This is a genomic window from Neisseria sp. MVDL19-042950, assembly GCF_030504625.1.
Classification (GTDB): Bacteria; Pseudomonadota; Gammaproteobacteria; order Burkholderiales; family Neisseriaceae; genus Neisseria.
The window spans coordinates 1-51,183 of record NZ_JAUKWH010000015.1 but is presented as its reverse complement, the minus strand read 5'-3'; the positions used below and the strand labels follow the sequence as shown (position 1 = coordinate 51,183).

Genomic DNA, 51,183 nt, shown 5'->3' with positions numbered 1-51,183 from the left:
AGCTAATTCCTTTATAAAGAACACAATTAAGTAAAGAACATCAACTGAGGCCATCTGAATCTTTCAGACGGCCTGATTATACATTAGCCTTTACGGGCTTCTGTTACTTGTGCAGCTATATGCGCAGGAGCTTCAGCATATTGCTTGAATTCCATTGAATAAGTTGCACGGCCTTGAGTGGCAGAACGTAAGTCAGTAGAGTAACCGAACATCTCTGCCAAAGGTACTTCGGCGCGAATCTTCTTACCGCCAATACCGTCATCATCCATACCCTGAACAATGCCGCGACGACGATTCAAGTCACCCATCACATCGCCCATGTACTCCTCTGGAGTTTCCACCTCCACAGCCATCATCGGCTCAAGCAGAACCGGAGAGGCTTTTTTCATACCTTCTTTGAAAGCCATAGAAGCTGCCAATTCGAAAGCGATTTGTGAAGAGTCAACATCATGATATGAACCGAAGATCAAGCGAACACGCACATCCACAACAGGGTAGCCAGCAACAATACCATTTGCCAATGTATCGCGAATACCTTTATCACAAGACGGGATAAATTCACGTGGAATCACACCACCTTTAATCTCATCGATAAATTCGTAGCCTTCACCACCCGGCTCCATTGGTTCCATTTTAATGACAACGTGGCCATACTGACCCTTACCGCCAGATTGTTTAACGTGTTTGGCTTCAGCCTCGACTTCTTTACGGATGGTTTCACGGTAAGCCACTTGAGGTGCACCTACGTTTGCATCCACTCCGAATTCACGCTTCATACGGTCTACAATAATTTCCAAGTGCAACTCACCCATACCGGAAATAATTGTTTGGCCTGATTCTTCATCAGTACGCACTCGGAAAGAGGGGTCTTCTTTTGCCAAACGGTTCAAAGCAATACCCATTTTTTCTTGGTCTGCTTTAGTTTTCGGCTCAACAGCAACGTGAATAACCGGCTCAGGAAACTCCATGCGCTCTAAAATGATCGGAGCATCTTCGGAACACAAGGTTTCACCGGTAGTTACATCTTTCAGACCGATAGCCGCAGCAATATCACCCGCACGCACTTCCTCGATTTCAGTTCGGTCGGCAGCAGTCATTTGCACCAAACGACCAATACGTTCACGCGTGCCTTTTACTGAGTTGATTACGGTATCACCAGATTTAACGACACCGGAATAAACACGAATGAAAGTAAGCTGGCCTACATATTTGTCATTCAACATTTTGAATGCCAATGCAGAGAATTTCGCTTCATCGCTGGCTTCACGACTGGCTTTTTCGCCATTAGGTGTTTCGCCTTGCACAGGAGGAATATCTACCGGAGATGGCAACAATTCCACTACGGCATCCAACATACGTTGAACACCCTTGTTTTTGAAAGCGGATCCACACAACATTGGCTGAATTTCACCTGCCAATGTGCGCTGACGTAAACCGGCAATAATTTCCTCTTCAGTCAGCTCTTCACCGCCCAAATATTTATCCATCAGCTCTTCGCTAGCTTCTGCAGCGGCCTCAATCATGTTTTGACGCCATTCTTCAGCAGTAGCAAGCAAATCAGCAGGGATTTCACCGTATTCGAATTTGGTACCTTGAGAAGCATCATCCCAAATGATTGATTTCATTTTGAACAAATCAATCACGCCACTGAAGCTATCTTCCGCACCGACCGGAATAACAATAGGCACGGGATTGGCACGCAGACGGGTTTTCATCTGCTCAACCACGCGGAAGAAGTTTGCACCTTGGCGGTCCATTTTATTCACAAAAGCCAAGCGCGGAACTTGGTATTTGTTAGCTTGACGCCATACGGTTTCAGACTGCGGCTGAACACCACCCACTGCACAGTAAACCATTACCGCACCATCCAACACGCGCATAGAGCGCTCTACCTCTACGGTAAAGTCAACGTGCCCCGGGGTATCAATGATGTTGAAACGGTGTTCTTTAAACTGACCGCCCATACCTTTCCAGTAAGAAGTTACGGCAGCAGAAGTAATGGTAATACCGCGCTCTTGTTCTTGCTCCATGTAGTCGGTAGTTGCCGCACCATCATGTACTTCACCAAGTTTGTGGGTCAAACCGGTATAGAACAAAATACGTTCGGTCGTAGTTGTTTTACCTGCATCGATATGGGCTGAAATACCGATATTGCGATACAGTTGAATAGGAGTTTTACGAGCCATTTTGGTCGCCTTTCTAAATCTGGATTAGAAGCGGAAGTGAGAGAATGCTTTGTTGGCTTCGGCCATGCGGTGTACTTCTTCGCGTTTCTTCATCGCACCGCCGCGACCTTCGGCTGCATCAATCAATTCACCCGCCAAGCGCAAATCCATTGATTTTTCACCGCGTTTACGGGCAGCATCGCGCACCCAGCGCATTGCCAGAGCCAAACGGCGTGAAGGACGAACCTCAACAGGAACTTGGTAGTTGGCACCACCGACACGGCGGCTTTTCACTTCCACGATGGGTTTGGCGTTAGCAATGGCTTCGTTGAATACTTCGATAGCTGCTTTGCCAGTTTTTTTCTCGATTTGCTCAAGTGCACCGTAAACAATGCGCTCGGCTACCGATTTTTTACCGTCAATCATCAAAACATTCATGAATTTAGACAACTCAACGCTACCGAATTTCGGATCCGGCAATACGTCGCGCTTGGGGACTTCTCTACGTCTTGGCATTTTAATTCCTTAATATCTATTCAGTTGGGCATTTCCCATGAATATCCAAAAAGATATTCACTTACTCGACAGCTTATTCGGCTGCCTACGTGCCTGATTAATCCTAACTAAATTACTTAGGACGTTTTGCACCGTATTTAGAACGGGCTTGTTTACGGTCTTTAACACCTGCGGTATCCAAAGAACCACGAACGGTATGGTAGCGCACACCCGGCAAGTCTTTTACACGACCGCCGCGGATCAGCACCACGCTGTGCTCTTGCAGGTTGTGGCCTTCACCACCGATGTATGAAATGACTTCAAAACCGTTGGTCAGACGTACTTTACATACTTTACGCAATGCAGAGTTCGGTTTTTTCGGAGTAGTAGTGTACACACGGGTGCACACGCCGCGTTTTTGCGGGCACGCTTCCAACGCGGGTACTTTATTAACGTACACGGGCTTTTGACGGCCTTTGCGTACTAATTGGTTAATAGTTGGCATATTTTCTCGTCCTGTTGAGTGAAATACTTGCCGACACCATGTCGACAAGAGCGGAATTATAGTTTTCATGCAACTATCTAGTCAAGCCGAGAATATAAAAAACCGTTTTGTGTGCGGCATTTATGTTTCTTTATATTGCTGATTAAACCGAGCGGAAGGCCGTCTGAAAACTGAAATCGGATTTCATTGAATCAGTTCGATCGGTTCTTAAATTTTCGTGCATTACAGCCTAATTACAATAAAGTTCCCCGACAAACGCCATAAAATGCTGATTATTTGACCAACATGAAAGAAAACAACATTTATACAAATTGTTATCTTACAATCTTTGGGGCTGGCGCGGCTGTCGGGTATAATCCTGATTTTATTAGCTCTGTTGCGAGCGCAGCCATTTTTCAGAAAGCGACCTATGTTAGTTTGCAATCCTTATGAAATCGTGATTCATGGCACAACCAGTAAAGGCAAAATTTTCCGCCCAAGCGACTGGGCGGAGCGTTTGTGCGGCATTTTGTCTTCTTTCGACAAAGGAAACCGGCTTTCCTACCATCAGTGGGTACGCCCTATTTTGGTGGATAAAGTGCGCTGCGTGGCGGTTGATAAGAAACTTGAAGAAATCAACCCGCCGATGTTCCGTTTTTTGATGGATTTTGCTGCCGACAACGATCTGCGTGTGATGGACTGCAAATCACTGCTGGATGAGCGCAGCAACCAAGACGGCAAAACCGAAGCGGCTTCGCAAGAGCGTGTTTTACTGGCAAAAGCCATTGAAGAGAAGCAAGCGGCGGAGCAACGTTCTCAGGCTGAAGCGGCCGATATGGTTGAAAGCGTGTTACGGGAAATCGGGGCGGACGAAACGGCCACTGCTTTTGCCGCCTTAAGTGTATTGCGACCCACTATTACCGATGTTAACCGTTTTGTCGAACAGGTAAATACGCTGCAACGCAATCAGGGCTACCGATTGTTGGGTATTTTTGAAGAAGGCAAAGCCAATGCCGTGGCCGTATGCGGCTTCCGGGAAGAAGTTAATTTGGCCAGCGGCCGCCATATCCATATCGATGATATCGTAACCATTCCGCAAGCCCGCAACAGAGGTTATGCCGAGCGGTTGCTTGCCGAGGTACACAAAATTTCAAAAGATGCCGGCATCCGCCAAATTCATATCGACGCTAACGTAGGCTGCGAGCGCACATCTGCCCACCGCCTGTATTTTAAAAACGGTTTTGAAATCGGCGCACATCATTTTGTGCGGAAGTTTGAAGCGTTCTGAGTTTGGTAAAATCATAACCAAGAGGCCGTCTGAAAAATTTTCAGACGGCCTCTTGGCTTTTACGCAAATATCAGGCAGCGCCCTTCTCCCAACTTTGGATACAAAATAAAGCGTGACGACATCAAGCATAGGTATCGCTGCACGTTAAACACCCGCAGACAAACACGCAACGCAAAAATACATGACGAATGGCACTTAAACGAGAGCCGCCGCCAATCAACCTGTTACCGCTGTTTTCACACATGCTACTTTGTGTACGGCGGAGCCTTGCAGTACAGGTTTGGTTTCGGCGCAGCTTGCGTCGGCCTGCGGGCAGCGGGTACGGAATACGCAGCCGCTGGGCGGGTTGATGGGGCTGGGCAGGTCGCCGGGGAGCAGTTGGATGGTTTTGCTGCGTTCGGCTTCGGGGTCGGGCTGCGGCACGGCGGACATCAGGGCTTGTGTGTAGGGGTGGGCGGGGCGGTCGTACACGGCTTGGTCGGTGCCGAGTTCGACGGCGTTGCCCAGATACATCACCAGCACGCGGTCGGAAATGTGTTTGACTACCGATAAATCGTGGGCGATGAAAATCAGCGTCAGCCCCATTTCTTTTTGCAGCTCTTTCAAAAGGTTGATGACTTGCGCCTGAATGGATACGTCGAGTGCGGACACGGGTTCGTCGCAAATAATCAGCTTGGGCTTGAGTATCAGCGCGCGGGCGATGCCGATGCGCTGGCATTGGCCGCCTGAAAACTCGTGCGGGTAGCGGTTGATGAGGTTGGGGAGCAGGCCGACTTTGGCCATCATTTCTTTGACCTGCTTTTCGATGTCGGCTTTTTTGAGCTTGGGGTAAAAGGTTTTCAGCGGTTCGGCGATGATGTCGCCGACGGTCATGCGTGGGTTGAGCGAGGCCAGCGGGTCTTGGAAGATCATTTGGATTTCGCGCCGTTTCAGGCGCATGGCGGCGGGGGAGAGCGCGGTCAGGTCTTCGCCTTGCCAGATGATGCTGCCGCTTTTGGCTTTGACCAAGCCGATGATGGCGCGGGCAAGGGTGGATTTGCCGCAGCCGGATTCGCCGACGACTCCGAGGGTTTCGCCTGCTTTGAGTTCGAACGATACGCCGTTGACGGCTTTGAGGGTGGCGGGTTTCTGCCAAAACCATGCGCCGTCGGCTTTGATGTCGAAGCTTACCTGCAAATCGCGGACGGATAATAAGGTTTCACTCATGCCTGTGCTCCCTGTAAAAATTCAGACGGCCTGTGGCAGGCGCGTTTACGGTGGTCGTGCAGGATTTCCAACGGCGGGGCGTTGCTGCGGCAGGTGTCTTCGACAAAGGCGCAGCGGTCTTGGAACGGGCAGCCTGCGGGCAGGTTGCTGAGGTTGGGCGGGTTGCCGGGAATGGTCGGCAGCATTTCGGTGTCGGTGTCCAAGCGCGGCACGGCACCGAGCAAGCCCAAGGTATAGGGGTGGCTGGGGCGGTAGAAGATATCGTCGACGCTGCCGTATTCCATGGTGCGGCCGGCATACATCACCAACACTTGGTCGCAAATGCCGGCGACTACGCCTAAATCGTGGGTAATCATGATGATGGTGGTGCCGAAATCGCGTTTGAGGTCGTTCAGCAGCGCCATGATTTGCGCTTGTACGGTTACGTCGAGCGCGGTGGTGGGTTCGTCGGCAATCAGGAGTTTGGGGCGGCACAACAACGCCATGGCAATCATCACGCGCTGGCGCATGCCGCCTGAAAATTCGTGCGGATACATGCTGATGCGTTTTTTGGCTTCGGGGATTTTCACGGCTTCGAGCATGCGCACGGATTCGGCCCATGCTTCGGCTTTGCCCATGCCTTTGTGCAGGTGCAGCACTTCGGTAAGCTGGTCGCCCACGCGCATATAGGGGTTGAGCGAGGTCATCGGATCTTGGAAAATCATGGCGATTTGTTCGGCGCGGATTTTGTTTAACTCGCGTTCGGGCAGGCCGAGGATTTCGCGGCCGTTGAAAACGGCGGAGCCGGAAGTTTGGCCGTTTTTGGCCAAAAGCCCCATGATGGCGAAGGCGGTTTGCGATTTGCCGGAGCCGGATTCGCCGACGATGCCCAGCGTTTCGCCTTCGTGCAGATCGAAATTGAGTTTGTTGACCGCGGTAACGAGGCCGTCTTCGGTTTTGAAGCGGACTTCGAGGTCTTTTACTTGCAGTAAGGGTGTGCTCATTGTTTTTTCCTTTTCAGACGGCCTCAAGCATCAAGAGGCCGTCTGAAAATATTGATCTTTCTTGGTTTATCTGTCTTTCGGGTCTAATGCGTCGCGCAGGCCGTCGCCGATGAAGTTGAAGCAGAACAGCGTAACCACCAGAAACACGGCGGGCACGAGCAGCTGCCACGGCGCAATCTGCATGGTGTTCGCACCGTCTTGCAGCATCGCGCCCCAGCTTGTCATCGGCTCTTGCACGCCCAAGCCCAAGAAGCTGAGGAAAGATTCAAACAAAATCATGCCGGGCACGAGCAGCGAGGCGTAAACCACCACCACGCCGAGCACGTTGGGCACGATGTGGCGGAACACGATATCCCGCCGCGACACGCCGCACACATAGGCGGCTTCGATGAACTCTTTGCGCTTCAGGCTGAGGGTTTGCCCACGCACAATCCGCGCCACGTCGAGCCACGACACCATACCGATGGCAACGAAGATAAACGCCAGATTGCGGCCGAAAAAAGTTACCAGCAGAATCACGAAAAACATAAACGGAAACGCGTTCAGAATCTCTAAGAAACGCATCATCAGCATATCGGTTTTGCCGCCGAAAAAGCCCGATACCGCGCCGTACACCACGCCGATAATCACGGCAACCAAGGCACCGGCCACGCCTACCATCAGCGAGATGCGTCCGCCGACGGCCACGCGGGTCAGCAGGTCGCGTCCGAGCGAGTCGGTGCCGAAATAGTGTTTGTTGTCGAATGCGGGCGGAGACTGCATTGCGCCCCAGTCGGTGTGGGCATAGTCGTAGGGGGCAACCAGAGGCACAATCAATACAAAGAGACACACCAGCAGCAGAATCAAACCGCTGGCCAGCGCGGCGCGGTTGTGGCGGAAGCGCCGCCATGCGTCTTGCCACAGGCTGCGGCCTTTGATGTCGGGAGACGGGTTGTCGAGAGCGGCAGCCAGCGCGGCGGCCTGTTTTTTACTGACCATCATGGTTATGTGCCTTATGGTTTTTTATTCTGTTTACTGGTTACTAGCAGATGAGGCCGTCTGAAAAGCGGCAATCGTTCAACTGAATATCGTGTAACTGTATCGTCATACTCGGGCTTGGCCTTGAGTATCTTAGGGTTTTGTGAGCTTGGAGATACTCGGGCCAAGCCCGAGCATGACGAATGTGCTGTTTATCAGCCGCTTGGGTTAACGGTTTTCAGACGGCCTCTTGAATCAATAGCGGATTTTCGGATCAATCACGGCATACAGGATATCGACCACGGCGTTGAACACAATGGTCAGCACGCCCACGAGAATAGTCAGGCTCAACACCATGCCGTAATCGCGGTTGAGTGCGCCGTTTACGAAAAGCTGGCCGATACCGGGCAGGCCGAATATGGTTTCAATCACAATCGAGCCGGTAATGATGCCTACAAACGCCGGGCCGAGGTAGGAAATCACCGGCAGCATGGCGGGGCGCAGGGCGTGTTTCCACACGATGTAGCGGGTGGGCAAACCTTTGGCGCGGGCGGTGCGGATAAACTGGCTGTTCATCACTTCAATCATCGAGCCGCGCGTAATTCGGGCGATGCTTGAAATATAGGCAATCGCCAGCGCGGCAACGGGCAGCACTAAATTGCTGAATGCGCCGCCGTTCCAGCCGCCTGCGGGCAGCCATTTCAGCCAAATAGCAAAAATCAACACCAGCAACGGGGCTTTGACAAAGCTGGGGATCACCACGCCCGTCATGGCTACGCCCATGGTGATGTAGTCGAGCCATGAGTTTTGTTTTAAGGCGGCCAGCACGCCGAGAATCACGCCGACAACCAGCGCGATAATAAAGGCATAAAGACCGATTTCCAGCGATACGGGAAAGGCTTGCGAGAGCAGTTCGTTAACCGTGTAGTCTTTGTATTTGAACGACGGCCCGAAATCGCCGTGGGCAAGCTGTTTCAGGTAATTGAGGTATTGCAGCCAGATGGGGTCGTTGAGGTGGTATTTGGCTTCGATGTTGGCCAGTACCGCGGGCGGCAGGTTGCGCTCGCCGGTAAACGGGCTGCCCGGAGCCAGCCGCATCATGAAAAACGATACGGTAATCAAAACAAACAGCGTGGGAATGGCTTCCAATATACGCTTGATGATGAATTTCAACATAAGTAAACCTTGGTCGGGGTTTGTGCCGGCGGTGCGGCCGTTTCAGACGGCCTGTGGTTGTTATGGTATGTATGTCGGGCAAAGGCCGTCTGAAAACAGAATATGTTTGTTTTCAGACGGCCTTTCAGGGTTTTAGTGTTTCAGAATCTTCCAGTTTTTAATCTGCCAGTTGTCCATCGGATCTTTGGTGGAGTAGTTGGCAACATGGGGTTTCACCAAACGTGCGCTCACATAGTGGAAAACGAAAATGGTTGCCGCATCTTTATCCATCACGGCTTCGGCTTGGCGGTACAGCTCGCCGCGCTGTTCGGGCGTTACGTCGCCGCCAAGGGTTTTCAGCAGCAGACCGTCGAATTCGGCACTCTTATATTTGCCGTAGTTGCTGCTGTTTTCAGACTTGAATGCGTTTAGGAAAGTAGAAGCCTCGTTGTAGTCGGCACACCAGCCGCCGCGCGCCATTTGGTGTTTTTGGTTGCGGCGGGTGTCGAGATAGGTTTTCCACTCTTGGTTCACCAGACTCACATTCACAAAGCCCAATGCCTCTTTCCACAAGGCGGCAGCGGCCACGGCATTTTTCTTGTGGTTTTCGTTGGTGTTGTAGAGCAGCTCGAAATTCAAAGGCTTAGACTCGCCGTAACCCGCTTCGGCCAACAGTTTTTTCGCCTCTTCGATACGCTTGGCTTTGTCCCATGCTTTCCATTCCGGCACAAATTCTTTCATGCCTTGGGCGGCAGGCGGCGTGAACTGGTAGGCCACGGTTTCGCCGCGTCCGAGCACTTTTTCCACCAGCGTATCGCGGTCTAACGCAAGCTGGAGCGCCTTGCGTACTTTTTCATTGTCGAACGGCGGCTTGGTGTGGTTGAACTCGTAGTAGTAGCTGCACAGATAGGGCGCTACTTTCATTTGGTCGCCCATTTCCTGTTGCAACGACTTAAACTGCTCGGTCGGAATATCGTTGTAAGTGAATTCCACCTCGCCGGCTTTGAAGCGGCTCATGTCGGTGGGCGGCGAAGAAATCGGCAATAGCGTGGCTTTGGTGATGGTGGTGTTGGCATCGTCGAAATAATTCGGGTTGCGCTCCAACACGATTTGGCTGTTAACGTCCCACGCTTTCACGGTGTACGGGCCGTTCACCACGATATTGGCGGGCGAAGTCCATTTGTCGCCAAATTTTTCCACCGTGGCTTTATGCACGGGTTTCACGGAAGTGTGGATCAACATGTCGGGGAAGTAAGGCACCGGCTCTTCCAGCGTGATTTCCAGCGTTTTCGCATCCACGGCTTTCACGCCCAAAGTGTCGGGCTTGGCTTTGCCTTCGACGATTTTGGCGGCGTTCAATACCTTGGCATCGCCCAAGTAACTGGAGTAAGGCGACGCGGTGGCCGGGTCGGTAACGCGGCGGAAGCTGTACACAAAATCTTCGGCGGTAACGGGATCTCCGTTGCTCCATTTGGCATCACGCAGGGTAAATTTCCATACTTTGTTGTCGGCACTTTCCCATTTTTCCGCCATGCCCGGAACGGTGTTGCCGTCGTTGTCGGTAGAAGTGAGACCGACCAAAATCTGACGGATGATGCCGGATTCGGGTACGCCCGACACTTTGTGCGGATCGAGCGATTCGGGCTCGGCACCGTTGTTAATCACGATTTCTTGTTTTTCGGCCGGCTCCCCGGATTGGATGCTGCCAGTGTTTGAGGTATTTTCTCCGCCGCAGGCAGTTAATCCGAACGCCAACCCTAAAGACAGCAGCAAGGCGCTTCGCGTGAACATCACTCGCTTAGACATAGTTGATCCATCTCCTTGACCGGAACCTTGGCTGTTTCAATATTTCAAATCGGCCCGGCTATCGTTAATATTCTTCAAAACTAAAGTTTTTGTATTGCAATTATGTAAACAAATGCAATGACGGTCTATTTTTTAAAAGATTCTACGCTTCTGTCAAGTAATTTTATGGCAGCACGAAAAATGCGAACTGCAACCAAAAAATATTGCAGGCGAAATTGGTTCGGCAGTTCTCCGTACCAGCTGGATGGTACCGGATTTCATCTTGCAGGATATGTGAAAAGCATTCGGTCGGTTATCAAGCCTTTAAAAGCCTTTCATTGATTTCAATCAATTTCCGCAATGCCATGTAGGAATATAACTTTATGAAATAAATGAGATTTGGTCTTTTTTGATAGTGTTGCTATTCTTTTCTATATTTTAAAAAAAGGAGCAACCGTTAGAATAAGCCTCATGAAAATCCTAATCAAAAGTAGTATTGTTTTATGTATTTATAATTATGCATATGTGTTCGGCTGATTGGGATTTGTGAAAAGCGATGAAAGCGTTGTTTTAGTTTTCCGTAAATTTTTAAGGAGATGAATCATGGCAAAAATCGTAAATTCTTGGAATGACTTTGATCCGCTGAAACGGGTAATTGTCGGTGTTGCCGACCATAGTTGTATTCCTCCCGAAGAACCGGCTACTTCTGAAAAAGTGCCCGTCGACAGCAAAATGCGCGGCATGTGGGGTCCACGTCCGTTGGAAACCGTAGAAAAAGCCAATGATCAATTGAATTACTTGACCAAAGTGCTGGAAGAGCGCGGTGTAATCGTTGACCGTCCTACTCCACTACAATGGAACCAACCGGTAATCACCCCCGATTTCCGCACCGGTTCGATGATGACCTGTATGCCGCCGCGGGATATTCTGTTAACCATCGGTAACGAAATCATGGCATCAGCCAACTCTTTCCGTTGCCGTTACTTCGAATATCTTGCCTACTGGCCGCTGATGAAAAAATATTTCGAAGAAGACCCGGAATTCAAATGGACCCAAGCACCCCGTCCGCGCTTGACCGACAAGTCTTACAAACATAACTACTACGACGAGCAAATCTCTTTGGAAGAGCGCTTGATCCGTACCGCCAACAAAGACTTCGTAACCACCGAAGAAGAACCAATGTGGGATGCCGCCGACGTTATGCGTTTGGGTAAAGACTTGTTCATCCAACACGGTTTGACCACCAACCGCACTGCGATGGAATGGTTCAAACGCTACTATCCCGAATTGACCATTCATGCCGTGAACTTCCCGGGCGACCCGTACCCGATCCACATTGACGCTACTTTCGTACCACTGCGTCCGGGCTTGATCATCAACAACCCCGTACGTCCGCTGCCGAAAGAGCAACGCGCCATCTTCGAGAAAAACGATTGGCAAATCGTGGAAGCCGCACAACCGGCTCACACCGAACCGCCTCCACTGTGCTATAGCTCTGTATGGCTGTCTATGAACTGTCTGGTTCTGGATCACAAAACAGTGATTGTGGAAGCATCCGAAGTGCATCAACAAGAACAAATGGATAAATTAGGCATGAACGTAATTCCTGTTCCGTTCCGCGACGCTTATCCGTTTGGCGGTGCGCTGCATTGTGCTACTGCAGACGTATATCGCGAAGGCGGCTGCGAGGACTACTTCCCGAACCGGAACTTTGACGATTTGACGCTTGTTTAAGGCTGTAAATCGATAAAACTGCAAACGGCGGCGGCGTGATTTTCCTAAATCCATAACCGCTGCCGTTTTTTCAATCTTCAGGCAAATATCATGAAAAGCGGAAGGGATTTACAACAGAAGAAGTTCTTTGTGGTTCCATAACTTGTTCGTAATGAAAGGGAAAACGGGAAGAGTGAAACTTCATGCTGTTTGCAGGAAGTATAAGCCGTATACATATAGAAATATTGCATGATCAATTTTTATTTTACGTTGTTTAAATTTAATCCTCACATTTAACACATTTCGGGAAAGGCTCATTCCATTCATCGTAAAGGATGTTGAAAAAGGAGTGTGAGATGAACCAAGAGTCATTAACGAAGCTAAAAGGTTTCGGCTTCATGTTTCTGTCTTCGTCGCTGATGGGGGGTATTGGAGCATTTGCCCGCTACATCAGCGCTCCGGGAGACTTCATTGCATTCTGTAGGAGCTTTGCCGGCCTCATCGGAATGACATTGATTTTCCTATGTGTTGGTGGATTTAAAACCGTAAAGGCGCAAAAATTTTCGCCGGCTATCTTGTTTTCAGGTATTTTTCTCGGCCTGCTGTCTTCGCTTTATGTTATTTCAACGCAGTACACTACGCTTGCCAATGCTTCGTTCCTCATCTATACCGGTCCGATTTATTCAACCGTATTGGCATCTATTTTCCTGAAAGAACCATTTAAAATTCCCATGCTGGGTTCGCTGTCGGCGGTAATTCTCGGCACGCTTTTAATTGTCGGAATCGTTTCCGAAAAAGGTTTCGGACTGGATCTTGATCCCAAATACACTACGGGCAATATGATTGCGCTCCTTTCGGGGGTTGCTTACGGACTCTATCTTTTTGTATCCCGTTACCGCACCGATTTCAATTCCAATGTAAGGTCTTTCTACAATTTCCTATTTGCCGTGATGACCATAGGTCTGATGCTTGTTTTCCGTTGGGACAATTTGGAATACGCGGTTAAAGACGCAGAGGGTCGAAGCATTTCAATTCCGTGGGACATTGCAACAATGCCGATGGATTCTTGGGTTGTACTGATTGTTGCCGCACTGGTTACAGGATTCGGAGCATTCTATTTCTTGACGGTGGCTTCCAGAATTCTATTGGCGGGAGAGCTGGCAACCATTTCATATCAGGAAACCATCATGGCTTCAATACTCGGAATGGTACTTTTCTCTGAGCATTTGACTATGATGCAGTATCTTGGCGGTATCTTGATCGTCGGAGGAGGATTATCACAGGTTTACCTATCTACCAGAGGTTCGAAGCCTCTTGGAACTCCAACACCTATACCCCCCGCAAAATAATGGGTTAACGAAGATATTGAAGAGGTAACATTATGGCTAACATCAATATGAAGCAGATGAATGCTTTTGAATATCGAGACCGTGTGAAAGAAAACCCCGTTGTCGTTGTTCCCGTAGGTGCGCTTGAGCAGCACGGCCCGCATATGCCGATGAATGTAGACGAACTTTTATCCACCGATGTGGCAACAGCCGTGGCAGAGCGTATCGGTGGACTTGTCGGCCCTGCCCTTTCTTTCGGTTATAAATCCCAACAACGCTCGGGCGGCGGTTACCATTTGGCCGGTACGACTTCTCTGAGCGGTGCGACGTTCATTGCCCTTGCTCGTGAAATTACATTGGAATTAGCCGCCCACGGTGTGCGCAGATTCGTTTTCTGCAATGGGCATTACGAGAACTACCAGTTTCTGTTTGAAGGTGTCGATACGGCAATCCGCGAACTCAAACGCGACGGTATCGAAATAAAAGCCTTGTTGATGTCGTATTGGGATTTTGTAGACGATGCCACGATTGCACGCCTGTATCCGGAAGGCTTTACCGGCTGGGACTTGGAACACGGCGGCGTTTTAGAAACTTCACTGATGCTTTTGCTGCACCCTGAAATGGTAGATATGGATGCGGTAATGGACGGCCCGCCAGCGCAATTGCCGAACTACGATATTCTGCCTATAAAACCGGAGCTGACCCCTCCTTCCGGCTGCCTGTCTTCAGCAGCAAACGCCACGAAAGAAAAAGGCCGAATTTTGCTGGAAACTGCTTCATCAAAAATGGCTGAGGCTATCCGCACCGAGTTCGGCTTGGGCGCTTGACCTGATAGTAGGGCGGGTTATTCCGCCCTGCCCGGGTTATTTATAGGAATAAGAGCATAAATCCAAAATGGGACAGTAAAGATTTCCCCCTTATATTTTCAATCTTTGGAGAAGCAACCATGAGCACACAAGTCAGTTCACCGATTAACAAGAAAATCGGCTTTGTGAATGCCTTTATCGCTGCCACATTGATGGGCTTCGTTGGTTTTTTCGCACGCCACATTAATGCACAAGGCGATTTTATCGCCCTCTCCCGTATGGCTTTCGGCGCTATCTTGTTTTTGATGATTATCGGAGCAAGAGGCAAGTTATCAGATTTGAAAACATTTAAACTTTCTTGGCACATGATTGCCAGCGGTTTCTTTATGGGCAACTGCTTGTCGGCATACGTTGCGGCAACCCAGCTTACTTCGATTGCCAATGCCGTATTCTTTATTTATATCGGTCCAATCATTTCTACTTTGCTGGCCGTTATTTTCCTGAAAGAGAAAATGCGCTGGGTTACATGGGCATCGGTGGCGGCTGTATTTGCCGGTATGCTGTTGATCGTCGGGCTGGTAAGTTATGACAGCGTAAACGGCTTGCAATTTGATATGAAATTTTCTTCGGAAACTTTCGTAGGAGACATGTTGGCTCTTTATTCCGGTCTTGGTTACGGTCTGTTTCTATTCTTTAACCGGTTCCGCACCGAAGTACCCGGAGATACCCGTGCATTTTGGAATTTTATTTTCGCTTTAATCGGTATCGTGGCTCTGTTTGTTTTCACAAAACCAACCGTAAGCCAAATGACAAGCACTGACTGGTTGTGGTGGATCGGCATCGGTTTCGTATGCGGTTTCGGCGCGTTAGGTACCTGTACCATCGCCACACGCCATCTGAAAGCCGTAGAGTTCGCATGCGTATCGTATTGGGAGTGCGTTGTAGCCGCCGTTTTCATCGGTTGGATGGTGTACGGCGAAGCCATGAGCCCCGCCCAATTAATCGGGGGTGCCTTGATTATTATCGGCGGTATGAGCGAAGTGTTGGTAAGCCTTTTCTCCCGCAAAGGTGCTCAGGCAACCGAAATGACAAGAGCGAAGGAAGTAGGCTGATTGATTCAATCCGGTTGCCATGTGTTTGCACGGTATGTTCATACTATTTATAAAATTTAACGTGTAGATGGAATTTTCATACCTGGTAGCTTTCTGATTACTGACTGCTATGGGTAAGTGCATAACAACCGGCACTTCCTTCTGTTCGGAATGTGAAATAACGAAACCAAGGAGAAAATCATGTCTGCCATCAACCCTTCCCACCATACTGCACAGCTCTCGGAAAGCGAGCGCAGTGCTTTACGCAAGGCGGCGGTTTCGAGCTTTATCGGTAATTTTGTCGAATGGTTCGATTATGCCGCCTACGGATATCTTGCCGCCATTATTGCCGTTGTGTTTTTCCCGTCTGAAGATAAAACAATCGGTTTGATTGCCGCATATGCTGTTTTTGCTATTTCATTTATCATCCGCCCGATTGGCGGTATCGTGTGGGGACAATGGGGAGACAGATACGGACGCCGTGCGGCATTGTCATGGTCGATTTTAATCATGTCGGCCGCAACGTTCTGTATCGCTTTTCTGCCGACTTACGAACAAGTCGGATTCGTTGCTCCCTTATTGTTGCTGATAATCCGTTTTGTACAAGGCTTCTCCGCATCCGGAGAATATGCGGGAGCCGCGGCATTTCTTGCCGAATACGCACCGCCGCATCAACGCGGGCTTTATACCAGTTTGGTTCCCGCCAGCACGGCCAGCGGCTTATTGCTCGGCTCTTTACTGGTTGCTTTACTGTATGCCATCTTAAGTGATGAACAACTGCATAGCTGGGGTTGGCGTTTGCCGTTTCTACTGGCTGCACCTTTCGGCTTGGTCGGACGGTATATCCGCCTGCATCTTGAAGACACTCCGGTGTTCCGTGAAATGGAAGAACGCCTTGAACACCGCCAACAACGACATTTGCCGATTTACCGTTTGGTTATCGGTTACCGGCGCCAAATCTTCATCGCCTGCGGTGTCGTAGCTTTGAACGCCGTTGCTTTTTATACTACTTTAAGCTACATGCCCACTTATTTGAGCACCGAATTGCATATGAGCGAAACTTCTTCGTTTATTGCTTCCAGCGTATCACTCTTAACTTATATCGGTTTTATTTTCATGATGGGGCATTTATCCGACCTTTACGGACGGAAAACCATGCTGACTTGCGCCTGTATTGCCTTCATCGTGTTATCCGTACCGCTGTTTATGTTGTTAGAAACGGGAAGTTTTATTTTAACCTTGGTGGTTATGGTGGTGTTTGGTGCCATATTGGCCATGAACGACGGTACTTTGCCCGGTTTCCTAACCGAAATCTTCCCCACGTCATTACGCTTCAGCGGCTTTGCTTTGTGTTTCAACCTCGGTAACGCCTTGCTCGGCGGTACGGCACCTTTGGTTGCCACAACATTGATTTACGAAACCGGCAACCAACTTGCGCCTGCATGGTATTTGGCAGGTATTGCGGTTATCGCACTTATAGCGATTATGTTCAGTAAAGAAACCGCCAATGATGAATTATTGGGCGAGGAAGTGGAAATAGACGAAGAAACCGGCAAGGTGATTAACACACCCGAATAAACCTTAATGATATAAAGACAAACAAACTGTGAACAAGGCGGCGGGCAAAAAGCCCGCCGCCTGTTTTCATAAATGCGCAAACGAATCAGTTTTTCAACCGCATTGCCTGAGTACGGTAGGCTCCCGGAGTTGTTTGCCGATGCTGCTTGAAAATAACGGTAAAGTGGGAAGGTGAATTGAAATTCAGCTCTTCCGCAATTTCGGCCACCGTCATCGACGTGGTCGATAACAGGTTGCAAGCCAAATGAATCTTTTGTTTCAACAAATAGCTATGAAACGACTCTTTGAAATGCTGGCGGAATTTCTGATGGAAGCTGGATACCGACATATGCGATTGCTTGGCTATTTCACTGACCATGCCTTTGCAATGCAAGTGCGAATAAATGTATTCGTTAGCGGTCTGGCAAAACTGCAAATTGTTTTGATGGATGTTGCACAGTTTGTCCACAATGCTGTTTTGCGGCATGTATGTCGTTAGATGATCCAACAGCTCAATGATTTTAGACAAATTTTTGAGGCCGAACCCATTTTCAATTTCATTATAAACCCGATAAATAAAATCGGATTTATCTTCAGGATAATGCAGACCCGATTTCCCACTTTCCAAAAGTCCGCGGACATTTTCCCAGAATGGAGAAGCGGTAACATTCAAACCGAAAGAGCAGAGATTAAGCAATAAACTGTTGGTTTTTTCTTGGCGGGGCAAGATGCTGTAAAGCATATAAGGTGATAAAAACAAAACGGTTTTAGGCGGCAAAGTAAATTCGTTATCCCCGCCGACCATTACCGGCAAAGAGCTGTTTCCCGAAAAAATCAGCCGGGTATAAGGATGGAACCGGTTCCGCAACCCTTTAGACGGTATTCCTTCCTTGTGAAAGAGTATAAATTCATTTCCCATATCATAGACATGCCGGTATTGCTGTTTGGCGTGATAATCTCTCATGCGCAATACTCCCTATTTGTTTTTTAGAATTAATCTGATGGAATTACATGGCAAAAGTTTCGGATTGACAAATTAATTTACGTTCAAAAAAATATAATAATCTTTATTTTACAATATTTTAAAAAAGTAAGCGGCATATTTCTATGCCACCTGTCTAATACCGTAACCCTCCGCCCCCTTAACAGGATTTCCCGCAAATACGATCGAGGCCGTCTGAAAACCCCTTTTCAGACGGCCTCCTGCCATGATACGCCTACATTCAATCTCCCGTCCGCAGCACACTGTTTTTCTTTTTCTCACGGAAATATTCCCGCAGAGAACCGCTTTTACCCACCGGCATATCCTGTTCAAACTGCCAGATCACATTATTGCCGCCACCGATCGGATGCGAACCTTTGAAGCCGATGTAGCTGCCGAAATCATCAACCGACGTGCGGGTGTAGCGTTGGGTATCCGTTTTCACCTGCGACACGCTCACTCCGCTGCGGATGTTGCCGTAAAGCTCGACATCCGCCAGCGCAAGCGCCGGTAATGCCGCCACCAGAATCAGAATGGATTTTTTCATACTTGCATATCCCCTATCGATAAATTGAAAAAGTGTAACAGAACTGCCGTAAATAAATCATAATAAAAGCAAAAGATGAACGTGAAGCCGTCAGGCCGTCTGAAAAAAGGAGAAAACCATGCATACCGTTCGCGTTGCCGCCGTTCAAATGGTTTCGGGCACCCGCCCCGAAGAGAATCTGCAAACCATGCGCCGTTTGGTATCCGAAGCCGCCGCACGCGGAGCGGCGTGGGTGCTGCTGCCCGAATACTGGCCGCTGATGGGTGTGAAAGACACCGACAAACTTGCTTTTGCCGAGCCTTTGGGCAACGGTGTTTTTCAGACGGCCTTAAGCGAAGCCGCCCGACAAAACGGCATCGTGCTGTTCGGCGGCACCATACCGCTGCAAAGCCCGGATAAAAACAAAGTATTCAACACCATGCAGGTTTACGACCGCAGCGGCGAATGCATCGGTGCCTACAACAAAATGCACCTGTTCGGCTATTCCGGCTTGGGCGAAAGCTATGCCGAAGCCGACACCATCGCGGCAGGTTCCAACGCGCCCGAACTGTCTGCCGACGGCATCCGTTTGGCCTCAGGCATTTGCTACGACGTGCGCTTTCCCGAATTTTTCCGCGCCCAACTGCCGTTCGACGTACTGCTGTTGCCCGCCGCTTTCACCTACACCACCGGACTGGCGCATTGGGAGTTGCTGCTGCGTGCCCGTGCGGTGGAAAACCAATGCTACGTTGTCGCCGCGGCACAAGGCGGTTTGCATGAAAGCGGACGGCGCACGTTCGGGCACAGCATGATCATCGACCCGTGGGGCGAAGTGCTCGACGTGCTGCCCGAAGGCGAAGGCATGGTAATGGCCGAACTCGATGCCGCACGGCTGCAAAGCGTCCGCAACCGTTTGCCCGCACTGAAACACCGCTGCATGTAAACAGGGCGGGCACTTTTGCCCGTCGCTTATCCGCACGCACACAAATTACGGCAGGCGGCGACGCCCGCCCTGCCGTCGGGTTTTCAGACGGCCTCAAACCTTACCTCTTCCCCAAACACCTGTTCCCACAGCTTTCTCACGCTGTCGTAATACGAGCGTATCTGCCCGTTTATTTCCGGTTTGTCCGCATCGCGCAGCTTGGTGTTGTGTTGCTGTTGGCGGTAGAAACGGTAGGCGGTGCGCGATTGTTCGGCCAGTGTTTTATCTATCAAACCGGCATCGGCGGCGATATTGAGCAAGGCGATGTTGCCGTAGTTGTCGAGCAGTTGCGGATGTTCGCCCGCATAAGCCAGTATCAGGTATTGCACGATGAATTCCACATCGACCACGCCGCCGCGGGCATATTTGACATCGTTGTCTTCGGGCGGATGGGTGGGGAACATTTTTTCGCGCATGGCGATGATTTCGCGGGCGAGTTCGGCCCGGTTGCGCGGACGGGTGAGGATTTCGGTGCGCAGTGTGTCGAAGGCGGTGTCGATTTCGGGTTTGCCGCAGATGAAGCGGGCGCGGGTGAGCGATTGGTGTTCCCACGTCCACGCGTTTTCGCGCTGGTATTTTTCAAATGCGGCGATGCTGTGGGTGAGGAAACCGCTGTCGCCGTTCGGCCGCAGGCGCAAATCGACTTCGTACAGCGTGCCCGCGCCGGTGGCGGCGGAAAGCCAGTTGGTGAGGCGGCGGGCGAAACGGGCGTACACGTCGGGCGCGTCGGGGTGCGGGTCGTCATACACGTACACCAAGTCCAAATCGGAGGTGTAGCCCAGCTCTTTGCCGCCGAGTTTGCCGTAGCCGATGATGCCGATTTGCGGGGTGTCGGTGTGGGTTTTCGGGGTGTCGGCCCACACGGCGGGCATGGCGGCGGCAAGGATGGTGTCGGCCAGCGCGGAAAGTTGGTCGGACAAGGCTTCCACCGTCCACAAGCCGGCCAAGTCCTGCACGGCGAGGCGGAACACTTGGGCGTGCTGGAAACGGCGCAATACGTCCATTTGCGCTTCGGTGTCGCCTGCGGCATTGCGGAGGCCGTCTGAAAGCTCGGCAGCAAGTTTCGGCCAGTTATAGCCGGTGTCCATCAATTGTGCGCTGAGCAACTCGTCGAGCAGAATCGGGTGCTTCATCAGGTAGCCGGACACCCACGAGCTTTGCCCCATGATGTCGGCCAGCCGTTGCAGGGCTTGCGGGTGCTCGTGCAGAAAGGCGAGATACGACGAGCGGCGGCTGATGTTTTCGAGAAAATCCAGTAGCCGCAGCAGGGTAACGGTGGGGTCGGGTTGGGTAGCGGCGGCCTGCGCCAACAGCGGAATCACGGCATCGAAACGCGGTTGGGCTTGGGCGGAAAGGTGGCGGTATTTGCCGCTGTTGCGGATCTGGTCGAGCCGCCGGCCGATTAAGACGGCATCGAAGCCGTGTTCCACCAAACGGCCGGAGCGGGTTTCTTCGTCGGCGTTTTGCTGCCAGATACATTGCCAGCCGTTGGCCTGCGCCTGCGGCTGTTCGTCGGGTTCGGCAAGGATTTCGTTGAACACGGCGTTCACTTGGCGGCGGTATCGGTCGAGGCCGTCTGAAAACGCGGCGTAGTCGGCAAAGCCCATGCTTTCGGCCAGCCGCTGTTGTTGTTCGGGATTGTCGGGCAGGGTTTGGGTTTGCTGGTCGTCCCAGTATTGCAGGCGGTGTTCGACATCGCGCAAAAAGCGGTAGGCTTCGAGCAGCATCTGCACGGTTTGGCGGTCGAGCATGTTCAGTTCGGCGAGCTTGAGCAGGGTTTCCTGCGTGCCTTTCAATTGCAGTGCGCGCACTTGGCCGCCGCGGATAAGCTGGAAAATCTGGGCGATGAATTCGATTTCACGGATGCCGCCAGCGCCGAGTTTCACATTGTCGGCCATGCCCTTGCGGTTCACTTCGCTGCGGATTTGCCGGTGCAGCCCGCGCATGCCTTCGTAGGCGTTGAAATCGAGGTATTTGCGGAACACAAACGGGCGCACCAACGCGCGGATGCTGTTGGCGTGCGGCGTAACCACGCGGCCTTTGCACCATGCGTAACGCTCCCACTCGCGCCCCTGCTGAATCAGGTATTGTTCCAACGCGGTTTCGCTCAACACCAGCGCGCCGCTGTCGCCGTCCGGCCGCAAACGCATGTCGATGCGGAATACCTGCCCGTCTTCGGTGATGTCGTTCAACAGCGTAATCAGCTTCTGGCCGACTTTGGTAAAAAATTCCTGATTGCTGCGCTCGCGTTTGCCGTCGGTGTCGCCCGACTCGGGATAAATAAAAATCAGATCGAGGTCGGACGACACGTTCAATTCATAACCGCCCGCCTTGCCCATCGCCACCACGCTCAGAAACTGCGGCTCGTTACTGTAACGGCCGATCGGCGTGCCGTACATATCCCGATAATAAGCATGGGCGAAATCCAGTACAGTGTTGACGGCAAAATCGGCAAACAGCGTAATCGTGCGGGTAACTTCGGACAAATTGCTGATGCGGTTGATGTCGCACACGATAATCTGCGCCATCACATAGCGGCGCAAACGGCGCAGTTGGCGGGCGAGTTCGGCTTCGTTTTCGTCGGCTTGGATTTGCCCCCAATCGGCGAAGGCTTGGAAATCTTCGCTGCCCAATGTTTTTTCCAGCATCGGGTTGAGGATGTCGGGTTGCAGATTGCCGTTGTCGAGATGGCGCGAAAGATATTGGGAATGGTGGCGGGCGTTTTCGATAGGGTTCATGACGGGCACAAACAGGTTTCAGACGGCTTATCATAGCAATGTTTGAGGCCGTCTGAAAGCGTGGTAGCGGCGGGGGAAACGGCTGGATGAAAGTATGCAAAGAGGCCGTCTGAAAAACTTTTTCAGACGGCCTCGGGCATCATACGGTATTCAGCGCAGCGTTATTTAGGACGGCGGAAAGTGTCGTGGCAGGCTTTACAGTTGGCACCTACGTCGCCGTAAGCCACTTTTATTTCTTCCAGATTGCCGCCTTGGGCTTTGGTGTTCAATTCGGCCACCGCCGCATGGAATTTCTCTTCGGCGGCTTTGAACTCTTCGGGTTTTTCCCAAGTTACCGGCAGCGTATCGCCGTCGCCCTGTTCGTCTTTTTGGAAATGTTCAAACGGCTTTTTGCTCTCTTCGGCAAAAGCGGCGGCGGCGACTTTGAATTTTTCCACGTCGTAAGCCTCTTCGCCTTTTACCATTTTGCCCATCGTGCTGAAGTTGGGCATCATAGATTTGAACGCGGTGGTGCGGGCTTCGGAAATCGGGCCTTTGGCTACGCCCGAATCGGCAGCGCCGCCGCATGCCGACAGCGCCAACACGGCAACGGAAGCCGCCGCCAGCAGAGTGGTTTTGATTTTCATGATAGTGTTCCTTTTCATTGTGGTAATATTATTTGAATTGTCCGAACATCATACCTGAAACCCACCATGGGGACTACACCGCCGATTTATTTTCGATTGGCGGCACGCAAAATAAACCATCCCCCCCCCCCACATTCCAAGGAGAGAACCAAATGGCGATTTTGATTACTGGCGCATCCGCCGGATTCGGCGAAGCAATGTGCCGCGCTTTTGTGGCGGCCGGTTACAACGTTATCGGCGCGGCACGCCGCATCGACAAGCTGGAAGCATTGCGGGTCGAGCTGGGCGAACAGTTTTTGCCGCTGGAAATGGACATGACTTCCACCGCGTCGATCGACAACGCCCTGCAAGACATGCCCGAGCCTTTCGACAAAATCGACTGCCTCATCAACAACGCCGGTCTCGCCCTCGGGTTGGATCCTGCCGACAAAGCCGATTTCGACGACTGGCAAACCATGATCCAAACCAATATCGTCGGCCTCACTTACCTCACCCGCAAAGTGCTGCCGCAGATGACCGAACACAAAAACGGCTACATCATCAATATCGGCTCGATTGCCGGCACCTACCCCTACCCCGGCGGCAATGTTTACGGCGCCACCAAAGCCTACGTGCGCCAGTTCAGCCTCAACCTGCGCGCCGACTTAGCCGGCACCGGCGTGCGCGTGAGCAATATCGAACCGGGCTTGTGCGGCGACACCGAATTTTCCAACGTGCGCTTCAAAGGCGACGAAGAGCGGGTGGCCAAGCTGTATGAAAACGTGCAGTTCATCCGCCCGCAAGATATTGCCGACACCGCTTTATGGCTCTACCAACGCCCCGCACACATGAACGTGAACAGTATCGAAATCATGCCGGTGGCGCAAAGTTTCGGCGCGCTGCCGGTACACCGCGAAGCCGCCGTGCCCGCCGCCATGGTGGAAAACGGCTTCGACAAACAAAGTATGTCGCTGTTTCAAAAAATCAAATCTTGGTTTAAATAGGCCGTCTGAAAAACCTGAAAGGCCGTCTGAAATGTTTTCAGACGGCCTTTGTTCATCCCTGTCGATAAAATCATGTAGGGCGGGCATCCCTGCCCGCCGTCAGTCGGAAGAAAACCCGTATGACCTGCCTGCGTACATGCACAAATAAACGGTGGGCAGGGATGCCCGCCCTACTTTAACCCTGCACCGTGGCCGCCGTTTCCCCGTTATCAAACACCAGCACCCGTTCCGGCCAGCGCAAGGCGGCGAGGCGGAATTCGGAACGCTCGGGCGGCGTGCCGTTTTTACGGTCGCGCCAGCGTGCGCCGACGGAAAAGTCGATACAAAACACATTATGCCGCGCCCCGTGCCATGCCGCGCCTTCTGCAGGTAACAGGTTTTCGCGGTGCGGCGACGGCGGTTGCGGCAGCCACGAACGCCAATAATGGCCCACAACCACCGGCACATCGTCGCGATAATCGTTCCACCACGCGCAACGAGCGGTAAAACGCCAACGCCCGCTGGCATAAAACGGTGTGGGGGCGATCTGCTCCACACCGCTGGTCAATGCCCGTATCGGGTGCATACGGCTGCGGTTGAGTTCGTATTGCGCCGTAGCGGGCATGGGCGGCGGCGGGAAGTGCGGGTTTTCGACAACTTCGGCGTAACGCTGCTGTTCGTCGAGATAGTCGGCATACCAAGAGGCCGTCTGAAGATGCCGTTTCAGCCCGCCATCAAAGCGGCGGTATTGTTCGACCAATCTTTCACCGGCGGCGGCTTCCAGCGCGGCAAACTGCTGCGGCAGCCATGCGGCGTGCACCACGCGCAGGTCTGGGCATTCCAAAATCAGCGGCTGCTCCGCCAACCAGCTTTCCAGCACGGGTTTTTCGGCTTCGGGCAACACGTTCCACGGCGCGTATTGAACGGCATCTTTGGCCTCCCGTTCGGGAAAAAACCAGCCGGAGCCGTCTTTCGGATCGCGCACGAGCGCATTCAACTCGTGGTTGCCCAGCACCATGAAAGCATGGCCCGCATCGTAAGCCTGTTTGAACCACGCCAGCACCGCAGGGCTGTTTTGCCCGCGGTCGCACAAATCGCCGACAAACACCAACCGGCGCCCCTGCGGATGTGCTCCGTTATCCCGATAGCCGAGATGATGCAGCAGCGATTGCAGGGCTTCGAGTTCGCCGTGCACGTCGCCCACGATATCCAATGCGGTATCGGGCAGGGTTTGGCGGTAGGAATAAGTCATAACGGGCTTTCGATGTTTCGAATTCAAAATACGGCGGCAACGGCATTTTGCAGGGCGGCCGCGCAACTTCGGGGCGGTTGCAGAATATTACATTATCCTCAAAAACCTTTAACCGTTTTACCGCTCTCAACATCATGGCGGTTGCTGCAACGGCCAAGCGTTTGCGGCAACCGTATTTCCGAATATTGCCACATCTTTCGTGGTTGTGTGGTAAAAGGCGAATTGTTCTTCCTGATATAACTCGGAGACTTCTGATGAACACCATCCGTAAAACCCTGATTGCCGTGCTGGCGGCAGTGGCGCTCTCGTTCGGCACCACCGCACAAGCACGCATGACCGACCGCACGGAGGCGACGATTGTGGGCGCGGCCGTCGGCGGCGTTATCGGAAAAGTGGCCGGCAACAATATGGAAAGCACGCTTATCGGCGCGGCCATCGGCGGCACCGCCGGCAACCTGTATGCCAAGCGCAACCAGAAAAAAGAAGCGGCCGAACAAGCCCGCCATCACCATGCTTCGGGCAAACACTGCAAAAAAAGCTGTTATTGCGACCATTACCGCAAAGGCAAGAAATACCGCTGTAAAAAATACCGCGAAGATGATGATGACGATGACGACGATTAATACCCGTTTCGCCCTCTACACGATATGAAAGATGCACCGAGGCCGTCTGAAACTGTTTTCAGACGGCCTCGGTGTTTTGTTTTGATGCCTTAGTGATTTTTAAAGTATAAACCGCTACTCCCGATGGTAAGGATGGTTGTGCAAAATCGATACGGCGCGGTAAAGCTGTTCGGTAAGCAGCACGCGCACCATGCCGTGCGGCAAAGTGAGGCTGGATAGGCGCAGCATCAGCCGTGCCTGCTGTTTGAGGCGGTCGGTCATGCCGTCCGCCCCGCCGATTACGAAGCAAACGTGTTCGCCGTTTTGCTGCCAGTTTTTCAGATGCTCCGCCAGTTCCACCGAAGTGGGGGCTTTGCCGCGTTCGTCCAACACCACTAAAAATGCACCTTGCGGAACTGCTTCGAGAATGCGCTTTTCTTCCGCCGCCATGCCCTGCGCGGCATTCACGCCTGCACCGCGTTTTTCGGGTTTGATTTCTTTCAAGGTGTAGTTCACGTCGCGCCCGAAACGCTTGGCGTATTCGTTCACGGCTTCGTCCACCCAGCGCGGCATTTTGGTGCCGACGGCTAAAACGGTAATATTCATGGCTCTTTCTCTTTCCGAAAATTCGCTTGGATAATGATGAGGCCGTCTGAAAACTTTTTTCAGACGGCCTCATCATTAAAGTTAATAATGCGGCGGTATCTCATCAAGCAGGCTGTATGGCTCGCCGCTGTCGCCGCTGCTTTTTTCCTGCATCCGCTGATACAGCAACCGCAACTGCCCTTGCTGTAAATCAAGGGTTTGCTGCATCTTGGCAATGGTGTCGCTCAGGCTGGCAATCAAGTCTTCCTGTAAGGCCGTCTGAATTTCCAACTCGGTAACGCGTGCTTCCAAATCATTCATCACAGCACCATCGAGGCAATCCAGCCGGAAACCATCAGCGGCAGGTTATAGTGCAGGAAGGTGGGGATAACCGTATCGCGCACGTGGTCGTGCTGGCCGTCCACATTCAAACCGGCGGTTGGGCCCAATGTGGAATCGGAAGCGGGCGAACCGGCATCACCCAATGCGCCCGCCGTACCGATCAAAGCCAAAGTAGCCATCGGCGAGAAGCCCATGCTGATGCACAAGGGCACGTAAATCGTGGCGATAATCGGCAAGGTGGAAAACGAGCTGCCGATGCCCATAGTAACCAGCAAACCCACCAGCAGCATAATCAATGCCGCCATGCCTTTGTTGCCGGCAAACATTTCGGCCGAGGCTTTTACCAGCGGCTCAATCTGGCCGGTGGCTTTCATCACTTCGGCAAAGCCTTGCGCGGCAATCATGATGAAGCCGATCATCGCCATCATTTTCACGCCGTTGTTAAACACCGTGTCCGCTTCGCCCCAGCGCACCACGCCGGCCGCCATAAACACGGCGAAACCGACCATCGCACCCAGCAGTAGCGAACCGGCCCACAACTGCACCGCGAAAGAAATCACAATCGCCAACACCGCCACGATGCTGCGGTAGGTGGAAATTTTCGGCTGTGCCGCTGCGTGGTGGTTAGCTTCCACGTCTGCCGGGGTATTTTGATAAATACGGGGACGGCGGTAGCTGATGAAAACCGCCACCAGCAAGCCCGCAATCATACCCAGAGCGGGAATGGTCATGGCTTGAACCACGTTGATATTATCGACATTCAAACCGGATTTAGTGATGTTGCCGACCAAAATCTGTTTCAAGAAGATTTCGCCGAAACCCACCGGCAGCCACATATAAGTGGTAACCAAACCGAAAGTCATCACACAGGCCAGCAGGCGGCGGTCGAGTTGGATGCGGTTGAACACCAACAGCAGCGGCGGAATAATCAGCGGAATAAACGCGATATGGATGGGAATCAGGTTTTGGCTCATCACGCTCATGGCCAGCAAAGCCAGCAGCAGCCCCCATTTCACCACGTTGACACTACCCGGCACATTGTCGCGCACGTGGCTGTTATCCAAACGGCGGATAACGGCATTGGCCAGCGTTTGCGGCAAACCCGAATGGGCGATGGCCACGGCAAACGCCCCCAGCATGGCATAAGAAAGTGCAATCTGCGCACCGTTGGCCAAACCGGTTTGAAACACTTCCATGGTTTTCGCCAGCCCCAAACCGCTGGTCAAACCGCCCGCCAGCGCGCCCAGCAGCAGGCTCAGCACCACATGCACCCGCGCCAGCGACAAGATCAGCATCACGGCAACGGCAATTACAACGGCATTCATCCCTACTCTCCATAAAAATCACGGCCTTGAGGCCGTCTGAAATATCATAACCTGACATGATTTTACATGTGAGTTTGATTGTTTACAAATTAAGGGACCGTGCCGAACCGCCCGATTCGGATACCATTCGGGATGCGGCAATCCGGCCCGAGTCAGCCACGCAACCGAACCATGCCGCCCCTTCCCCTCCATCATTGTAACGAGGCCGTCTGAAAAACGATTTTTCAGACGGCCTCAAGTGCCATTGAATATGCCCTACCGGTTTTCGTCCAGCCATACCGCCAGCGGATGCTGCCTATCCAGCAGGCCGTAGCGGTTGAATGCGTCTAAAGTGGCCAGAAACGCATCGTTCATCAGCAAACCGCCGCACATGGCTTCGGTCAGCTCGGGAATACGCATCCGCTTGAATTCGGCCACTTCGCCGTCTTGGTTTTCCGGCAGCACATCCGGCGGCAGCACGATATCGAAGATAAACAGTTCTTCATTGTGCAGGCCGCGCGATACGGGGCGGCAACTGCGGCGGCGGCTTTGTCCGCTCAAGTTCTGCAACAAGGCCTCATCCAACCCCGCTTCTTCCATGCCCTCGCGCAACATCGCTTCCCGTATGCTTTCCCCGCTGGCAATGCCGCCGCCCACAAGGTTGTCGAGTTTGTTGGGGTCGACCGCCTTATACGGGCTGCGCCGACCGATCCAAAACATCCATTCGCCTTCATATTCGGTCAGCCCGTTGATGTGCACCGCCCTGCTCAACAAACCGAGCGGCCTGAATGCGGAACGCTCCAATGTAAACAACGGCCGGCCTTCCGAATCGTTAACGTCGAATTGTTCGTTGCGCCAACCGCTCAGGTGGCCGAGCTGTTTCCAGCCCAGCGCCATATGCTGCAAACTGTCGCCCATAGCCAGCCAGCCGTCGGCATGCAAATGCACGTCCCCGTCGGTTTCTGTGATGCCACCCGACCAATCCAGCCTTACCCGTTCCGACCATTTCCCGTTCAAATTGCCCAACTTCAAACCATTGAGCCACAAAGCACGCCATCCGGCCGAATCCCACCCGAAATGGCTTTGCACGCGATCCAGCAAACGGTTTTGCTCAAGTTCGCTCAAACAATCAGTAAATTGCGGTCGGTTCATCAGCGGCATATCCGAAAAATGATGGGGAAACGGCTGCATTGTAGCAGTACATCGTCTCACCCGCCTTATCAAAAATAAGATTGAAACCGTCCCGAATGGTTCAAGCCCCGACACCGCCCAAGCCAACATCGTTAAATTGCTTTACAATACAGGCTTTTTCAATTCAGCATTTTCCGCTTGCGATGAACGAACAAACCCCACAGCCTGCCGTCGGCGACGATTATCTGCTGCTCGGCCAATACGCCGAACGCGCCTATCTCGAATACGCCATGAGCGTGGTCAAAGGCCGCGCCCTGCCCGAAGTTTCAGACGGCCAAAAGCCCGTGCAGCGGCGGATTCTCTACGCCATGCGCGACATGGGGTTGACGCACGGTGCCAAGCCCGTGAAATCCGCCCGCGTGGTGGGGGAAATTCTCGGTAAATACCATCCGCACGGCGATGCTTCGGCCTACGATGCCATGGTGCGCATGGCGCAAGACTTTACCCTGCGCTATCCCTTAATCGACGGCATCGGCAACTTCGGCTCGCGCGACGGCGACGGCGCGGCGGCGATGCGTTACACCGAAGCGCGGCTCACACCGATTGCCGAGCTGCTGCTTTCCGAAATCAATATGGGCACGGTGGATTTCGTGCCGAACTACGACGGTGCATTTGAAGAGCCGGTGCATCTGCCCGCCCGCCTGCCGATGGTGCTGCTCAACGGCGCATCGGGCATTGCCGTCGGTTTGGCTACCGAAATCCCGTCGCACAACCTGACCGAAGTTACCCAAGCGGCCATCGCCCTCTTGAAAAAACCGTCGCTGGAAACCGCCGACCTGATGCAGTACATTCCCGCGCCCGATTTTGCCGGCGGCGGGCAAATCATCACTTCCGCCGTCGATTTGCAGCAGATTTACGAAACCGGCAAAGGCAGCGTGCGCGTGCGTGCGCGTTACGAAATCGAAAAATTGGCGCGCGGGCAATGGCGCATCATCGTAACCGAGCTGCCGCCCAACACCAGCGCACAGAAAATCCTTGCCGAAATCGAAGAGCAGACCAATCCCAAGCCCAAGTCCGGCAAGAAAAACCTCACGCAAGACCAGCAAAACACCAAAGCCTTGATGTTGTCGCTGTTGGAAAAAGTGCGCGACGAAAGCGACGGCGAATCGCCCGTGCGTTTGGTGTTCGAGCCGAAATCCAGCCGTATCGAACCGGAAAACTTCATCAACACGCTGATGGCGCAAACCGGTTTGGAAGGCAATGTGCCGATGAACTTGGTGATGATGGGCTTGGATAACCGCCCCGCCCAGAAAAACCTCAAAACCATTTTGCAGGAATGGCTCGATTTCCGCGTCATCACCGTTACACGCCGTCTGAAATTCCGCCTCGCCCAAGTGGAAAAACGCATCCACATCCTCGACGGACGCATGATCGCTTTTCTGCATATCGACGAAGTGATTAAAGTCATCCGCGAATCCGACGAACCCAAACCCGACCTGATGGCGGCGTTCGGCCTCACCGAAATCCAAGCCGAAGACATTCTCGAAATCCGCCTGCGCCAACTGGCCCGCTTGGAAGGTTTCAAGCTCGAAAAAGAATTGAACGAACTGCGTGAAGAAGAAGGCCGTCTGAAAATCCTGCTGGGCGACGAAAACGAAAAACGCAAACTCATCATCAAAGAAATGCAGGCCGACATGAAGCAGTTCGGCGACGAACGCCGCACTTTGGTCGAAGAAGCCAGCCGCGCCACCCTCACGCAAACCACCGCCGACGAGCCGGTTACGCTGATATTGTCAAACAAAGGCTGGATACGCAGCCGCGCCGGCCACAACGTCGATTTAAGCCAAACCACCTTCAAAGAAGGCGACGGGCTGAAACAGGTAATCGAAGGCCGCACTGTGTGGCCGGTGGTGGTGTTGGATTCGCACGGCCGCACCTACACGCTGGACGCGGCGGAAATCCCCGGCGGCCGCGGCGACGGCGTACCCGTAGCCTCGCTGATCGAACTGCAAAACGGCGCCGAAGTCGTCGCCATAATGACCGGCCTGCCCGAACAGCATTATTTATTGAGCAACAGCGGCGGCTACGGCTTTATCGCCAAACTCGGCGATATGGTCAGCCGCATCAAAGCCGGTAAAGTCGTGATGACGCTCAAAGCCGGAGAACGGACCCTGCCGCCGGTCAGCATCTATGCCGTTTCACTCATCAACCCCGACTGCAAAGTGCTGCTGGCCACCGACGAACCGCGCCTGCTGGCGTTTACCATCGGCGAATTGGAAGTAATGGCCAAAGGCCGCGGACTGCAATTAATCAGCCTTTCAGACGGCATCAAGCTCGAACATGTCGCTGTTACCTCGTCGCCCGAATTTGTGGCCGAAAGCGTCGGCAAACGCGGCGCAATCCACAAAGAACGCCTGCGGATTCAAGATATAAACAACAAACGGGGCAAAAAAGGCAAAGTTTTAGAGATTTCAGGCCGTCTGAAAAGATTATCCGGCGCGGATTCGGTATAATGAATAAATATTGATTTTTATGACAATAACTATATTGCATGGGAGTATCGGCCGGGTAATTGAAACTCGGTCGTTAAACGCAATAAATCACGCCGCAAGGCGCTAAAACAAAGAATAAAATGATAAAAGGCATACGTTGAATGAGCGTAAATAAGCTATTTGTTAAACAAGACTGGGAAAGTTTAAACGATCGGATACCCGGGTTGATCAATATCGCCCGGATTTCCATCGTTCTATCGTTATTGGTTTTTTATCTGGTCAGCAATTATTCGGGCGCGGGATCGGCCAAAGAAATGTTTCCGTCGTTTGAATTTTACAGCTGGGCGGCGGTATATGCTTTCCTGATCGTCCTTACCGTATCCAAACCCGATTGGCAATTGCAATCTCTGGATCTGCCCAACGCCAGTGCGGTGGTCGACATTACCATGATCATGCTGCTCACCTACATTACCGGCGGCATCGATTCGGGGTTTGGCATTTTGGTACTGCCGTTTATCGCCACATCCTGCCTGCTCAGCCACGGGCGCTACCCGATACTGTATGCCAGCTATGCCTTGCTGCTGATTTTGCTCAACATGTTTTTTACCGGGCGGATCCAACTTTCCCCTTTCCAGTGGGACGACCGCACGCTCGTATCCTCGGCCCTGCTTGCGGGTGCCTGCTATCTGGTTGCCGCCCTCACCGCTTTTTCGGCCACCTACCTCCAAGCCGCCACCGAATCCGCCACCAAACACCAGCTTGCCTACCGCCGCGTGAGCGGCCTGAACCGCTTGGTGTTGAACCGTGTTCAAGAAGCCGTTATCGTTATCGACGCTTCCCAACGTGTGTGGCTGTTTAACCGTCAGGCCAAAACCTATTTCCCCGGGCTGGCCGTCGACAAACAGGAAAACGTATTCGGCGAATTGATTTCGCGCTGGCAATACCAACCCGACAAAGCCTTCGAAACCGATATCCACATTTTCCAGCACTCCATGCACGTGCGCGCCGTACCGCTGATTCAGGAAAAAACCGAACTGCTTATCCTTTATGTACGCTCATTGCGCGAAGTGGCCGCCGAAGCCATGTCGACCAAACTGGCTTCGCTGGGTCAGCTCACCGCCAATCTTGCCCATGAAATCCGCAATCCCATGTCGGCCATCCGCCATGCCAGCGACTTGCTGTATGACGAAAACCAAACTGATCCGACCAAAACCAAATTGCACAACATCATCGACAGCAACATTCAGCGCATCGATAAAATGCTGGAAGACGTATCGCTGATCAACAAGCGCGACGGGGTAAGCCGCGAACCGATTAATCTGATGAAGTTCTGGTTGGAATTCAAACAAGAATTCACACTCAACAACCCTGATGCCGTCGGCTGCCTGCGCATGAACATGGACGGCAGCAATCTAAGCGTTCTGGCCGACTCCATGCATTTGCAGCAAATCATGTGGAATCTGTGCAATAACGCTTGGCGGCACAGCCGCAAAGACCGCCATGCAATCACCATATTAATCAAACCGAGCGGCCGTATCCATATTTCCATCGTAGTGGCCGACAACGGCACCGGCGTTCCGTCCGATATACGCAACCATTTGTTTGAACCGTTCTTTACCACCGACAAACAAGGCACGGGATTAGGCCTTTATGTCGCCCGCGAACTGGCGCACGCCAATATGGGTCAGTTGCACTATCATCCCGAAATGAATGGCTTTGAACTGATTTTACCGAGAGAAACCCATGAGCAATCATAAGTTGCAAGACCCCGTTTTGGTTGTAGATGATGAAGCCGATATCCGCGACCTGATGGAAATGACCCTCATGAAAATGGGGCTGCGCGTAGAAACAGCGGTCGGCGTGGAAGATGCCAAAGACAAGCTCGACAGCAACGACTATTCGCTGGTGCTGACCGATATGCGTATGCCCGACGGCTCCGGCTTGGAAGTGGTGCAATACATTGGCGAGCTGACGCTGGATACTCCCGTTGCCGTTATTACCGCTTTCGGCAATGCCGACCAAGCCGTCGAAGCACTGCGGGCCGGTGCTTTCGATTACCTGCAAAAACCGATTACCCTGTCGCAGCTTCGTTCGTTGGTCAAATCCGCCATCAAAATCAATGAACCGCCCGAAAGCATGAAACAGGAAGCTGCGGTTCCTCCCGAGTCCGAACTGCCGGCTCCGCGCCCTACTCCCGCCAAGCAAGCGCCGGCTGCGTCGCCACCGCCTTTTTCCGCCCTCCGCCGTGCCGTTCCCTCGCCTTTTGTTCCCGTATCAGCCCAACCCGTGCGTAAAGGTTCCGCGCTTACCCAGCCGACCGGCATTCCGGAAAGCCTGCGCTCCCTGAAAGACCGTTTTTCAAGCGGAGAGCTTACCGCCCGCATCCTGTCCGGGCACAACGCCCCTCTGCGCGGCGATGACGATATGCCGCGCCTGCTCGGTATGTCGCCGCAAATGGTGGAAGTACGCCACCTCATCCGCCGCCTTGCCCGCAGCGAAGTGCCCGTGTATATCTCCGGCGAATCCGGTACCGGTAAAGAGCAGGCAGCGCGCACCATACACGAATTGTCGGAGCGTGCCGGCAAATCTTTCATTGCCGTAAACTGCGGTGCCATTCCTGAAAATCTGATGGAAAGCGAATTTTTCGGCTATAAAAAAGGCAGCTTTACCGGTGCGGATAGCGACCGCTTGGGTTTCTTCCAACATGCCGACGGCGGCACGCTGTTTCTCGACGAAGTGGCCGACCTGCCGCTGGCGATGCAGGTTAAGCTGCTGCGTGCCATCCAAGAAAAAGCCGTGCGCCGCATCGGTGATGCCCGTGAAACTTATGTTGATGTCCGCATCATCTGCGCCACCCATAAAAATCTCGAAGCCCTCGTAGAATCGGGTGCATTCCGCCAAGACTTGTACTACCGCCTGAATGTGGTTTCCCTCAACATGCCGCCGTTGCGCGAAATGCGGGAAGACTTGGGCGGCTTGATCATGCACCTGCTTCACAAACACCGCACGGGCAATGAGAATTACAAACTCAGCCCCAAAGCCCAAGAAGCATTGCTGCATTACAGCTACCCCGGCAACTTCCGCGAGCTGGAAAATATTCTCGAACGCGCCGTGGCCTTAACCGTCGGACAGGTTATCCAATTGGACGACCTGCAAATCAACACCAGCCATAACATATCGACCGACAAACCCAAAGAACCGTCGTTTGACGAAATTTCCGAACCGGATCCCGGCAGGGTAAGCCCCGGCGGTCTGCTGCCCGATTTCCTTCCCGGAAAGATGCAGATTCAGGATTACCTCGATCAGATCGAACGTGAAATCATCGAGCAGACGTTGAAACAAACCCGTTACAACCGCACGCAAGCCGCCAAGTTGCTCGGCATCAGCTTCCGCTCCATGCGCTACCGTATGGAACGGCTGGATATCCATTAAACAAACCCACACCCTTTTCAGACGGCCTCCCGACACCGGCATAACGTGAGGCCGTCTGAAATATTCCCACACCACCCGACCCGTGCCTGCCGAGACAGGCCATCTGAAACCATGACTTCCGTTTACCTTACCGATACAGCCGACGAAACCGCCCGCGAACTCACCAACCGCTTCGGCCTGCCCGTATGCGCCTGCCCGCCGGAGCAAGGAGAATACCTGCTGGCGGATTCAGACGGCCTCTCTCTTTGCAAAGCAGGCGAAAAAGGACGGGTGCGGGTGGATTTCGTCAGCGGGGCCGCGCAATACCGGCGAACCAAAGGCGGCGGCGAACTGATTGCCAAAGCAGTCAACCACACCGCCCGCCCCACCGTCTGGGACGGCACGGGCGGCTTGGGGCGCGATGCTTTCGTGCTGGCCTCCCTCGGCTTGCAAGTGGATGTATTCGAACAAAACCCCGCCGTTGCCTGCCTGCTTTCAGACGGCCTCAAGCGTGCCGCCGAATCACCCGATACCGCCGCCGTTGCCAAGCGCATTACCCTGCACTTCGGCGACACCTGCGCCTTACTGCCCGAACTGGCCACCGCCCGAGGCCGCCCCGATGTGGTGTATCTCGACCCGATGTACCCCGAGCGGCAGAAATCGGCTGCCGTAAAAAAAGAAATGGCCTATTTTCACGGGCTGGTCGGTACCGCACAAGATGAAGCCGCTTTACTGGCCGCCGCCCGTGCCGCCGCAAAAAAACGGGTTGTCGTCAAACGCCCCCGCCTCGGAACCTTTCTCAACAACGAAAAACCCGCCTACCAATACACGGGCAAAAGCACGCGGTTTGACGTTTACCTGCCGTATCATCCCGTTTCGGAAGATACTCCCGACGGCGGCCAATCCGACTAACCCAAAAGCATCACCCGCCGCCCTTCATCCGATCATTTCAGGCCGTCTGAAAACACCGCTTTCAGACGGCCTTTACAGCACGCCTCGGCCGAAACCGTTATAATGATTGTATGAACACACAAAATCAGAGCATTATGAGCGAACTTAACAATATTTTGACATTCAACGAGGAATTCGTAGATTCGGGCGAATACGCCCAATTTTTCAGCAATAAATTTCCCGAACGCGAGTTGGCCATCTTATCGTGCATGGATGCCCGTATGGTTGAATTGCTGCCGCGGGCCATGGGCTTAAAAAACGGCGATGCCAAACTGATTAAAAATGCGGGAGCCGTCGTTACCCATCCGTGGGGTTCCGTGATGCGCAGCCTGCTGGTGGCCGTATTTGAACTGAAAGTGAAAGAAATCATGGTGATTGCCCACTACGACTGCGGCATGCGCGGGCTTCATCCCGATTCTTTTCTCAGCCATGCCCATCAAAACGGCATCCCCGACGACCGCATTACCACCCTGCGCAATGCCGGCATCGACCTTGACGGCTGGCTCACCGGCTTTGACGATGTCGAAGACAGTGTACGCCATACGGTCGGCATCATCCGCCGCCACCCGCTAATGCCGGAAAACGTTGCCGTACACGGTTTGGTTATCCACCCCACCACCGGCAAACTCACCGTAATCATCGACGGCAACAACGAATGCCCTATTAACAAATAGCCTTTTCAGACGGCCTCAACCCATGAAAAAAATCGGACTTTTCGGCGGCACCTTCGATCCCATCCACAACGGCCATCTGCACATCGCCCGTGCGTTTGCCGACGAATTGGGCTTGGACATGGTGGTTTTTCTGCCCGCGGGCGACCCTTACCACAAAGAAGAAGCCACCCACACGCCTGCACGCCACCGTTTTGCCATGACCGAACTGGCAATCTCCGACGATGAACGCTTCGCCGTCAGCGATTGCGATATTGTGCGCGAAGGTGCCACCTACACTTTCGATACGGTACAGATTTTCCGCCAGCAATTCCCTTCCGCCCAACTATGGTGGCTGCTCGGCAGCGACAGTCTGCTCCAACTCCACACATGGAAAAGGTGGCAAACATTAGTCAAACAAATCAACATCGCCGTAGCCGCCCGACAAGGTTTCAGCCTTCATCAGGCTCCGCAAGAAATCCATGCGTGGCTGGGCGAAGCCCTGCAAAACGGCCGCCTGAAACCGCTGCAAACGCCGCTGTACGACATCAGTTCCACCGAACTGCGCCGACGCATCGGCCGTAACGAACCGGTATCCGATTTTTTAGACCGGCGCGTAGAAAACTACATCCGGCAGCACAAGCTGTATAAACCGTGATTTCAGACGGCCTCGGGAAAAAGGCCGTCTGAAAACCCTTCCCCCGATCTTTTATTAACAAAATCACCAACAGGAAACCTAATGAACGAACAAGAACTGCAAGACTTGCAAAAAATGGTCGATGTCGCCGTAAACGCATTGGAAGACATCAAAGCTAAAGACATCACCGTGCTGGAAACCCAAGAAAAAACCTCTCTGTTTGCCCGCATGATTATCGCCAGCGGCGACAGCTCCCGCCAAGTGAAAGCCTTGGCCAATAATGTGGTGGTTGATTTGAAGGCCGCCGGTTTTGAAATTCTCGGCAGCGAAGGGCAAGACAGCGGCGAATGGGCGTTGGTAGACGCAGGCGATTTGGTCGTACACGTTATGCTGCCTGCCGTACGCGATTTTTACGACATCGACAGCCTGTGGGGCGGCGAAAAACCTTCATTCCACGCCGGCGCACAAAAACCGTGGCACGCCGCGGATGCCGATTAAAACCGGCCGTCTTGAAACGTATGCTTTGATGCAATCGAAATTCGGCACCGTTGCATGCGGATAGCCGCTCCGTTCCTATCCATTCCGAAGTGGAACACCGAAAACAATATGGCCGGTAAAACAACGCCCATCATCTTGAACGTGCCGTAGTAAAAAAGGCCGTCTGAAAGCAAAAGCTACTTTCAGACGGCCTCTCCGTCATCCGCTACCGGTTGTTATAAACAGGCTGTTTCATTAGCCAATTGCTGTTCAATCGTTTCGCGTTGCCGAATCAACTTCACTTCGCTGCCGTCCACCAACACCTCTGCCGCACGGTTGCGCGCATTATAATTGCTCGCCATGCTGCTGCTGTACGCTCCAGCACTGCGAACGGCCAGCAGATCACCCGCTTCACAGGCTAATACGCGTTCTTTAGCCAGAAAATCACCCGTTTCACAGATAGGGCCGACCACATCGGCGGTAAACGGTGCAATATTTTTCGACTCGACTGCTTCGATGCGGTGGAAAGCACCGTAAAGTGCCGGACGCATCAAATCATTCATCGCCGCATCCACAATCACAAAATTTTTCTCTTCGCCCTGCTTCACAAACTCGACACGGGTAAGCAGAGTACCGGCATTTCCGACCAAGCTGCGCCCCGGCTCCAATACCAATTTCAGCTTGCGTCCGCCCATCAAGGCGGCAACGGCACGCGCATAAGATGACAAGTCGGGCACTTCTTCATCGTCGTACACAATACCGACACCGCCGCCCAAATCGATATGCTCCAGCACAATACCTTCGGCAGCCAACGTATCGACCAGCTTCAACGTACGTTCGCATGCCTCTACCAACGGGCTTAAATCGGTCAACTGCGAACCGATATGGCAATCGATACCGACGATTTTCAGACGGCCCAAACCGGCTGCATAGCGGTAAGCATCGAGCGCATCGGCATAGGCAATGCCGAATTTGTTGGATTTCAAACCGGTAGAAATATAAGGATGGGTTTTCGCGTCCACATCGGGATTGATGCGCAACGAGACGGGAGCCGTTTTGCCCAACCGCCCGGCCACCGCCTGTATGCGATCAAGTTCGGGCAGGCTTTCCACATTGAAACACAACACACCGGCATTCAACGCGAATTCGATTTCCGCCTCACTCTTACCCACCCCTGAAAAAATGGTTTTACCCGCATCGCCGCCCGCCGCCAGTACCCGTGCCAATTCACCGCCCGATACGATGTCGAAGCCGCTGCCGAGACCGGCGAAATGTTTGAGGATGCTCAGATTGCCGTTCGCTTTAACGGCGTAGCAAACCAACGGTTCCAGCTTGTCAAACGCATCGGTATAGGCGTGAAAAGCCTCGGTAAGCGCGGCTTTGCTGTACACATATAAAGGCGTGCCAAACCGATCGGCAAGATGGGCAAAAGAGGTTTGTTCGCAATGTAAAGTCATTATGGTTTATTCCGAGGGGGCGGTAGGTTCTTTGGATTCAAACTGCAAACCGGTTTGGATAACCCCAAAACGGGCTTTATCGTTTTCTTTAGGCAGATACAGATCGCCTTTGTAACCGCAGCCGGCCAAAAACAAGGCGGCCGCCAGCAAAATTGCGGTGGACTTCATCATCGTCTTCCTTCATGCACGGTAATATGGCAAGATTCGGTATCTTAAACAAAAACGCAGCAATGCACAAAACCATCATGACTGAAAGCGAATTTTTACAACATTCCAATGCCCTCTTCACCCATATTGAAGATCAAATCGACGAAGGCGGCTGGGATTTCGACTGCCGGTTCAGCGGCAACGTCCTTACAATCGAAGCAGGCGACGGCACGCAAATTATCGTCAACCGCCACACTCCCAATCAGGAATTGTGGATTGCAGCCAAAAGCGGCGGTTATCATTTTTCCGAAAAAAACGGCCAATGGCTGGCTACTCGCGACGGCAGTGAATTTTTCTCCGTATTAAACACGGCATTGAGCGCAGCCGCCGGAGAAACGGTTAATATCGAAACTTTATGATATGGTAACACTGGAGGCCGTCTGAAAACCTGATTTCAGACGGCCTCCAGTGTTTATGGCGAACAAGATAGAACGGCGGCGGAATAACGAGGCAAACCGGTTCCACTTACTTTTACTGCGATTGGAATCATTTGGCCATAACAAGGAATACCGTTCACATCGCACCATCTCCGCCGTACTGCTTGCAGTTTACCGCCTTGTATGAATTTTGATATTCACCACCATATGCTTGCAACTCTAGTGAATGGTTATCCCCGTTTTGCTTGTCAGAGGCGGCTATATACTCAACCGACTTTACCCTTATTACGGCGTTGCTGCGCCTTGCCGTACCACCTATAACCGCCTGCGGCTTGCCGTTTTATTCAAAATCGATTTGATTAGCCATCCCTTTTAATCTTTGAGGCCGTCTGAAAAGCATTTCCATTGGCATCCGGCTTGTTTGAAAACAAAAACGGACAGTCGAAAGACCATCCGTTCTACCATCTTAACTATATTTTTCAGACGGCCACCTGAAAAAAAAAAACAGATATCGGCCGCTACGTCCGATTAATCAGCTTAATCAAAAATATCGCGTACTTTATCGAAGAATGATTTCTGCCGCGGCGTTTGCGAACGCTCCATACCGGTAGAAATTTTCTCAAACTCTTCCAGCAGCTCTTTCTGACGATCGGTCAGATTCACAGGCGTTTCCACAACCACATGGCAATACAAATCACCTACGGCACTGGAACGCAACGATTTGATTCCTTTTCCTTTTACCCGCATACGGCGGCCGGTTTGCGTTTCTTTGGGAATGCTCAATTTCACTTTGCCATCCAATGTAGGCACTTCCACTTCTCCGCCAAGCGCAGCAATCGCAAAACTAATGGGCATCTCGCAGTGCAAATCCAAGCCGTTTCGCTCGAATGTTTTGTGTTCTTTCACATGCACCACAACATATAAATCGCCATTCGGCGCACCGTGCATACCCGGTTCGCCTTCGCCGCTCAAACGGATACGCTGGCCGTCATCAATACCGGCAGGAATATTTACCTCAACCGTTTTGCTGGTTTTCACGCGGCCTTCGCCACGGCATTTCATGCAAGGATCTTTAATTTGCCTACCCGTACCGTGGCAGGTCGGACAGGTTTGCTGCATTTGAAAAATTGCTTGGCGGACATGAATCGTACCGCTTCCATGACAGGTAGAACAGGTTGTTGCAGACGTTCCCGGCTTGGCACCGCTGCCGTGACAGACATCACATTCTTCATAAGTCGGAATGGTAATGCGTTTTTTGATACCTTTGGCAGCCTCTTCCAGCGTAATTTCTACGGCATACTGCAAATCCGCACCTTGGTAACTCTGTTGGCGGCCACCTGCTCCACCGCCGAACATTTGGCTGAAAATATCACCAAAATCAAAACCTTGAGCCCCGCCAAACCCTCCAAAGCCACCACCTCCCATATTAGGGTCGACACCGGCATGGCCAAATTGATCGTAGGTAGAACGTTTTTCTTTATCAGACAAAATATCGTATGCTTTTTGAACTTCTTTAAATTTTTCTTCGGCATCTTTATCATCCGGATTACGGTCGGGATGATATTTCATAGCCAATTTACGATAGGCTTTTTTAATTTCGTCATCACTCGCACTGCGTGCAACGCCTAAGGTTTCGTAAAAATCTTTGTTACTCATAATACTTATTTTGAAGGGTGTATGAAAATTGACAAGTAGATTAGGGCGGCCGTTAAAAACTCAAGAGTTAAAAAATAATTTAACCTGCAAGGGGTTGTGCGGCGAAACCGAATATTTCACATTACGTTTTCTATCCTTGTCGCACCATTTCATTTCTTATTTCTGCAATCCGATTGTTTGCATTGTGGCGAAAGATTCGATTTCACAGTCATGCGTTATCAGGCATGTTGTTATTTAATTTCGATAATTAAAATAATGAATTATTCTGCCAACTCTAAACAACGAAAAAGCACAGCTTTATAGCTGTGCTTTGATTGATTTATTTAAAACAAAATTTATTTGTTCTTTTGAGCGCGAATATAATCCAAGGTTTTGAGTTGGGCAATCGCAGCAGCCAATGCCGCATGTGCTTTAGCCAAAGCTTCATCGTCTTGCGCTTGAGAAATACGGGCCTCTGCCGCTTTTTTAGCCTCTTCTGCACGCGCCTGATCCATTTCACTGCTGCGGACGGCAACGTCTGCCAGCACCGTCAATTTATCAGGCTGCACCTCCAAAAGACCGCCGGAAACGGCTACCAATATTTCCTCAGCTTGACCGGGGCTTGTCAAACGCAAAGTACCCGGACGAACTAAACTCATGATCGGTTCATGTCGCGGATAAATACCAAGCTCTCCGGTTACAGTAGGCACCACAACAAACGTTGCCTCTCCGGAATAGATATGTTGCTCGTTACTTACCACTTCAACTTGCATGATGTTCATGCCGATCTCCTTAGTTTACAGCTTTCGCTTTCTCTACGGCCTCTTCGATACCACCAACCATATAGAAAGCTTGCTCCGGCAGATGGTCATATTCACCATTCAAAATTGCCTTAAAGCCGGCAATTGTATCGCGCAATGAAACATATTTACCCGGGGAACCGGTAAATACTTCGGCAACATGGAATGGCTGAGACAGGAAGCGTTGAATCTTACGTGCACGCATCACGGTCATTTTGTCTTCATCAGACAGTTCATCCATACCTAGAATTGCAATAATATCGCGCAATTCTTTATATTTTTGCAGAGTAGATTGCACACCACGGGCCACATCGTAATGCTCTTGACCCAAAACCATCGGATCCAACTGACGTGAAGTAGAGTCCAACGGATCCACTGCAGGATAAATACCTAAGGAAGCGATATCACGGCTTAACACCACGGTCGCATCCAAGTGGGCAAAAGTAGTTGCCGGGGACGGGTCGGTCAAGTCATCCGCAGGTACGTAAACGGCTTGGATAGAAGTAATGGAACCGGTTTGAGTAGAAGTAATACGCTCTTGCAGACGGCCCATTTCTTCGGCCAATGTGGGTTGATAACCTACTGCGGAAGGCATCCGTCCCAACAATGCAGATACTTCGGTACCGGCCAGAGTGTAACGGTAGATATTATCCACAAAGAATAATACGTCGCGACCTTTACCGTTTTCATCTTTTTCATCACGGAAATATTCGGCCATAGTCAAACCTGTCAAAGCAACACGTAAACGGTTACCCGGAGGTTCATTCATTTGGCCATAAACCATGGCTACTTTATCCAAAACGTTGGAGTCTTTCATTTCATGATAGAAGTCGTTACCTTCACGGGTTCGCTCACCTACACCGGCAAACACAGACAAACCGCTATGTGCCTTCGCGATATTGTTAATCAACTCCATCATATTTACAGTCTTGCCTACACCGGCACCACCGAACAAACCTACTTTGCCGCCTTTTGCAAACGGGCACAGCAGATCAATCACTTTAATACCGGTTTCCAACAGCTCAGTGGCACTAGACAGCTCATCAAATTTAGGGGCTGACTGGTGAATCGCTCGGGTTTCTTCAGCTCCCACAGGACCGGCTTCATCCACCGGATTGCCCAATACATCCATAATACGACCCAACGTGGCTTTCCCCACCGGCACGGTGATAGGTGATCCGGTGTTGGTTACAACCATTCCGCGTTTCAGGCCGTCTGAACTACCCATTGCAATAGTACGAACAACACCATCACCCAAAAGTTGTTGAACTTCTAAAGTGAGATCGTGATCGACTAATTTCAGAGCATCGTATACATGCGGAATTGCATCACGTGGGAATTCCACGTCAACTACCGCACCGATGATTTGTACGATTTTGCCTTGGCTCATTATCGTATCCTATTTTAAATGCACACTACCACAACCTTAAACGGCTGCGGCACCTGCAACAATTTCTGACAATTCTGTAGTAATAGCAGCTTGGCGGGATTTGTTGTACACCAAACGCAACTCTTTAATGGCATTACCCGCATTATCGGTTGCAGCTTTCATTGCTACCATACGTGCGGCTTGCTCAGATGCCATATTGTCACTTAATGCTTGATAAACCACAGACTCTAAATAGCGGCGGACTAAGTATTCCAAAACAGTAGCAGGACTCGGTTCGTAGCGGTAATCCCAACTGTAATCTTTACTCTCGCTAACACCTTCCATCGTGTTTTGCCCGATAGGCAACAAGGTCTCCATACGCGGCTCTTGGCGCATCGTATTGATAAACCCTGAATAAACCAAATGGATAGCATCTAATTGATGTTTTTCATAGCGTTGGAAAATCTCGGTTAACGCACCTAGCAACCTTTCCATTTTAGGGGTATCGCCCAAATTGGTTACACTAGCAATAACATTTAATCCGATACGCTGGCAGGCGGCCAAACCCTTGCTGCCTAAGCATACAACATCAATTGCGACACCTTGTTCCTGATACTCTTGAACTTGAGCCAAAAACTTCTTCAGCACATTAGCATTTAAGCCGCCGCACAAACCTTTATCGGTAGTAATCAGAATGAATCCGGCACGTTGCATCGTGCGGTGTGGTTCCAATAATTTGATACCGTGATCAGAATGAGTTTGCGCCAAATGGCTCATAACCAACCGTACTTTTTCGGCATACGGACGCGCCAAGCGCATCCGCTCTTGAGTCTTCCGCATTTTAGAGGTTGACACCATCTGCATCGCTTTAGTGATCTTTTGGGTATTTTGAACACTTCGGATTTTGGTGAGAATCTCTTTTCCTACTGCCATTTCAGACCCCTTTCTCTCTGGTCTTAAGCCTGATAGCTATAAGAAGATTTAAAGGATTTCATGGCTTGAGCCAATATCTGTTCATTCTCGTCAGACATTGCCCCAGAAGCATTGATGGCATCTAATACATCCGGATGTTGGGTGCGTACATGGCTTAAAAACTCAGCTTCAAACGCCAATGCTTTAGCTACGGGAACATCTTCGTAAGAACCGTTATTGATGGCCCAGAGCGTTAAAGCCATTTCCGCCGTACTTAAAGTACTGAATTGTTTTTGCTTCATCAATTCAGTTACCACTTCCCCGTGTTCCAACTGCTTACGGGTAGCTTCATCCAAATCGGAAGCAAATTGCGAGAATGCTGCCAACTCACGATATTGGGCCAGTGCCAAACGGATACCGCCGCCTAACTTCTTAATAACTTTAGTTTGAGCGGCACCACCTACGCGGGATACTGAAATACCGGCATTGATTGCTGGACGGATACCAGAGTTAAACAAGTCAGTTTCCAAAAAGATCTGGCCGTCTGTAATAGAAATTACGTTGGTCGGCACGAATGCAGATACGTCACCGGCTTGTGTTTCGATGATAGGCAATGCAGTTAAAGAACCTGTCTTACCTTTCACTTGGCCGTTGGTTAATTTTTCAACTTCGTCCACATTGATACGTGCGGCACGTTCCAGCAAGCGAGAATGCAAATAGAATACATCTCCGGGATATGCTTCCCGACCGGGAGGACGGCGCAACAGCAAAGAAATCTGACGATAGGCCACCGCCTGCTTAGACAAGTCATCATAAACAATCAAAGCATCTTCGCCGCGGTCACGGAAGAATTCGCCCATGGTGCAGCCCGCATATGGAGCAATAAACTGCAATGCTGCTGCTTCAGAAGCTGTGGCGGCAACAACGATGGTATGTTCCATCGCACCATGCTCTTCCAATTTGCGCACGACGTTCGCAATAGAAGATGCCTTTTGACCCACAGCAACATAAATACAGATAACACCGGTGCCTTTTTGGTTAACAATTGCATCCAAAGCAACGGCCGTTTTTCCGGTTTGACGGTCGCCAATGATTAATTCACGTTGTCCGCGGCCAATCGGAACCATTGAGTCAATAGACTTCAAGCCCGTTTGCATCGGCTGGTCAACTGATTGACGGGCAATCACACCGGGGGCAATCTTTTCAATTGGAGCGGATAAGGTTGTATTAATTGGCCCTTTACCGTCAATAGGACGGCCTAAAGCATCTACTACTCGGCCTACCAGTTCACGACCAATAGGAACTTCCAAAATGCGCCCGGTACAAGTAACGGTATCGCCTTCTTTAATGTGCTCATATTCACCCAGCACTACGGCACCAACAGAGTCGCGCTCCAAGTTCATGGCCAAACCGAAAGTATTGCCGGGGAATTCAAGCATTTCACCTTGCATAACGTCTGACAAGCCGTGAATACGAACGATTCCGTCAGTTACAGAAATTACGGTTCCGCGGTTACGAACCTCTGTGTTTACAGACAGATTTTCGATTTTAGCTTTAATCAAATCGCTAATTTCAGCAGGATTAAGCTGCATGAAAACTCTCCTAATTTATCATAGCCGCGTACAAGGCATTCAATTTACCCTGTAACGACAAATCTAACACCTGATCACCCATTTCAACTTTTACACCGCCTATCAGCTCAGAATCAACTTCGGTAGTAATTTCCAAACTTGTACCAAATCGCTCTTGAAGCTCTGCAACCAGATCCTTCAATTGAACATCTGTTAATTCATAAGCACTATAAATGACAGCTCGTTTTGTGTGATTTAATGTCAGACTTAAATCTTGAAATTGTGCATAAACTTCAGGCAAAAGCTGCAAACGTTTTTGTTCAGCTAAAACGTGTACGAAATTTTTCAAACTCGCATCGTTCAACTCAACCAACCCAACCAAAACTTCTGCTTTATCAGAAGCACTTTTTTCAGGCTGTTCGATGAATGCAGCAATCTTCACCTGCTGTACAACGGATGACAGCTCTTTCAGTCCGCCCAACCAAGACTCAATTTGATTTTTCTCTTGAGCCAGGCCAAATAATGCTTTTGCATATGGTCTGGCAATTGTTGCGAACTCAGCCATAAGATTACAGCTCCTGTTTCAAAGCACTAAGCATTTGCGCATGCTTCTCAGCATTGACTTCGCTACGCAAAATTGACTCGGCACCTTTTACTGCCAATGCAGCTACTTGTTCGCGCAAAGCTTCGCGCGCACGGTTAGCTTCTTGCTCGACATCGGCTTTGGCCTGCGCTGTAATGCGAGCAGCTTCTGTTGAGGCTTGCATTTTGGCTTCCTCTACGAGTTTAGCTGCACGTTTTTCGGCATTAGCTACTATTTCAGCAACTTGGTTCCGACCTTCGGCCAAGAGTTCTGCAACTTTCTTTTCTGCCTGTTCAAAATCGCTTTTACCCCGCTCGGCGGCAGCCAAACCTTCTGCGATTTTGTCGGCGCGCTCATCCAATGCTTTTGCGATCGGCGGCCACACAAATCTCATGGTAAACCACACCAAACCGAAAAAGACGATTAACTGCGCAAATAAGGTTGCATTAATATTCACTTTACTTAACCTTCGTATTAGGGTTAATCATACACATAGATGTTTCACTTATTCGAAACAGCTTCTGTTCGGATTAGCCTGCAAACGGGTTAACGAAGGCGAACAGCAGTGCAATAGCCACACCGATCAAGAAGGCGGCATCAATCAAGCCGGCAATCAGGAACAGTTTGGTTTGCAGCGGGCCAATTAACTCAGGTTGACGGGCAGAAGACTCCAAATACTTGGAACCTACCATAGCAATACCGATAGAAGCACCCAAAGCGCCCAAAGCCACGATCAAACCACATGCGATAGCAATCAAACCCATTTCAAAACTCCTTAATAAAAACAAAGGTTAAAACTACGTTAAAAATACTACTTTATCAAATTGCAATATAGTTACTAGTGTGCATCATGTGCTTGACCGATATAAACAAAGGTCAAAGCCATAAAGATGAAAGCTTGCAAGGTAATAACTAAGATATGGAAAATGGCCCAAACCAAACCGGCGAGTATATGGAATACAAACATAACCGGATCGAGCACGCCTACGCTGCCGGATGCGGCCCATGCGCCGCCTAACAGGGCGATAAGTAAGAATACCAGCTCACCGGCATACATATTGCCGAATAACCGCATACCGTGGGAGATGGTTTTAGATATAAACTCTACAATATTCAAAATAAAATTGGCCGGGGCAAGTTTCGCACCGAAAGGGGCACTGAATAACTCATGCATCCAACCGCCGAAACCTTTGATTTTGATATTGTAGAAAATACAGATCAGCAACACTCCGAGAGCCAAAGCCAACGTAGTATTTAAGTCTGCAGTAGGAACGACGCGAAGCAGCGCATGATGCTCGCCTGTCGCAGCCTGCCAAGTTAAAGGCAGCAGGTCAACTGGCAACAGGTCCATCGCGTTCATTAAGAAAATCCATACAAAGAGCGTCAAACCCAAAGGGGCGACAAATTTACGGGATTTCTCGTTGTGCACGATGTTTTTACACATATCGTCCACAAACTCGAACAGGATTTCTACCGCGGCCTGAAAGCGGCCGGGAACGCCCGGAGTGGCCTTTTTTGCAGCCCGCCATAAGAAAAAGCTGCCAAGCACACCGAGCACGATAGCAAAAAACAGAGCGTCAAGGTTGATAAATGAAAAGTCGGCAATATTTTTCAGACCCTGCCCTTGGGTCACATCCTGCAAACTCGTCAAGCTTTGTAAGTGATGCTTGATGTAGTCGGCAGCAGTCATTGATTCACCTGCCATAATTTCTAACTCTCAACAATGCTAAAAAAACCAAATGGCTGACAGCAAATAATCCCGCGAGAAAGGGAATAAATGTTAGTGACTCATGCCAAAAATAAAATACCAGCAGCATTAACACCAGCGACAGCACTACTTTTAAGCCCTCTACAAGCAAAAAAGCCTTTGCGGCTACTTGCGGGTAACGCTTTAAAAAACTTAAAAGTAATACTGCAACTGCGGAAGGCAATAAATAACATAAACCGCCGGCCCATGCAGATAAAAAGCCTTCTATTCCACTTACAAGCGCACATATAACGGATGTGACTGATAACGCACTTAACTGTATATACAGAATCTTATTCATTCAGTCCAGCCACAGGCAATATAGGCCGAGCTACTATAATGAACTTACTAGGGTGCGTCAAGAAAATTGTTAATCTTTGTGAATCAAGTTTTCGGGCTGTTACCTGCCTGTTTTAGGGCCTTTCGGAAAAGCTTCCGCAATCAACTACATAATACTACACAATTCAAAAAGTTATACAGCAAATTCTTCCCTTATCCGTTCATAATCTGCCCTATTTTCTCTTAAATAGAAACGGTTTATACCAAAACAAAGGCCGTCTGAAGATTTCAGACGGCCTCAAAACACTTTCTTTCCTATTACCCCCCGTATTCGATACCGAGTTGCTTTAACAAATTATCCAATGTTTCGGGATTATCAAAATACAAGACGATTTTGCCTTTCTTTTGGTTAACTGTTTGCACTTCTGCATTCACGCCGAGTTTCTCGGTAATCGCATCATTAAGACGGCGGATATCGGGATGGATGGTTTTAGGTGCTTCTGCTTTTTTGCCTTGCTGGAGTACTTGGCTGCGACGCTCCACTTCGCGCACCGACCAGCCGTTTTTTACTGCTTTTTGTGCCAATTCCAATTGTTCGACCACAGGTAATGTCAGTAATGCCCGGGCATGCCCCATTTCCAAGCGGCGCTGATAAAGCATATCTTGCACGGGCTCGGGCAACCCCAACAAACGCAGGCTGTTTGAAACGCTGCTGCGGCTACGCCCCACCGCTTTGGCAACGGTTTCATGGGTAAGCCCGAATTCATCGACCAACCGTTTCAAACCTTGTGCTTCTTCAATCGGATTGAGGTTTTCACGTTGGATGTTTTCAATCAAACCCATTGCGAGCGCGGCTTCATCACTGATGCTTTTAATAACCACCGGAATTTCCGTCAACCCTGCCAACTGGCTTGCCCGCCAACGGCGTTCGCCCGCAATCAGCTCGTATTGGGACAATCCGCGTTCCCGCACGATTACCGGCTGGATAACGCCTTGTGCTTTAATCGACTCCGCCAGTTCTTGCAAAGCCTCGTCGTCCATCTGCACACGCGGTTGATAGCGGCCCGGTTGGATGTCGGACACGGCTACCGTAGTCAGGCGGTCGTTGCCGCCGTCGTCTATATTATTGGAAATCAGAGAATCTAAGCCGCGGCCCAAGCCGCCTTTGGGTTTTGCCATATCGGTATCCTTTTTTCAGACGGCCTATTTTATCGGATATTGTGTTTTACCGCACGACTTCGCTTTCAGACGGCCTGAATCCATTACAATGCTGTTTTCAGAACTGTATTCCGCTATGGCTACCATTTACCCGTTTCATACCGTCATCATCGGCGCAGGCGCGGCAGGGATGATGTGCGCCGCCCGTATCGGGCAACACGGACACCGCGTCGCGTTGCTCGACCATGCAACAAAAATAGGCGAAAAAATCCGTATTTCCGGCGGCGGCCGCTGCAACTTTACCAACCGCCACCTCGACGGCCATGACGGTTCGCCATATTTCGTCTCACAACATCCGCGCTTCGTCCGCCACGCTTTATCGCGGTATTGCGCCGAAGACTTTATCCGCCTGCTGGACAGCTATTCCGTTGCTTACCACGAAAAACACAAAGGACAAATGTTTTGCAGCAACAGCGCCCAAGACATTATTTCCGTATTACAAAGCGAATGCGAAAAGGGCAAAGTCGAATGGCACACCGGATGCCGCGTTGATTCTGCTACCCTTTTTCAGACGGCCTCCGAATCACGGTTTGAAATCCGTACCGACCACGGTATTTTCCATTGCCTCAATTTAGTGGTTGCTACCGGCGGATTGGCGATACCGGCTATCGGTGCCGGCCCTTTCGGTTATGAACTGGCCAAGCAGTTCGGACATACCGTCATACCTCCCGAAGCAGCGTTGGTTCCGCTACGGTTTGAACATTGGGCGCAACACGGCTTCGACTGTTTGTCGGGGATCGCCCTACCCGTCATCATCAGCACCGGAACAGGCAAACAGAAAATCAGCTTCCATGAAGATTTACTTTTCCGCCACCGGGGACTGAGCGGCCCTGCCATTTTGCAGATATCCAGCTACTGGCGCGCCGGCACACCCCTTACCGTGAACCTTGTTCCCGAAGTGAATCTTGCAAACTCATTATGCGCGGAAAAAATCGGACAAAAAATACAACTCAACACCGCCTTGAAACAACTCTGCCCTACCTTACCCGACCGATTGCTCGAATTTTGGCTAAACCAACCTGATTTCGCTGCATTCGCTACGCAAAAATGGGCGGATATTCCCGACTCCCTGTTGCAAAAGCTCGGTAACAGCCTGAATCATTGGACACTGCTTCCCAGCGGCAGTGATGGCCACAAAAAAGCCGAGGCCACCCGCGGCGGTGTCAATGTGAAGGAAATCGATCCGAAAACCATGCGAAGCAAAATATGCGACGGCCTTTATTTTATTGGTGAAGTGATGGACATTACCGGCTGGCTCGGCGGCTACAATTTCCAATGGGCATGGTCTTCCGCCGTATGCGCGGCAGATGCAATCAACCATGCGGATTGATCGTCTGAAGTGTGAGGCCGTCTGAAGTGTGAGGC

49 protein-coding genes are annotated in these 51,183 nt (G+C 51.3%); 18 read left to right on the top strand and 31 right to left on the bottom strand.

Going from position 1 to position 51,183, the window contains the following annotated elements; all coding sequences use genetic code 11:
• Positions 1 to 83 precede the first annotated feature (83 nt).
• From fusA to rpsL, 3 genes are all read right to left on the bottom strand, one after another.
• Positions 84 to 2,186: an elongation factor G gene (gene fusA / locus Q0X97_RS10980; RefSeq protein ID WP_085390822.1), complete on the bottom strand. Its 2,103-nt coding sequence runs from the start codon at positions 2,184 to 2,186 to the stop codon at positions 84 to 86.
• A 24-nt stretch (positions 2,187 to 2,210) separates the two neighbouring features.
• The gene (gene rpsG / locus Q0X97_RS10975) at positions 2,211 to 2,681 is read right to left on the bottom strand and encodes a 30S ribosomal protein S7 (protein ID WP_009115852.1); all 471 of its coding nucleotides are present in this window, start codon (positions 2,679 to 2,681) and stop codon (positions 2,211 to 2,213) included.
• A gap of 112 nt (positions 2,682 to 2,793) precedes the next feature.
• Positions 2,794 to 3,165: a 30S ribosomal protein S12 gene (gene rpsL / locus Q0X97_RS10970; protein WP_002218431.1), complete on the bottom strand. Its 372-nt coding sequence runs from the start codon at positions 3,163 to 3,165 to the stop codon at positions 2,794 to 2,796.
• Positions 3,166 to 3,574: 409 nt separating this feature from the next.
• Between rpsL and Q0X97_RS10965 the strand changes: the two genes are divergently transcribed.
• A complete protein-coding gene (locus Q0X97_RS10965; protein ID WP_302067444.1) occupies positions 3,575 to 4,432 on the top strand; it encodes a GNAT family N-acetyltransferase in 858 nt (285 codons plus the stop codon).
• 216 nt (positions 4,433 to 4,648) lie between these two features.
• On the opposite strand, the gene oppF is transcribed toward Q0X97_RS10965, so the two are convergent.
• From oppF to Q0X97_RS10940, 5 genes are all read right to left on the bottom strand, one after another.
• Complete coding sequence (gene oppF / locus Q0X97_RS10960) at positions 4,649 to 5,638, bottom strand: murein tripeptide/oligopeptide ABC transporter ATP binding protein OppF (RefSeq protein WP_302067445.1); 990 nt, start codon at positions 5,636 to 5,638, stop codon at positions 4,649 to 4,651.
• Entirely contained in the window at positions 5,635 to 6,621 is a 987-nt protein-coding gene (gene oppD, locus Q0X97_RS10955; protein WP_302067446.1) for an oligopeptide ABC transporter ATP-binding protein OppD, read from the bottom strand. Before oppD ends, oppF begins: the two co-directional genes overlap by 4 nt.
• 66 nt (positions 6,622 to 6,687) lie before the next feature.
• Entirely contained in the window at positions 6,688 to 7,602 is a 915-nt protein-coding gene (oppC, locus tag Q0X97_RS10950; RefSeq protein WP_302067447.1) for an oligopeptide ABC transporter permease OppC, read from the bottom strand.
• A gap of 231 nt (positions 7,603 to 7,833) precedes the next feature.
• Entirely contained in the window at positions 7,834 to 8,754 is a 921-nt protein-coding gene (gene oppB / locus Q0X97_RS10945) for an oligopeptide ABC transporter permease OppB (protein WP_244740260.1), read from the bottom strand.
• Between the two features lie 132 nt (positions 8,755 to 8,886).
• On the bottom strand, positions 8,887 to 10,539 hold the full coding sequence (locus Q0X97_RS10940; protein WP_302067448.1) for an ABC transporter substrate-binding protein: 1,653 nt from the start codon (positions 10,537 to 10,539) through the stop codon (positions 8,887 to 8,889).
• Between the two features lie 582 nt (positions 10,540 to 11,121).
• On the opposite strand from Q0X97_RS10940, the gene Q0X97_RS10935 reads away from it, so the two are divergent.
• The 5 genes from Q0X97_RS10935 to Q0X97_RS10915 all read left to right on the top strand — a co-directional run bounded on the left by Q0X97_RS10935 (position 11,122) and on the right by Q0X97_RS10915 (position 17,034).
• Complete coding sequence (locus tag Q0X97_RS10935) at positions 11,122 to 12,252, top strand: serine/threonine protein kinase (protein WP_302067449.1); 1,131 nt, start codon at positions 11,122 to 11,124, stop codon at positions 12,250 to 12,252.
• 335 nt (positions 12,253 to 12,587) lie between these two features.
• On the top strand, positions 12,588 to 13,580 hold the full coding sequence (locus Q0X97_RS10930) for a DMT family transporter (RefSeq protein ID WP_302067450.1): 993 nt from the start codon (positions 12,588 to 12,590) through the stop codon (positions 13,578 to 13,580).
• Between the two features lie 32 nt (positions 13,581 to 13,612).
• Positions 13,613 to 14,386, top strand: coding sequence for a creatininase (locus Q0X97_RS10925; protein ID WP_302067451.1), 774 nt, complete (start codon positions 13,613 to 13,615; stop codon positions 14,384 to 14,386).
• Positions 14,387 to 14,505: 119 nt separating this feature from the next.
• Complete coding sequence (locus Q0X97_RS10920; RefSeq protein WP_302067452.1) at positions 14,506 to 15,477, top strand: DMT family transporter; 972 nt, start codon at positions 14,506 to 14,508, stop codon at positions 15,475 to 15,477.
• A 180-nt stretch (positions 15,478 to 15,657) separates the two neighbouring features.
• The gene (locus tag Q0X97_RS10915) at positions 15,658 to 17,034 is read left to right on the top strand and encodes an MFS transporter (RefSeq protein ID WP_302067453.1); all 1,377 of its coding nucleotides are present in this window, start codon (positions 15,658 to 15,660) and stop codon (positions 17,032 to 17,034) included.
• Between the two features lie 85 nt (positions 17,035 to 17,119).
• Here Q0X97_RS10915 and Q0X97_RS10910 read toward each other — a convergent pair whose 3' ends face one another.
• On the bottom strand, positions 17,120 to 17,977 hold the full coding sequence (locus tag Q0X97_RS10910; protein WP_302067454.1) for an AraC family transcriptional regulator: 858 nt from the start codon (positions 17,975 to 17,977) through the stop codon (positions 17,120 to 17,122).
• A 259-nt stretch (positions 17,978 to 18,236) separates the two neighbouring features.
• On the bottom strand, positions 18,237 to 18,542 hold the full coding sequence (locus tag Q0X97_RS10905) for a porin (RefSeq protein ID WP_302067455.1): 306 nt from the start codon (positions 18,540 to 18,542) through the stop codon (positions 18,237 to 18,239).
• Positions 18,543 to 18,660: 118 nt separating this feature from the next.
• On the opposite strand from Q0X97_RS10905, the gene Q0X97_RS10900 reads away from it, so the two are divergent.
• The gene (locus Q0X97_RS10900; RefSeq protein ID WP_302067457.1) at positions 18,661 to 19,464 is read left to right on the top strand and encodes a carbon-nitrogen hydrolase family protein; all 804 of its coding nucleotides are present in this window, start codon (positions 18,661 to 18,663) and stop codon (positions 19,462 to 19,464) included.
• An 83-nt stretch (positions 19,465 to 19,547) separates the two neighbouring features.
• On the opposite strand, the gene glnE is transcribed toward Q0X97_RS10900, so the two are convergent.
• The gene (gene glnE, locus Q0X97_RS10895; RefSeq protein ID WP_302067459.1) at positions 19,548 to 22,241 is read right to left on the bottom strand and encodes a bifunctional [glutamate--ammonia ligase]-adenylyl-L-tyrosine phosphorylase/[glutamate--ammonia-ligase] adenylyltransferase; all 2,694 of its coding nucleotides are present in this window, start codon (positions 22,239 to 22,241) and stop codon (positions 19,548 to 19,550) included.
• 161 nt (positions 22,242 to 22,402) lie between these two features.
• Positions 22,403 to 22,867, bottom strand: coding sequence for a cytochrome c (locus tag Q0X97_RS10890; RefSeq protein WP_302067460.1), 465 nt, complete (start codon positions 22,865 to 22,867; stop codon positions 22,403 to 22,405).
• 152 nt (positions 22,868 to 23,019) lie between these two features.
• Here Q0X97_RS10890 and Q0X97_RS10885 point away from each other — a divergent pair, with 152 nt between their 5' ends.
• The gene (locus tag Q0X97_RS10885; protein WP_302067484.1) at positions 23,020 to 23,850 is read left to right on the top strand and encodes an SDR family oxidoreductase; all 831 of its coding nucleotides are present in this window, start codon (positions 23,020 to 23,022) and stop codon (positions 23,848 to 23,850) included.
• A gap of 175 nt (positions 23,851 to 24,025) precedes the next feature.
• Here the strand turns inward: Q0X97_RS10885 and Q0X97_RS10880 are convergent, their stop codons facing one another.
• Positions 24,026 to 25,081 carry a metallophosphoesterase gene (locus tag Q0X97_RS10880; protein ID WP_302067461.1) on the bottom strand — a complete coding sequence of 352 codons (1,056 nt, stop codon included), beginning with the start codon at positions 25,079 to 25,081 and terminating at the stop codon, positions 24,026 to 24,028.
• Positions 25,082 to 25,335: 254 nt separating this feature from the next.
• Between Q0X97_RS10880 and Q0X97_RS10875 the strand changes: the two genes are divergently transcribed.
• Positions 25,336 to 25,704: a glycine zipper domain-containing protein gene (locus Q0X97_RS10875; RefSeq protein WP_302067462.1), complete on the top strand. Its 369-nt coding sequence runs from the start codon at positions 25,336 to 25,338 to the stop codon at positions 25,702 to 25,704.
• 114 nt (positions 25,705 to 25,818) lie between these two features.
• Here Q0X97_RS10875 and rlmH read toward each other — a convergent pair whose 3' ends face one another.
• The 5 genes from rlmH to Q0X97_RS10850 form a co-directional block, all read right to left on the bottom strand.
• Positions 25,819 to 26,289 carry a 23S rRNA (pseudouridine(1915)-N(3))-methyltransferase RlmH gene (gene rlmH, locus Q0X97_RS10870; RefSeq protein ID WP_085360044.1) on the bottom strand — a complete coding sequence of 157 codons (471 nt, stop codon included), beginning with the start codon at positions 26,287 to 26,289 and terminating at the stop codon, positions 25,819 to 25,821.
• A gap of 81 nt (positions 26,290 to 26,370) precedes the next feature.
• On the bottom strand, positions 26,371 to 26,589 hold the full coding sequence (locus Q0X97_RS10865; RefSeq protein WP_302067463.1) for a SlyX family protein: 219 nt from the start codon (positions 26,587 to 26,589) through the stop codon (positions 26,371 to 26,373).
• The gene (locus tag Q0X97_RS10860; protein WP_302067464.1) at positions 26,589 to 27,935 is read right to left on the bottom strand and encodes a Na+/H+ antiporter family protein; all 1,347 of its coding nucleotides are present in this window, start codon (positions 27,933 to 27,935) and stop codon (positions 26,589 to 26,591) included. The genes Q0X97_RS10865 and Q0X97_RS10860 overlap by 1 nt, the downstream gene beginning before the upstream one ends.
• A gap of 82 nt (positions 27,936 to 28,017) precedes the next feature.
• Entirely contained in the window at positions 28,018 to 28,212 is a 195-nt protein-coding gene (locus Q0X97_RS10855; RefSeq protein WP_302067465.1) for a hypothetical protein, read from the bottom strand.
• Positions 28,191 to 29,066 carry an NUDIX hydrolase family protein gene (locus Q0X97_RS10850; protein WP_302067466.1) on the bottom strand — a complete coding sequence of 292 codons (876 nt, stop codon included), beginning with the start codon at positions 29,064 to 29,066 and terminating at the stop codon, positions 28,191 to 28,193. Before Q0X97_RS10850 ends, Q0X97_RS10855 begins: the two co-directional genes overlap by 22 nt.
• A 182-nt stretch (positions 29,067 to 29,248) precedes the next feature.
• On the opposite strand from Q0X97_RS10850, the gene parC reads away from it, so the two are divergent.
• The 7 genes from parC (at position 29,249) to rsfS (ending at position 37,684) form a co-directional block, all read left to right on the top strand.
• Positions 29,249 to 31,558 carry a DNA topoisomerase IV subunit A gene (gene parC, locus Q0X97_RS10845; RefSeq protein WP_302067467.1) on the top strand — a complete coding sequence of 770 codons (2,310 nt, stop codon included), beginning with the start codon at positions 29,249 to 29,251 and terminating at the stop codon, positions 31,556 to 31,558.
• A 140-nt stretch (positions 31,559 to 31,698) separates the two neighbouring features.
• A complete protein-coding gene (locus tag Q0X97_RS10840) occupies positions 31,699 to 33,294 on the top strand; it encodes a nitrogen regulation protein NR(II) (RefSeq protein WP_302067468.1) in 1,596 nt (531 codons plus the stop codon).
• Positions 33,281 to 34,969, top strand: coding sequence for a sigma 54-interacting transcriptional regulator (locus tag Q0X97_RS10835; protein ID WP_302067469.1), 1,689 nt, complete (start codon positions 33,281 to 33,283; stop codon positions 34,967 to 34,969). The genes Q0X97_RS10840 and Q0X97_RS10835 overlap by 14 nt, the downstream gene beginning before the upstream one ends.
• A gap of 111 nt (positions 34,970 to 35,080) precedes the next feature.
• Positions 35,081 to 35,860: a class I SAM-dependent methyltransferase gene (locus tag Q0X97_RS10830; RefSeq protein WP_302067470.1), complete on the top strand. Its 780-nt coding sequence runs from the start codon at positions 35,081 to 35,083 to the stop codon at positions 35,858 to 35,860.
• Positions 35,861 to 35,994: 134 nt separating this feature from the next.
• Positions 35,995 to 36,573: a carbonic anhydrase gene (locus Q0X97_RS10825; RefSeq protein ID WP_302067471.1), complete on the top strand. Its 579-nt coding sequence runs from the start codon at positions 35,995 to 35,997 to the stop codon at positions 36,571 to 36,573.
• 22 nt (positions 36,574 to 36,595) lie between these two features.
• Positions 36,596 to 37,207 (top strand): nicotinate-nucleotide adenylyltransferase, encoded by a 612-nt coding sequence (gene nadD / locus Q0X97_RS10820; protein WP_302067472.1) that lies wholly within the window; start codon positions 36,596 to 36,598, stop codon positions 37,205 to 37,207.
• An 81-nt stretch (positions 37,208 to 37,288) separates the two neighbouring features.
• Positions 37,289 to 37,684, top strand: a complete 396-nt coding sequence (gene rsfS, locus Q0X97_RS10815) for a ribosome silencing factor (protein ID WP_302067474.1) — start codon at positions 37,289 to 37,291, stop codon at positions 37,682 to 37,684.
• Positions 37,685 to 37,899: 215 nt separating this feature from the next.
• Here the strand turns inward: rsfS and lysA are convergent, their stop codons facing one another.
• The gene (gene lysA, locus Q0X97_RS10810) at positions 37,900 to 39,120 is read right to left on the bottom strand and encodes a diaminopimelate decarboxylase (RefSeq protein ID WP_302067475.1); all 1,221 of its coding nucleotides are present in this window, start codon (positions 39,118 to 39,120) and stop codon (positions 37,900 to 37,902) included.
• Positions 39,121 to 39,126: 6 nt separating this feature from the next.
• A complete protein-coding gene (locus tag Q0X97_RS10805; RefSeq protein ID WP_302067485.1) occupies positions 39,127 to 39,288 on the bottom strand; it encodes a lipoprotein in 162 nt (53 codons plus the stop codon).
• A gap of 74 nt (positions 39,289 to 39,362) precedes the next feature.
• On the opposite strand from Q0X97_RS10805, the gene cyaY reads away from it, so the two are divergent.
• The gene (gene cyaY, locus Q0X97_RS10800; RefSeq protein WP_302067486.1) at positions 39,363 to 39,686 is read left to right on the top strand and encodes an iron donor protein CyaY; all 324 of its coding nucleotides are present in this window, start codon (positions 39,363 to 39,365) and stop codon (positions 39,684 to 39,686) included.
• 555 nt (positions 39,687 to 40,241) lie between these two features.
• On the opposite strand, the gene dnaJ is transcribed toward cyaY, so the two are convergent.
• From dnaJ to Q0X97_RS10745, 11 genes are all read right to left on the bottom strand, one after another.
• On the bottom strand, positions 40,242 to 41,360 hold the full coding sequence (gene dnaJ / locus Q0X97_RS10795) for a molecular chaperone DnaJ (RefSeq protein ID WP_302067476.1): 1,119 nt from the start codon (positions 41,358 to 41,360) through the stop codon (positions 40,242 to 40,244).
• 335 nt (positions 41,361 to 41,695) lie between these two features.
• Complete coding sequence (locus tag Q0X97_RS10790) at positions 41,696 to 42,121, bottom strand: F0F1 ATP synthase subunit epsilon (protein ID WP_085390794.1); 426 nt, start codon at positions 42,119 to 42,121, stop codon at positions 41,696 to 41,698.
• Between the two features lie 10 nt (positions 42,122 to 42,131).
• The gene (gene atpD, locus Q0X97_RS10785; protein ID WP_107879768.1) at positions 42,132 to 43,529 is read right to left on the bottom strand and encodes a F0F1 ATP synthase subunit beta; all 1,398 of its coding nucleotides are present in this window, start codon (positions 43,527 to 43,529) and stop codon (positions 42,132 to 42,134) included.
• Between the two features lie 36 nt (positions 43,530 to 43,565).
• Complete coding sequence (gene atpG, locus Q0X97_RS10780; RefSeq protein WP_085390792.1) at positions 43,566 to 44,441, bottom strand: F0F1 ATP synthase subunit gamma; 876 nt, start codon at positions 44,439 to 44,441, stop codon at positions 43,566 to 43,568.
• Positions 44,442 to 44,464: 23 nt separating this feature from the next.
• The gene (gene atpA / locus Q0X97_RS10775; RefSeq protein WP_107929197.1) at positions 44,465 to 46,012 is read right to left on the bottom strand and encodes a F0F1 ATP synthase subunit alpha; all 1,548 of its coding nucleotides are present in this window, start codon (positions 46,010 to 46,012) and stop codon (positions 44,465 to 44,467) included.
• A gap of 10 nt (positions 46,013 to 46,022) precedes the next feature.
• Positions 46,023 to 46,556 carry a F0F1 ATP synthase subunit delta gene (locus Q0X97_RS10770; RefSeq protein WP_302067477.1) on the bottom strand — a complete coding sequence of 178 codons (534 nt, stop codon included), beginning with the start codon at positions 46,554 to 46,556 and terminating at the stop codon, positions 46,023 to 46,025.
• Between the two features lie 4 nt (positions 46,557 to 46,560).
• Positions 46,561 to 47,031 carry a F0F1 ATP synthase subunit B gene (locus Q0X97_RS10765; protein ID WP_302067478.1) on the bottom strand — a complete coding sequence of 157 codons (471 nt, stop codon included), beginning with the start codon at positions 47,029 to 47,031 and terminating at the stop codon, positions 46,561 to 46,563.
• A 73-nt stretch (positions 47,032 to 47,104) separates the two neighbouring features.
• Positions 47,105 to 47,338 (bottom strand): F0F1 ATP synthase subunit C, encoded by a 234-nt coding sequence (gene atpE, locus Q0X97_RS10760; RefSeq protein WP_004284425.1) that lies wholly within the window; start codon positions 47,336 to 47,338, stop codon positions 47,105 to 47,107.
• A 74-nt stretch (positions 47,339 to 47,412) separates the two neighbouring features.
• Entirely contained in the window at positions 47,413 to 48,279 is an 867-nt protein-coding gene (gene atpB, locus Q0X97_RS10755; protein ID WP_302067480.1) for a F0F1 ATP synthase subunit A, read from the bottom strand.
• On the bottom strand, positions 48,269 to 48,622 hold the full coding sequence (locus Q0X97_RS10750; RefSeq protein WP_302067481.1) for an ATP synthase subunit I: 354 nt from the start codon (positions 48,620 to 48,622) through the stop codon (positions 48,269 to 48,271). Before Q0X97_RS10750 ends, atpB begins: the two co-directional genes overlap by 11 nt.
• Positions 48,623 to 48,918: 296 nt before the next feature.
• On the bottom strand, positions 48,919 to 49,779 hold the full coding sequence (locus Q0X97_RS10745) for a ParB/RepB/Spo0J family partition protein (protein ID WP_302067482.1): 861 nt from the start codon (positions 49,777 to 49,779) through the stop codon (positions 48,919 to 48,921).
• 115 nt (positions 49,780 to 49,894) lie between these two features.
• Between Q0X97_RS10745 and Q0X97_RS10740 the strand changes: the two genes are divergently transcribed.
• The gene (locus tag Q0X97_RS10740) at positions 49,895 to 51,148 is read left to right on the top strand and encodes an aminoacetone oxidase family FAD-binding enzyme (RefSeq protein WP_302067483.1); all 1,254 of its coding nucleotides are present in this window, start codon (positions 49,895 to 49,897) and stop codon (positions 51,146 to 51,148) included.
• Positions 51,149 to 51,183 lie beyond the last annotated feature (35 nt).

Coding starts and splice junctions, on each gene's coding strand:
- fusA (WP_085390822.1), bottom strand. CDS start 2,186: ATGGCTCGTAAAACTCCTATTCAACTGTATCGCAATATCGGTATTTCA.
- rpsG (WP_009115852.1), bottom strand. CDS start 2,681: ATGCCAAGACGTAGAGAAGTCCCCAAGCGCGACGTATTGCCGGATCCG.
- rpsL (WP_002218431.1), bottom strand. CDS start 3,165: ATGCCAACTATTAACCAATTAGTACGCAAAGGCCGTCAAAAGCCCGTG.
- Q0X97_RS10965 (WP_302067444.1), top strand. CDS start 3,575: ATGTTAGTTTGCAATCCTTATGAAATCGTGATTCATGGCACAACCAGT.
- oppF (WP_302067445.1), bottom strand. CDS start 5,638: ATGAGTGAAACCTTATTATCCGTCCGCGATTTGCAGGTAAGCTTCGAC.
- oppD (WP_302067446.1), bottom strand. CDS start 6,621: ATGAGCACACCCTTACTGCAAGTAAAAGACCTCGAAGTCCGCTTCAAA.
- oppC (WP_302067447.1), bottom strand. CDS start 7,602: ATGATGGTCAGTAAAAAACAGGCCGCCGCGCTGGCTGCCGCTCTCGAC.
- oppB (WP_244740260.1), bottom strand. CDS start 8,754: ATGTTGAAATTCATCATCAAGCGTATATTGGAAGCCATTCCCACGCTG.
- Q0X97_RS10940 (WP_302067448.1), bottom strand. CDS start 10,539: ATGTCTAAGCGAGTGATGTTCACGCGAAGCGCCTTGCTGCTGTCTTTA.
- Q0X97_RS10935 (WP_302067449.1), top strand. CDS start 11,122: ATGGCAAAAATCGTAAATTCTTGGAATGACTTTGATCCGCTGAAACGG.
- Q0X97_RS10930 (WP_302067450.1), top strand. CDS start 12,588: ATGAACCAAGAGTCATTAACGAAGCTAAAAGGTTTCGGCTTCATGTTT.
- Q0X97_RS10925 (WP_302067451.1), top strand. CDS start 13,613: ATGGCTAACATCAATATGAAGCAGATGAATGCTTTTGAATATCGAGAC.
- Q0X97_RS10920 (WP_302067452.1), top strand. CDS start 14,506: ATGAGCACACAAGTCAGTTCACCGATTAACAAGAAAATCGGCTTTGTG.
- Q0X97_RS10915 (WP_302067453.1), top strand. CDS start 15,658: ATGTCTGCCATCAACCCTTCCCACCATACTGCACAGCTCTCGGAAAGC.
- Q0X97_RS10910 (WP_302067454.1), bottom strand. CDS start 17,977: ATGAGAGATTATCACGCCAAACAGCAATACCGGCATGTCTATGATATG.
- Q0X97_RS10905 (WP_302067455.1), bottom strand. CDS start 18,542: ATGAAAAAATCCATTCTGATTCTGGTGGCGGCATTACCGGCGCTTGCG.
- Q0X97_RS10900 (WP_302067457.1), top strand. CDS start 18,661: ATGCATACCGTTCGCGTTGCCGCCGTTCAAATGGTTTCGGGCACCCGC.
- glnE (WP_302067459.1), bottom strand. CDS start 22,241: ATGAACCCTATCGAAAACGCCCGCCACCATTCCCAATATCTTTCGCGC.
- Q0X97_RS10890 (WP_302067460.1), bottom strand. CDS start 22,867: ATGAAAATCAAAACCACTCTGCTGGCGGCGGCTTCCGTTGCCGTGTTG.
- Q0X97_RS10885 (WP_302067484.1), top strand. CDS start 23,020: ATGGCGATTTTGATTACTGGCGCATCCGCCGGATTCGGCGAAGCAATG.
- Q0X97_RS10880 (WP_302067461.1), bottom strand. CDS start 25,081: ATGACTTATTCCTACCGCCAAACCCTGCCCGATACCGCATTGGATATC.
- Q0X97_RS10875 (WP_302067462.1), top strand. CDS start 25,336: ATGAACACCATCCGTAAAACCCTGATTGCCGTGCTGGCGGCAGTGGCG.
- rlmH (WP_085360044.1), bottom strand. CDS start 26,289: ATGAATATTACCGTTTTAGCCGTCGGCACCAAAATGCCGCGCTGGGTG.
- Q0X97_RS10865 (WP_302067463.1), bottom strand. CDS start 26,589: ATGAATGATTTGGAAGCACGCGTTACCGAGTTGGAAATTCAGACGGCC.
- Q0X97_RS10860 (WP_302067464.1), bottom strand. CDS start 27,935: ATGAATGCCGTTGTAATTGCCGTTGCCGTGATGCTGATCTTGTCGCTG.
- Q0X97_RS10855 (WP_302067465.1), bottom strand. CDS start 28,212: ATGGCTGGACGAAAACCGGTAGGGCATATTCAATGGCACTTGAGGCCG.
- Q0X97_RS10850 (WP_302067466.1), bottom strand. CDS start 29,066: ATGAACCGACCGCAATTTACTGATTGTTTGAGCGAACTTGAGCAAAAC.
- parC (WP_302067467.1), top strand. CDS start 29,249: ATGAACGAACAAACCCCACAGCCTGCCGTCGGCGACGATTATCTGCTG.
- Q0X97_RS10840 (WP_302067468.1), top strand. CDS start 31,699: ATGAGCGTAAATAAGCTATTTGTTAAACAAGACTGGGAAAGTTTAAAC.
- Q0X97_RS10835 (WP_302067469.1), top strand. CDS start 33,281: ATGAGCAATCATAAGTTGCAAGACCCCGTTTTGGTTGTAGATGATGAA.
- Q0X97_RS10830 (WP_302067470.1), top strand. CDS start 35,081: ATGACTTCCGTTTACCTTACCGATACAGCCGACGAAACCGCCCGCGAA.
- Q0X97_RS10825 (WP_302067471.1), top strand. CDS start 35,995: ATGAGCGAACTTAACAATATTTTGACATTCAACGAGGAATTCGTAGAT.
- nadD (WP_302067472.1), top strand. CDS start 36,596: ATGAAAAAAATCGGACTTTTCGGCGGCACCTTCGATCCCATCCACAAC.
- rsfS (WP_302067474.1), top strand. CDS start 37,289: ATGAACGAACAAGAACTGCAAGACTTGCAAAAAATGGTCGATGTCGCC.
- lysA (WP_302067475.1), bottom strand. CDS start 39,120: ATGACTTTACATTGCGAACAAACCTCTTTTGCCCATCTTGCCGATCGG.
- Q0X97_RS10805 (WP_302067485.1), bottom strand. CDS start 39,288: ATGAAGTCCACCGCAATTTTGCTGGCGGCCGCCTTGTTTTTGGCCGGC.
- dnaJ (WP_302067476.1), bottom strand. CDS start 41,360: ATGAGTAACAAAGATTTTTACGAAACCTTAGGCGTTGCACGCAGTGCG.
- Q0X97_RS10790 (WP_085390794.1), bottom strand. CDS start 42,121: ATGAACATCATGCAAGTTGAAGTGGTAAGTAACGAGCAACATATCTAT.
- atpD (WP_107879768.1), bottom strand. CDS start 43,529: ATGAGCCAAGGCAAAATCGTACAAATCATCGGTGCGGTAGTTGACGTG.
- atpG (WP_085390792.1), bottom strand. CDS start 44,441: ATGGCAGTAGGAAAAGAGATTCTCACCAAAATCCGAAGTGTTCAAAAT.
- atpA (WP_107929197.1), bottom strand. CDS start 46,012: ATGCAGCTTAATCCTGCTGAAATTAGCGATTTGATTAAAGCTAAAATC.
- Q0X97_RS10770 (WP_302067477.1), bottom strand. CDS start 46,556: ATGGCTGAGTTCGCAACAATTGCCAGACCATATGCAAAAGCATTATTT.
- atpE (WP_004284425.1), bottom strand. CDS start 47,338: ATGGGTTTGATTGCTATCGCATGTGGTTTGATCGTGGCTTTGGGCGCT.
- atpB (WP_302067480.1), bottom strand. CDS start 48,279: ATGGCAGGTGAATCAATGACTGCTGCCGACTACATCAAGCATCACTTA.
- Q0X97_RS10750 (WP_302067481.1), bottom strand. CDS start 48,622: ATGAATAAGATTCTGTATATACAGTTAAGTGCGTTATCAGTCACATCC.
- Q0X97_RS10745 (WP_302067482.1), bottom strand. CDS start 49,779: ATGGCAAAACCCAAAGGCGGCTTGGGCCGCGGCTTAGATTCTCTGATT.
- Q0X97_RS10740 (WP_302067483.1), top strand. CDS start 49,895: ATGGCTACCATTTACCCGTTTCATACCGTCATCATCGGCGCAGGCGCG.